This is a genomic window from Nocardia higoensis NBRC 100133, assembly GCF_000308595.1.
GTDB classification, from domain to species: domain Bacteria; phylum Actinomycetota; class Actinomycetes; order Mycobacteriales; family Mycobacteriaceae; genus Nocardia; species Nocardia higoensis.
Map to the genome: position 1 here is coordinate 1 of NZ_BAGA01000144.1, position 55853 is coordinate 55853.

At 70.5% G+C, this 55853-nt stretch carries 56 protein-coding genes and 2 pseudogenes; 27 read left to right on the forward strand and 31 right to left on the reverse strand.

The window, feature by feature from the left end; translation table 11 throughout:
- Positions 1-264 (reverse strand): annotated as a pseudogene (locus ON26_RS34300) (hypothetical protein); the annotation flags it as partial.
- 421 nt (positions 265-685) lie between these two features.
- Between ON26_RS34300 and ON26_RS32605 the strand changes: the two are divergent.
- The gene (locus tag ON26_RS32605; RefSeq protein ID WP_174375450.1) at positions 686-841 is read left to right on the forward strand and encodes a hypothetical protein; all 156 of its coding nucleotides are present in this window, start codon (positions 686-688) and stop codon (positions 839-841) included.
- Here ON26_RS32605 and ON26_RS26115 read toward each other — a convergent pair.
- Entirely contained in the window at positions 823-2682 is a 1860-nt protein-coding gene (locus ON26_RS26115; RefSeq protein ID WP_051027605.1) for a DUF2339 domain-containing protein, read from the reverse strand. The two genes, ON26_RS32605 and ON26_RS26115, sit on opposite strands and share 19 nt — an antisense overlap.
- A 1088-nt stretch (positions 2683-3770) precedes the next feature.
- The gene (locus ON26_RS26120; RefSeq protein WP_040799780.1) at positions 3771-4229 is read right to left on the reverse strand and encodes a hypothetical protein; all 459 of its coding nucleotides are present in this window, start codon (positions 4227-4229) and stop codon (positions 3771-3773) included.
- Between the two features lie 318 nt (positions 4230-4547).
- On the opposite strand from ON26_RS26120, the gene ON26_RS26125 reads away from it, so the two are divergent.
- Positions 4548-5738 (forward strand): helix-turn-helix domain-containing protein, encoded by a 1191-nt coding sequence (locus ON26_RS26125; RefSeq protein WP_040799783.1) that lies wholly within the window; start codon positions 4548-4550, stop codon positions 5736-5738.
- A gap of 152 nt (positions 5739-5890) precedes the next feature.
- Complete coding sequence (locus ON26_RS26130; RefSeq protein ID WP_040799785.1) at positions 5891-6079, forward strand: hypothetical protein; 189 nt, start codon at positions 5891-5893, stop codon at positions 6077-6079.
- 171 nt (positions 6080-6250) lie between these two features.
- On the opposite strand, the gene ON26_RS26135 is transcribed toward ON26_RS26130, so the two are convergent.
- The 4 genes from ON26_RS26135 to ON26_RS26150 form a co-directional block, all read right to left on the reverse strand.
- Entirely contained in the window at positions 6251-7021 is a 771-nt protein-coding gene (locus tag ON26_RS26135; RefSeq protein WP_040799890.1) for a DUF1707 SHOCT-like domain-containing protein, read from the reverse strand.
- A gap of 102 nt (positions 7022-7123) precedes the next feature.
- Complete coding sequence (locus ON26_RS26140; protein WP_040799788.1) at positions 7124-7792, reverse strand: response regulator; 669 nt, start codon at positions 7790-7792, stop codon at positions 7124-7126.
- Between the two features lie 62 nt (positions 7793-7854).
- A complete protein-coding gene (gene macS, locus ON26_RS26145; protein ID WP_051027609.1) occupies positions 7855-9054 on the reverse strand; it encodes a MacS family sensor histidine kinase in 1200 nt (399 codons plus the stop codon).
- Positions 9051-10205 carry an AI-2E family transporter gene (locus ON26_RS26150; RefSeq protein ID WP_051027610.1) on the reverse strand — a complete coding sequence of 385 codons (1155 nt, stop codon included), beginning with the start codon at positions 10203-10205 and terminating at the stop codon, positions 9051-9053. The genes macS and ON26_RS26150 overlap by 4 nt, the downstream gene beginning before the upstream one ends.
- 186 nt (positions 10206-10391) lie before the next feature.
- Here ON26_RS26150 and ON26_RS26155 point away from each other — a divergent pair, with 186 nt between their 5' ends.
- Together ON26_RS26155 and ON26_RS26160 are read left to right on the forward strand one after the other, a co-directional pair.
- Complete coding sequence (locus tag ON26_RS26155; protein ID WP_245546071.1) at positions 10392-12002, forward strand: adenylate/guanylate cyclase domain-containing protein; 1611 nt, start codon at positions 10392-10394, stop codon at positions 12000-12002.
- Positions 12003-12031: 29 nt separating this feature from the next.
- A complete protein-coding gene (locus tag ON26_RS26160; RefSeq protein WP_040799790.1) occupies positions 12032-12406 on the forward strand; it encodes a DUF3054 domain-containing protein in 375 nt (124 codons plus the stop codon).
- 4 nt (positions 12407-12410) lie between these two features.
- On the opposite strand, the gene ON26_RS26165 is transcribed toward ON26_RS26160, so the two are convergent.
- Positions 12411-14045 (reverse strand): NTF2-like N-terminal transpeptidase domain-containing protein, encoded by a 1635-nt coding sequence (locus tag ON26_RS26165; protein ID WP_051027612.1) that lies wholly within the window; start codon positions 14043-14045, stop codon positions 12411-12413.
- Positions 14046-14440: 395 nt separating this feature from the next.
- Between ON26_RS26165 and abmR the strand changes: the two genes are divergently transcribed.
- Both abmR and aroQ read left to right on the forward strand, forming a co-directional pair.
- A complete protein-coding gene (gene abmR / locus ON26_RS26170) occupies positions 14441-15037 on the forward strand; it encodes an ATP-binding transcription factor AbmR (RefSeq protein ID WP_040799792.1) in 597 nt (198 codons plus the stop codon).
- A 23-nt stretch (positions 15038-15060) separates the two neighbouring features.
- Positions 15061-15501, forward strand: a complete 441-nt coding sequence (gene aroQ, locus ON26_RS26175) for a type II 3-dehydroquinate dehydratase (RefSeq protein WP_040799795.1) — start codon at positions 15061-15063, stop codon at positions 15499-15501.
- Positions 15502-15524: 23 nt separating this feature from the next.
- Here aroQ and ON26_RS26180 read toward each other — a convergent pair whose 3' ends face one another.
- The 3 genes from ON26_RS26180 to ON26_RS26190 form a co-directional block, all read right to left on the reverse strand.
- Complete coding sequence (locus ON26_RS26180) at positions 15525-15716, reverse strand: imine reductase family protein (RefSeq protein WP_040799797.1); 192 nt, start codon at positions 15714-15716, stop codon at positions 15525-15527.
- A 50-nt stretch (positions 15717-15766) separates the two neighbouring features.
- Positions 15767-16900, reverse strand: a complete 1134-nt coding sequence (locus ON26_RS26185; protein WP_040799800.1) for a glycerate kinase — start codon at positions 16898-16900, stop codon at positions 15767-15769.
- Between the two features lie 258 nt (positions 16901-17158).
- Complete coding sequence (locus ON26_RS26190; RefSeq protein WP_040799802.1) at positions 17159-18733, reverse strand: alpha/beta hydrolase; 1575 nt, start codon at positions 18731-18733, stop codon at positions 17159-17161.
- A gap of 182 nt (positions 18734-18915) precedes the next feature.
- Here ON26_RS26190 and ON26_RS26195 point away from each other — a divergent pair, with 182 nt between their 5' ends.
- A complete protein-coding gene (locus ON26_RS26195; RefSeq protein WP_040799805.1) occupies positions 18916-19227 on the forward strand; it encodes a GNAT family N-acetyltransferase in 312 nt (103 codons plus the stop codon).
- A gap of 18 nt (positions 19228-19245) precedes the next feature.
- On the opposite strand, the gene ON26_RS26200 is transcribed toward ON26_RS26195, so the two are convergent.
- Positions 19246-20007 (reverse strand): lysophospholipid acyltransferase family protein, encoded by a 762-nt coding sequence (locus ON26_RS26200; protein WP_040799807.1) that lies wholly within the window; start codon positions 20005-20007, stop codon positions 19246-19248.
- A gap of 67 nt (positions 20008-20074) precedes the next feature.
- Here ON26_RS26200 and ON26_RS26205 point away from each other — a divergent pair, with 67 nt between their 5' ends.
- Positions 20075-20719 carry a YqgE/AlgH family protein gene (locus ON26_RS26205; RefSeq protein ID WP_040799810.1) on the forward strand — a complete coding sequence of 215 codons (645 nt, stop codon included), beginning with the start codon at positions 20075-20077 and terminating at the stop codon, positions 20717-20719.
- A gap of 58 nt (positions 20720-20777) precedes the next feature.
- On the opposite strand, the gene ON26_RS26210 is transcribed toward ON26_RS26205, so the two are convergent.
- The 3 genes from ON26_RS26210 to ON26_RS26220 form a co-directional block, all read right to left on the reverse strand.
- Positions 20778-21584 (reverse strand): ABC transporter permease, encoded by an 807-nt coding sequence (locus tag ON26_RS26210; protein WP_040799811.1) that lies wholly within the window; start codon positions 21582-21584, stop codon positions 20778-20780.
- Positions 21581-22579 (reverse strand): ATP-binding cassette domain-containing protein, encoded by a 999-nt coding sequence (locus ON26_RS26215; RefSeq protein WP_051027615.1) that lies wholly within the window; start codon positions 22577-22579, stop codon positions 21581-21583. The genes ON26_RS26210 and ON26_RS26215 overlap by 4 nt, the downstream gene beginning before the upstream one ends.
- A gap of 120 nt (positions 22580-22699) precedes the next feature.
- The gene (locus ON26_RS26220) at positions 22700-23215 is read right to left on the reverse strand and encodes an EXLDI protein (RefSeq protein WP_040799906.1); all 516 of its coding nucleotides are present in this window, start codon (positions 23213-23215) and stop codon (positions 22700-22702) included.
- 56 nt (positions 23216-23271) lie between these two features.
- On the opposite strand from ON26_RS26220, the gene ON26_RS26225 reads away from it, so the two are divergent.
- Positions 23272-23679, forward strand: coding sequence for a cupin domain-containing protein (locus tag ON26_RS26225; protein WP_245546065.1), 408 nt, complete (start codon positions 23272-23274; stop codon positions 23677-23679).
- 28 nt (positions 23680-23707) lie between these two features.
- Here the strand turns inward: ON26_RS26225 and ON26_RS26230 are convergent, their stop codons facing one another.
- Entirely contained in the window at positions 23708-24007 is a 300-nt protein-coding gene (locus tag ON26_RS26230; RefSeq protein ID WP_051027617.1) for a hypothetical protein, read from the reverse strand.
- A gap of 188 nt (positions 24008-24195) precedes the next feature.
- Positions 24196-24603 (reverse strand): SdpI family protein, encoded by a 408-nt coding sequence (locus ON26_RS26235; protein WP_040799813.1) that lies wholly within the window; start codon positions 24601-24603, stop codon positions 24196-24198.
- Between the two features lie 111 nt (positions 24604-24714).
- Here ON26_RS26235 and leuS point away from each other — a divergent pair, with 111 nt between their 5' ends.
- On the forward strand, positions 24715-27558 hold the full coding sequence (gene leuS, locus ON26_RS26240; RefSeq protein ID WP_040799814.1) for a leucine--tRNA ligase: 2844 nt from the start codon (positions 24715-24717) through the stop codon (positions 27556-27558).
- Positions 27559-27639: 81 nt separating this feature from the next.
- Here the strand turns inward: leuS and ON26_RS26245 are convergent, their stop codons facing one another.
- Together ON26_RS26245 and ON26_RS26250 are read right to left on the reverse strand one after the other, a co-directional pair.
- Positions 27640-28446 (reverse strand): polysaccharide deacetylase family protein, encoded by an 807-nt coding sequence (locus tag ON26_RS26245; protein ID WP_040799816.1) that lies wholly within the window; start codon positions 28444-28446, stop codon positions 27640-27642.
- Positions 28447-28670: 224 nt separating this feature from the next.
- The gene (locus tag ON26_RS26250; protein ID WP_040799817.1) at positions 28671-29372 is read right to left on the reverse strand and encodes an SDR family oxidoreductase; all 702 of its coding nucleotides are present in this window, start codon (positions 29370-29372) and stop codon (positions 28671-28673) included.
- A gap of 144 nt (positions 29373-29516) precedes the next feature.
- Between ON26_RS26250 and ggh the strand changes: the two genes are divergently transcribed.
- From ggh to ON26_RS26265, 3 genes are read left to right on the forward strand one after another with little or no spacing between them, the layout of a single operon-like run.
- Complete coding sequence (ggh, locus tag ON26_RS26255) at positions 29517-30854, forward strand: glucosylglycerate hydrolase (RefSeq protein ID WP_040799819.1); 1338 nt, start codon at positions 29517-29519, stop codon at positions 30852-30854.
- Between the two features lie 7 nt (positions 30855-30861).
- Positions 30862-31737 (forward strand): hypothetical protein, encoded by an 876-nt coding sequence (locus tag ON26_RS26260; RefSeq protein ID WP_051027623.1) that lies wholly within the window; start codon positions 30862-30864, stop codon positions 31735-31737.
- A 22-nt stretch (positions 31738-31759) separates the two neighbouring features.
- Positions 31760-32509, forward strand: a complete 750-nt coding sequence (locus ON26_RS26265; RefSeq protein ID WP_051027625.1) for a glycoside hydrolase family 25 protein — start codon at positions 31760-31762, stop codon at positions 32507-32509.
- A 33-nt stretch (positions 32510-32542) separates the two neighbouring features.
- On the opposite strand, the gene ON26_RS26270 is transcribed toward ON26_RS26265, so the two are convergent.
- Positions 32543-34597: a PhoX family protein gene (locus ON26_RS26270; protein WP_040799823.1), complete on the reverse strand. Its 2055-nt coding sequence runs from the start codon at positions 34595-34597 to the stop codon at positions 32543-32545.
- 238 nt (positions 34598-34835) lie between these two features.
- Between ON26_RS26270 and ON26_RS26275 the strand changes: the two genes are divergently transcribed.
- Both ON26_RS26275 and ON26_RS26280 read left to right on the forward strand, forming a co-directional pair.
- Positions 34836-35255, forward strand: coding sequence for a YciI family protein (locus ON26_RS26275; protein ID WP_040799825.1), 420 nt, complete (start codon positions 34836-34838; stop codon positions 35253-35255).
- Positions 35228-36481 (forward strand): RNA polymerase sigma factor, encoded by a 1254-nt coding sequence (locus ON26_RS26280; protein WP_218000631.1) that lies wholly within the window; start codon positions 35228-35230, stop codon positions 36479-36481. Before ON26_RS26275 ends, ON26_RS26280 begins: the two co-directional genes overlap by 28 nt.
- 263 nt (positions 36482-36744) lie before the next feature.
- Here ON26_RS26280 and ON26_RS26285 read toward each other — a convergent pair whose 3' ends face one another.
- Together ON26_RS26285 and ON26_RS26290 are read right to left on the reverse strand one after the other, a co-directional pair.
- Positions 36745-37569 (reverse strand): hypothetical protein, encoded by an 825-nt coding sequence (locus ON26_RS26285; protein ID WP_040799829.1) that lies wholly within the window; start codon positions 37567-37569, stop codon positions 36745-36747.
- A 116-nt stretch (positions 37570-37685) separates the two neighbouring features.
- On the reverse strand, positions 37686-38213 hold the full coding sequence (locus ON26_RS26290; protein ID WP_040799831.1) for a lipoprotein LpqH: 528 nt from the start codon (positions 38211-38213) through the stop codon (positions 37686-37688).
- Between the two features lie 170 nt (positions 38214-38383).
- Between ON26_RS26290 and ON26_RS26295 the strand changes: the two genes are divergently transcribed.
- The 6 genes from ON26_RS26295 to ON26_RS35135 are packed head-to-tail and all read left to right on the forward strand — an operon-like array spanning position 38384 to position 44234.
- Positions 38384-39985 carry a hypothetical protein gene (locus ON26_RS26295; protein WP_040799833.1) on the forward strand — a complete coding sequence of 534 codons (1602 nt, stop codon included), beginning with the start codon at positions 38384-38386 and terminating at the stop codon, positions 39983-39985.
- On the forward strand, positions 39985-41010 hold the full coding sequence (locus tag ON26_RS26300; RefSeq protein WP_174375451.1) for a proline dehydrogenase family protein: 1026 nt from the start codon (positions 39985-39987) through the stop codon (positions 41008-41010). The genes ON26_RS26295 and ON26_RS26300 overlap by 1 nt, the downstream gene beginning before the upstream one ends.
- A gap of 1 nt (position 41011) precedes the next feature.
- Positions 41012-41296 (forward strand): hypothetical protein, encoded by a 285-nt coding sequence (locus tag ON26_RS26305; RefSeq protein ID WP_157172017.1) that lies wholly within the window; start codon positions 41012-41014, stop codon positions 41294-41296.
- A complete protein-coding gene (locus ON26_RS26310) occupies positions 41293-42819 on the forward strand; it encodes a tetratricopeptide repeat protein (RefSeq protein ID WP_040799839.1) in 1527 nt (508 codons plus the stop codon). Before ON26_RS26305 ends, ON26_RS26310 begins: the two co-directional genes overlap by 4 nt.
- The gene (locus ON26_RS26315) at positions 42816-44072 is read left to right on the forward strand and encodes a CHAT domain-containing protein (protein WP_040799841.1); all 1257 of its coding nucleotides are present in this window, start codon (positions 42816-42818) and stop codon (positions 44070-44072) included. Before ON26_RS26310 ends, ON26_RS26315 begins: the two co-directional genes overlap by 4 nt.
- Positions 44073-44105: 33 nt before the next feature.
- Positions 44106-44234 (forward strand): DUF4913 domain-containing protein, encoded by a 129-nt coding sequence (locus ON26_RS35135; RefSeq protein ID WP_083884362.1) that lies wholly within the window; start codon positions 44106-44108, stop codon positions 44232-44234.
- A 144-nt stretch (positions 44235-44378) separates the two neighbouring features.
- Here ON26_RS35135 and ON26_RS35140 read toward each other — a convergent pair.
- Positions 44379-44618: pseudogene (locus ON26_RS35140) on the reverse strand (recombinase family protein); the annotation flags it as partial.
- Between the two features lie 333 nt (positions 44619-44951).
- Here ON26_RS35140 and ON26_RS26320 point away from each other — a divergent pair.
- Positions 44952-45869 carry a hypothetical protein gene (locus tag ON26_RS26320; protein ID WP_040799844.1) on the forward strand — a complete coding sequence of 306 codons (918 nt, stop codon included), beginning with the start codon at positions 44952-44954 and terminating at the stop codon, positions 45867-45869.
- A 170-nt stretch (positions 45870-46039) separates the two neighbouring features.
- Here ON26_RS26320 and ON26_RS26325 read toward each other — a convergent pair whose 3' ends face one another.
- The 3 genes from ON26_RS26325 to ON26_RS34780 form a co-directional block, all read right to left on the reverse strand.
- Positions 46040-46387, reverse strand: coding sequence for a hypothetical protein (locus ON26_RS26325; protein ID WP_040799847.1), 348 nt, complete (start codon positions 46385-46387; stop codon positions 46040-46042).
- Complete coding sequence (locus ON26_RS33640) at positions 46359-46577, reverse strand: hypothetical protein (protein WP_157172018.1); 219 nt, start codon at positions 46575-46577, stop codon at positions 46359-46361. Before ON26_RS33640 ends, ON26_RS26325 begins: the two co-directional genes overlap by 29 nt.
- Before the next feature lie 394 nt (positions 46578-46971).
- Positions 46972-47295 carry a recombinase family protein gene (locus tag ON26_RS34780; RefSeq protein WP_051027629.1) on the reverse strand — a complete coding sequence of 108 codons (324 nt, stop codon included), beginning with the start codon at positions 47293-47295 and terminating at the stop codon, positions 46972-46974.
- Between the two features lie 187 nt (positions 47296-47482).
- On the opposite strand from ON26_RS34780, the gene ON26_RS26335 reads away from it, so the two are divergent.
- A complete protein-coding gene (locus tag ON26_RS26335; protein WP_157172019.1) occupies positions 47483-47737 on the forward strand; it encodes a hypothetical protein in 255 nt (84 codons plus the stop codon).
- A 22-nt stretch (positions 47738-47759) separates the two neighbouring features.
- On the opposite strand, the gene ON26_RS26340 is transcribed toward ON26_RS26335, so the two are convergent.
- Both ON26_RS26340 and ON26_RS34785 read right to left on the reverse strand, forming a co-directional pair.
- Positions 47760-48554, reverse strand: a complete 795-nt coding sequence (locus ON26_RS26340) for an LLM class F420-dependent oxidoreductase (protein WP_040799850.1) — start codon at positions 48552-48554, stop codon at positions 47760-47762.
- Between the two features lie 242 nt (positions 48555-48796).
- Positions 48797-49018 carry a catalase gene (locus ON26_RS34785; RefSeq protein WP_040799852.1) on the reverse strand — a complete coding sequence of 74 codons (222 nt, stop codon included), beginning with the start codon at positions 49016-49018 and terminating at the stop codon, positions 48797-48799.
- Positions 49019-49131: 113 nt separating this feature from the next.
- Between ON26_RS34785 and ON26_RS26350 the strand changes: the two genes are divergently transcribed.
- Positions 49132-50202 (forward strand): ABC transporter ATP-binding protein, encoded by a 1071-nt coding sequence (locus tag ON26_RS26350; RefSeq protein ID WP_040799854.1) that lies wholly within the window; start codon positions 49132-49134, stop codon positions 50200-50202.
- A gap of 114 nt (positions 50203-50316) precedes the next feature.
- Here ON26_RS26350 and ON26_RS26355 read toward each other — a convergent pair whose 3' ends face one another.
- The gene (locus ON26_RS26355) at positions 50317-50826 is read right to left on the reverse strand and encodes a winged helix-turn-helix transcriptional regulator (RefSeq protein ID WP_174375452.1); all 510 of its coding nucleotides are present in this window, start codon (positions 50824-50826) and stop codon (positions 50317-50319) included.
- 102 nt (positions 50827-50928) lie between these two features.
- Here ON26_RS26355 and ON26_RS26360 point away from each other — a divergent pair, with 102 nt between their 5' ends.
- Positions 50929-52098, forward strand: a complete 1170-nt coding sequence (locus ON26_RS26360; protein WP_040799861.1) for a thiolase family protein — start codon at positions 50929-50931, stop codon at positions 52096-52098.
- Positions 52099-52283: 185 nt separating this feature from the next.
- Here ON26_RS26360 and ON26_RS26365 read toward each other — a convergent pair whose 3' ends face one another.
- Positions 52284-53774 (reverse strand): MFS transporter, encoded by a 1491-nt coding sequence (locus tag ON26_RS26365; RefSeq protein WP_245546067.1) that lies wholly within the window; start codon positions 53772-53774, stop codon positions 52284-52286.
- Positions 53775-54031: 257 nt separating this feature from the next.
- Here ON26_RS26365 and ON26_RS26370 point away from each other — a divergent pair, with 257 nt between their 5' ends.
- The gene (locus ON26_RS26370) at positions 54032-54607 is read left to right on the forward strand and encodes a TetR/AcrR family transcriptional regulator (RefSeq protein WP_040799863.1); all 576 of its coding nucleotides are present in this window, start codon (positions 54032-54034) and stop codon (positions 54605-54607) included.
- A gap of 1 nt (position 54608) precedes the next feature.
- Here ON26_RS26370 and ON26_RS26375 read toward each other — a convergent pair whose 3' ends face one another.
- Positions 54609-55673 (reverse strand): magnesium and cobalt transport protein CorA, encoded by a 1065-nt coding sequence (locus ON26_RS26375; protein WP_040799865.1) that lies wholly within the window; start codon positions 55671-55673, stop codon positions 54609-54611.
- Positions 55674-55853 lie beyond the last annotated feature (180 nt).

Sequence of the window (55853 nt, forward strand, 5' to 3'; positions counted from 1 at the left end):
ACAGCCGCCCGCCGGTTCGAGCGGCCCCTCACTGCCTCCGCGCACCGGCGCCGATCCGGCGAAGAGTGCCACGCCGATGCCGCCTCGACCGGTGCCGCCGGTCCGTCCGCGTCCGCCCGCCGATATCTCGATGGGCGAGCCGACCCGGCCACACGCAGGCACCCCGCGCCCGGTACCACCCGCCGGACCCGCGCAGAACGGCACGTCCCAGGTTCCCGGCAGGCCGGTGAACGGCCCCGTGCCACCGGCCGCCCCGGCGCCCAACCGCTCGGATTCGACTCCGAACGGACCGCTGCCCGGTCCGAGCGGACCCGGCGTGTTCCGGAGCGGGCCCGGCCCGAGCGCCGGTGGTCCGGACTCGGCCTCGAACGGTCCCGGCGGGGTTCCGCACCGTCCCGGCGCGGTTTCGAACGGCACCGATCATGTCGCCGACGGGCCGGGTGCGGCGTCGAGCGGATCGAACGACCCCAGCGCCTTCCCCGGATCCGGCGCTCGGAGCGGACCCGGCGCATTCCCGGCCGGTCCGGGCCCGGCGCCGAATCGCCCGGGCTCGGTGCCGAACGGACCCGGACGCGGTCCGAACGCGCCGGTGCCGCCCGGTCCCGGTACCTCCGGTGAATCTCCGCGCGGCGCAACGGATCCCGGCGAGCCCTCCGGCGACAACCGGGCCAGCATCGAGAATTGGATGGCCGAACTGCGTTCCTCGCGGCGCCGCACACAGGCGGCCGACGACGAAAGCCGCGGCTCGCAGCCCGGCGCCGACGAAGGCCGCCACCACAGTGGTGACGACCAGTCGGTGAGCGTCGACGAACTGCTGCGCCGTCAGGACGACGAGGACTGACCTCCCGCCGGGCCGGGCTCCCCGGCCCGCCCGGCGTCCGGAGCCGCGGAGCCGCCGTCGACGACCTGCCCGGCCTTCCGGGGCGCGGAACCGCCGTCCGCGCTCCGCCCGGCGTCCGGAGCCGTGGACGCGCCGTCCCCGGACGTGCCGGCTCCGGCATCTGGGGCGGCGAACAGCCCTGTGCGCGAACGCTCTTCGGCGGTCGCGCGGTCGGCAACGCGCCCGGGCGCGTTCTGCGCACCGGATTCGGAACCGGCGTGTCCCCGCGGCCGGTCCGCGGATGCGCCGGCTTCGGCGAAGGCGCGGGCATAGCGGGTCCCGGTGAGCAGCAGCAGGACGCCGACGGCGAGGAAGGCGATCACCCGGACGAATCCGTCGAGGGTCGCCAGGTCGAAGAGGAGGAGTTTGGCGATGGCCGCCGCTGTCAGCAGCAGGCCGGAACCGAGCGCCACCTTGGCGATCGCCCCCGATTCCGCCGACAGGTTGCGCAGGCCGTAGAACAGCGCGCCGGTCGCGCTCGCCATCCACAGAATGGTGGCCACGCTGTGCCCGACGACGAACCCGTCCGCCCCGCCCACGGCGACGCCGATCGCGACCGATGCGGCGCTCACCAGGTACAGCGCCGCCACGCTCGCCGCGACCCACACCACCGATTCCTCGGCGCCACGGGCGGAAGCGTCGGCCGCACCGATCCGGCGCAGGCTCCACACGGTCGCCGCCAGGACGGCCAGCCCGGCGACGGCCGCCACGGCGGTGCCCGCACCCAGGTCGTCCTGCGCGATCCACCGGGAGGCGAGGGTTGCCGGGCCCGCATCGGACAGGAAGGCCAGTCCGCCGATGACGCCGAATGCCGCGCCGATACCCGCCGCGACGCGCGAGCGCTGCTGCCCGGCCACACCGGTGAACCCGAGCGCCACCAGGAACAGCGCGATGGGCAGTGTCCGCGAATTCGTCCCGCCGACACAGGCTTCCAGCAGTGCCACCGCACCGAGGACCGCCGCGACCGTCGCGGTGTGTCCGGGAATTCCGGTCAGCGCGCGCGATTTCGGCAGGAGATGGGCCGCCGACACCGTCAGCAGCACGGCCGCGTAGACGATGGCGACGACGACGGCGGTCCACCGGTCGAGCAGGGCGGGCGCGGCCACCGGCAGCGGTGTGGCCGCCGCCGCCAGCGCGAGGCTCGCCGTGAGATCGGCGGGCCGGATCCGCACCACCAGCAGGGCGCCTGCCAATCCGACCAACGCGATCGCGACCGACGCCGCCATCAACGTGCCGACCTGCTCGCGGGGAGTTTCCATCGCGGCCGCCGTGATGAAGGCGATCGCCGCGACCACCACCGGCAGTGTCCGGGCTACGTGCAGATACGGCCAGTCGCGCACCCGGTGCACCAGCAGCCAGCTCAGCTGCAGGACGATCAGGAAGCTCAGCAGCACCGTCCCGGTCGTCACGAACGGCGCCGACGCCGCGGCGCCCGCCACCACCAGTACCGCCAGCGGCTGCGAATTCCACCGCACCGCCAGGGCCACGCCACCGGCCGCGACCCCGAGCGCCACACCGAATCCCGGCACCGGATGCAGCCAGTCGTAGATGGCGGTCACCGCGACCACATCCAGATACGCGCCCGCGATCCCGGTGGCCGCCAACGCTGTTGCGCCGACCCGCCCACCGGCCCGGCCCGCCACCCGGATCCCCGCCCCGACCAACGCCGCCGAGAGCACCGCACCGGCCACGACTCTCGGCACGGGCCCGAACAAGCCCGCCTGCGCCGCCAGCACCAGCAACATGACGACGCCGATCAAGGTCACCGCGACCCCTGCGACAGCCAGGAGTCGGCTGATCATCCCGTCGCGCTGCCACCACGGAGTCGCATTCGGGTAGCCTCGCGCATGCGCTGCCGAAGGCGGGCCATCCGGACGCGGTGCGCCCCACGAGGGCATCGGGGCTGGTACGTAACCGGGCCGGTATCCCGGTCGCGGCCTCCCCGGCATACCCGGCGCCCCCGTTGGGCCGGGGGCAGGCGGCGCCCCCGGCCCAACGGGACCGCCGAACAGTCCGGGCACGCCGGTACCCCCCGATCCGCCGAACGACCCCGGCACACCGGAACCCCCGGCACCACCGAACGACCCCGGCACACCGGAACCCCCGGCACCACCGAACAACGCCGGCACACCGGAACCCCCGCGCCCACCGGATAACCCGGGCGTCGCCGGCCGACCCGGAATCCCCGGCGTCGCTGATCGACCCGCGCCGACCGGGACACCGGCACCACCCACCACACCCGGCTGTCCGGTCCCGCCCGGCTCCCGAGCGGTCACCGGGGGCACGTGCGGCCCCGTCCCGGCGGGCTCAGCCGAAGTACCCTCCGCGGGCACATCCTCGGTCGACCTACCCGTCCGGCTCCACGGCGGTGCGCCGCCCGAATCGGCGATCGGGCGTGGAACACCTTCGGCATCGGCGGGGGATGTCGCGCCCGATCGAGGCGCCGATCCGGGCTCGGGCGCGCCGGATTCGGTCGCCACCTCGGTCGCGGCGTCGGCCCCCTGGAGGTGCGTGGCCTCATCGGCCGCATCGCTCACCGAGTCGGTGGGCTCGCCCGCGCCGGGAGCCGCGGAGTTCCGCGTCGAAGGGGCCGGTCCCCGCCGTACACCCACCGCACCCGTGTCGAAGGACGCGAGCACTTGACGGTGCAGGAGATCCAAGTCGCGCCCGAGAGCGCCCATCTGCGTTCCCAGCGCGGTGAACTCACCGGAGAGTCGGGAGACCAGCGCCGGGTCGATCGAACCAGTCATGGATCCATGGTCGGGTTCCCGGCGCCACCCGACATGAGTAGAAACACCCGCCGGGCCGCGGGAGATCTACCCGAATCCCGCGGTCGGCGCGCCATCGGGACAGCCCGTCCGAACGCATCCGCGCAGGACCGTGCTTCGGGTCAGCGTGAGGGAGCGGGCATGCTGATCACCCGGCGCACCGCCTCGATCACCGCACGCCTTCCGGGCATGGCCAGCGCGCCGGGCGTGGGTTCGGCGGCCCAGTGCCAGCCACGATCGGAATCGGTGGTGGGCAGCAGGATGTGACGGCCGCCGGGGACGACGGTGACGTGGTGTTCGGCCAGTTCGTGGCGGACCTGCACGTCGACCGGCGACATCGGGCTGGGCGGGGTGACCAGGAAAGTCCAGGTGCGTTCACCGGGATCGGCGATCACGGGGACGGGGTAGGAACAGTTCAGTGCCCCGAGCACGTCGTGGCCGAGGCCGGGCGGCATGACGAGGGCTCCCAGGACACTGCCGGTGGTGACGACGGGGCGGCCGCCGAGCAGTTGCACGGGCAGGCCGTACTGGTCCTGCAACAGCAGCGCCGCTTCCTGGGACGAATGGCAGCGTTCGAACATCGCGCGGGGCTCCTCAGACGGTGGTGGTGAACGAGTGACGGATCGGGACCGAGGGGTGTAGTCGCCCGTTTCCGATTCCGGCGCGTGCGCGCGGTCGGCGCGCGAGAATTGCGGACAATGCCTGTGGTGCGGTAGCGCTCGGCATCGTGATCATGTGCCGCCCCTGCCTTCTCAACAATGGGTTCTCAAAGTTGCGGAAGGACAACGGTATTCCAACTAGCGTCCTGAGAGTCGTACGTAATGTCCCACTTCACGACCGATACAAGGCCTACCGTCGGTATCCTGAAACGTGGATGTAACAAAAGAGGGCGCGAGGTCATGGACGATTCTTCGATCGGTGTACGCATCAGGCGCTTTCGTGGTAAAGCGCTGACTCAACGCCAGCTGGCCGATCAGGCCGGCGTGAGCGTCGATCTGGTGCGCAAGCTGGAGCAGGGTGGCAGGCAGACCGCCTCGATCGCCAGCCTGCAGAAGATCGCGCGCGCCCTCGATGTCGACATCGCCGATCTGATCGGCAACCGCCACGGCATCCCGTCCGGCAATCCGGACGCGGGCATCGTGGCCATCCGCCGGGCGCTGACCCCGGTCGACGACCTGCTCGGCTTCGCGCCCGAAGAGGCCGCGGTCTCGCTCGACGACGGCCGCCGCGCCGTCGAGTACGCCTGGGGCGCTTACTGGTCCGGCCACTACGAGCTGTTGACCACGATTCTGCCCACCGGACTCACCCAGCTGCGCGCGACCGTGCACGCCGCCCGCAACGGCTCGGTCGCCCCGGCGAACGAACTGCTGGCCCGGATGTACTGGGTGACCGGCTGCACGCTGGTGCATCTCGGGCAGACCGATCCGGCCTTCCTGTCGATCCGGCTGGCGCTGGCCGCCGCCGAGCGCGGTGACGACCCGTTGCTGCTGGCCACCATTCGCGGCTCGGTGGCCTGGCAGCTGCTGGTTCAGGGCCGCTACGCCGAATCCCGTGGCGTGGCACTGCGTGCGGCGAGCGAGCTGGAGCCGGACGGCGAGGTGGCGCCCGCGCATCTGTCCGCCTACGGCTCGTTGGTGCTGCAGGGCGCCACCGCGGCCGGGCGCGCCCAGAACGTGCCGGACGCGCTGGCACTGCTGGAAGCGGCCGGCGAGGTGGCACTGCGCCTCGGCGTCGATCGGCAGGATTACGAAACCTATTTCGGCCCTTCCCAAGTGGTCATGCAGACGGTGGACGTGAACGTCTCCGCCGAGCGCTACCCGGAGGCGCTCACCGCCGCCGCGCAGATGCCGGTCAACGGCGGACTGCCGCAGGCATCGCGGGCGCGGCACCTCGCCGATACCGCGGTGGCCTGGACCAGGACCGGGCAATACGGCCGGGCGCTGGGCGCACTGCTCGATGCCGAACGGGTCGGCGGCGCGGATTGGATGAAATACCAGTCGCTGCCACGCCATATCGTCTCGGAATTACTCGACAACGATCGCCGTATGCCGTTACGGGCTTTTGCGCGTCGCCTCGGTGTCAATACCTGAGACACCCGGAAAGTGGAAAGACACAGATCCCGCGAGGGCTTTTTGTCGCATCCATAGGGACGCCACAGAGCGCTACCCGCCGGTAACAAGAAATGGTCTGATGGTGCCTGCCCCCAGTTGGGGAAGCAGTTCACACGACCAGAGGACCGACCATGACTTCGAAGTTCACCCGCCCCGCCGCCATCGCCGCTCTCGTGCTGACCGCGGGCGCGCTGAGCGCGGGCACCGCCACCGCGGCGGCGCCCACCGCCCCCAACAACTCGGCCACCGCCGTCGCGGGTTCGGTGGAGGTGTGCATCCCGATCCCGGGCCTGCCGCTCGAAGTCGCCTTCTGCCTGTAGTCGTCGGCGCCCCGCTCGACGCGCGGCAGGGGCGAGAGACCGGTCGTCGGGGACGGTCTCTCGCCGGGTACCGCCCGGCGGCGCCGGGTACGTGCGGGCCGGCCGATCAGCCACCCGGGACCCCACCACGGCCCCGGGTGGCGATCACGGAAGAAAGATCCCGGAAGGAATTCAGCCGCCGATCAGCTTGCGCCAGTGATCCATCAACGGCCGCTTGGCGATCACCGAGCCGAACCTGATCCGCCCGCGCACCACCAGATGCAGTGGCCCCAACGGCGGTGCGGTACCGACCTTGTTCTTCACACTGGCGGCGATGAGTTCGAGCCCGTCCAGATCCACCGTCGCCTCCGACGGCAGCACCAGATTCAGCGACGAACAGAAATCGTCGACGACGATTTCGACCACCTGCGTCGCCATCACCGCTTCGGTGAAATCGAGCGTGGCCGAGCCGAGCCAATTCTCGAGGTGCAGCGTCGGCGGCACATTCCACCGGCCGCGCCGGGTCACCTCCGACATCCGGCAGCGGATCACATTCGACGAGGAATCGTTCGCGAATACCGGCCGGCCGGGCGCGGGCGGGCGGTAGGCGGCGCGCGCACCGGGAAAGCCCGGGCCGTGGAATCCCGGTCCCCGGAATGCCGGACCGGGGAACGCCGCGCCGGAGAACACCTGACCGGGGAACGAGCCCGCGCGATGCGGGCCGTGCGTATTCCCGGGGCCGACGTAGCCGCTCGGCGGCGCCGCGGGCTGCCCGACCAACCGGATGCCGGGCAGATCGATCAGCACGGAGTTCAGTTCGCCGCGTGTCCGCGACGCCAGCGCGGTGTCCATCCGCTCGGTGAACTCCCCGAGCGAGAGCATGCCCAGACCGACCGCGCGTTGCAGCAACTGACCGACGTGTTCGCGTTCGGCGTCGGAGACGCGCAGGTCGCGATCGCCCACCGACTCGGCCGTACGGTGGGGTTCCGGTTCGGGAGCGCCCATGACTCGAGGGTACCGACGTCGGGTGCGCCGCGGCATCAGGGCGAACCCTGATCCTGCCCCCTACTCGAGTCCCTGTTCGATGGCGTAGCGGGTCAGCTCGACCCGGTTGGCCAGCTGGAGTTTGCGCAGGGTGGCCTGCACGTGGTTCTCCACGGTGCGATGGCTGAGCCCGAGCCGGCCGGCGATCTGCTTGGCCGACAGGCCCTTCGCGACCATCCGCAGCACTTCGGTCTCCCGCTCGGTGAGGGCGGGCCGGTGCGGTTGGTCAGGCTGCGCGGGAGCACTGGCCATCCTGCGGTATTCGCCGAGCACGAGACCGGCCAGGCCCGGGGTGAACACCGGCTGACCGGCGGCCGTGGCGCGCACCGCCTCGACCAGTTCGGCGGCCGACGCGCTCTTGACCAGGTAGCCGGACGCGCCCGCCTTGATGGCGTCGAGCACGTCGTCGCGTTCGGCCGAGGCCGAGAGCACCAGCACCCGGCTGGCAGGGGAGACCCGCAGCACCTCCGCGGTCGCCAGGGCGCCGTTGCCGTCGGGCAGCTGCATGTCCATCAGCACCACGTCGGGCCGGACGGCGGCGGCGCGGCGGGTGGCCGACCCGACGCCGTCGGCGGTGGCGGCGACCTCGAATCCGGCTTCCCCCAGATCCCGGGAGACCCCGTCCCGCCACATCGGATGATCGTCGACGACCATCACCGAGATCGTCCCCGCGCTCGCGCCGTCGGTCATCGCCCGCTCCTCTCCGCCGCACCCGGTCGGCCGGTGTCGGTTTCATCGTGCCACCGTCCGGATCAGCCGCGCGGCACCCGGAATTCCCATTCGGCCCCGTCGCCCTCGTCGCCGCTGCCGCCCCCGAGCAGTTCCGCGCTGCCGCCCAGTGCCGCGATCCGGCCGACGATCGACCGCGAAACCCCCATCCGCCCTTCGGCTTCGGCCTCGGCCAGCCGTCCCGGCGCGATGCCGGGTCCGTCGTCGCGCACGCTGACGATCAGCTCGTCGCCGGTATCCTCCAGCAGCACATAGGCTTTCGCCTCCGATCCGGCGTGCAGCTCCACATTGGCCAGCGCGGTCGCGACGGCAGCGGCGATCTCCCCGGCCATCCACGGCCCGACCGGCACCGGCTCCCCCGGCGTCGACACGAACACCTTCGGCGTGGCGTAGGCGGTGAGCAGGCCGCGCAGATCCACCTCGGCATCCCCGTTGCCGCGGCGTCCGGCGGCGTGCCTGCCGCCCTGTTCGGACAGCAGAACCCGCAGCGCGACTTCCTGTTCGCCCGCGCGGACGGCCAGTTCCTCGGTCGGACCGCCGATCTCGGTGCCCCGGCGTTTGATGTAGCTGAGGACCTGGAGCACGCCGTCGTGCACCTCGCGGGCGAGTCGCTCGCGCTCCTCGGCGGCCGCGGTCAGCCGCACGGCGCGGCGCACCTGGTCCTGGGCGCGCCGGGCGGTATCGGCGGCCAGTCCGAGCGCGAGCCCGACCGAGACCAGCACCGGCGCGGTGGCATCGGTCCACACATCGGCGCCCCACTGCTCGCGCACGGTGATGATCGCCGCCGAGATCAGCAGCCCGGAGGTCACGCCGAGCACCGGGCCGCGCAGGATCGCCGCGGAGATCACCGCATTGGCCGCCCACATGGTCGTCGGCAGGGTCTGGTGGCCGTGGTACCAGTCGTACTCGGCGACCAGGCGGGTCGCCGCGATGAGCCCGATCACCACGATGTGGTCGCCGACAACCACCGCGGTACGCCACCGCACGACCTCGGTGCGCCACTGCGAGAGCATCAGCGCCGATACGCCCGACCAGACCACCATCAGGGCAATGAAAACCCAGCTCAGGCGCTGATTCTCGTAATAGGGCACCGAGGCGATCTGCTGGCCGATCGCATACAACAGCGTGACCAGCCGGAACGCCTGCACCGCCCGCCACAGGGGCGCCGTGGCGGTGTCGTCGGCGCTGGGCTCGACGGGCCCGACGCGCGCGGCCGGGCTCATCGGAGTCGTTCGCCGCCGGGTACGTCCGGTTCATCCGGTTGTGTCGCATGAACTCCGGGTCCGCCGGTCACCAGATCGTGGACCACCTCTTCCGGCGCTCCCAGCAACGAACGGATCGCGGTGTTCATCACCGCCACGAACGGCACCGCGAGCAACGCACCCGCGATCCCGCCGAGCACCAGACCGGAGGCGATCGCGACGACCACCGCGAGCGGGTGCACGCTCACCGCGCGACCGAGCAGCAACGGCTGCAGCACATGGCTTTCCAGCTGCATGACGGCGATGATGATGCCGAGCACGATCAGCGCGGTCACCAGCCCCTCGGTGACCAGCGCGACGAAGACCGCGACGAAGCCGGCGAAGAACGCGCCGATGATCGGGATGAACGCGCTGATGAACACCAGCGAGGCCAGCGGCAGCGCCAGCGGCACGCCGAGGATCAGCAATCCGGAACCGATGCCGATGGCGTCGACCGCGGCCACCACGACGGTCGCCCGGACGAAGCCGACCAGGGTGCCGAAGCCGAGCGCACCGGCCACCCGGACCCGTTCACGGTGCTCGGTGGGCACGACCCGGGTGACGAACTCCCAGATCTGCGCGCCGCCGTGGAGGAAGAAGACCAGGATGAACAGCGTCAGGAAACTGCCGGTGAGCAGTTGCCCGATCATCGTCGCGGTGGTCAGCGCGCCGCTGGTGACACTGTCCTGATTGTGTTCGATGGTCCTGACCAGGGTGTCGCCCGCGCTGCGGATCTGCTCGTCGCTCAGGTGCGGCGGACCGTTGATCAGCCAGTCCTGGATCTTGTGGATGCTGGCCGTCGCCTCGTCGGACAATTGCGGCACACCGGCCACGAACTGCTCCACGACGAATGTCATGGTGCCCGCGACCAAGCCGAGTGAGCCGATCAGCGCGACGACCACCCCGATCCAGCGCGGCACACCCAGCCGCTGCATCCAGTCCACCAACGGCGCCAGCAAGGCCGCCGCGAGCAGCGCGATCGACATCGGGATGAGCACCGTGGACAGGCGCGCCACCAGCATCGCCACCGCGATCGCCGCCGCCAGGATCACCAGCAGCCGCCACGACCACTCCGCGGCCTGCCGCACGATCGGATGCACGGAATCGGCGGCCGATCGAGGCTTTTCCCACACGCCCGCCGTGCCGTCCGATGCGCCCGCGCCTGCTGTACCGCCCGTGTCCGCTGTGCCGGGGGCACTTTCCTCGGGGTGGGTCACGCTCGTGAGCCTATCCGCCGCTCAGCGCCGCGAACATGCGCACATGATCGAAACGCTAGATTGGTGAGCGTGTCAGCGCCTCTGGAAGCGGTCAAACAGACCATGCATACGCGCTGGCCGCTGTACCTGACGTCGATGCTGTTGGCCAATGCCTTCGGCGCGGTGCTGATGTGGGCGTTCCTGCAATACGGGCTCCCGGTGCCGGAGGGCGAGGCGGCCGACGCCAGGCGCATCGGCCTGTTCGTACCCGGCGTGGTGTTCGTCGCCGGCGGATTGCTCAGCCTGGCGGCCTCGGCGCTGATGCTGCGCCCGGTGATGCGCTGGCAGATGCGCGGCGGCCCGCCGAGCAGACAGGAGCAGATGGCCGCCCTGCACGCGCCGCTGCGGCAGGCCATCCTGCACCTGGTGCTGTGGCTGCTCGGCGGCGCGGTGCTCGCCGGGCTGATCATCTCCGAATCGCCCAAGCTGGCCGGCGCGGTGATCGTCACCCTGTGCATGGCCGCGACCATCGTGTTCGGCTTCACCTACATGCTCGGCGAGCGCATTCTGCGCCCGGTCGCCGCGCAGGCGCTCACCGAGGGCACCTTCGACCACACCCTGACCCCCGGCGTCGGCACCCGGATGGGCATGACCTGGGGTATGGGCACCTTCGCGCCCACCTTCGCGATCGTGCTGCTGTGCGTCACGCAGATCTCCTCGGACGTGAAGTTCTCGGCGCAGTCGCTGGCGATCTCGATCCTGCTGTTGTGCGGGGTGATCATTCTGCAGGCGCTGGCGCTGTCGATGCTGACCGCCTCGAGCATCTCCGATCCGGTGCGCCAGCTCAGCCAGGCCATCGCCCGCGCCCAGGAAGGCACCCGCGAGGTGCAGGTCGAGGTGTTCGACGGCAGCGAGATCGGCATGCTGCAGGTCGGCTTCAACCGGATGATGGAGGAAGCCGCCAAGCGCAGGAAGCTGCAGGAGTTGTTCGGCCAGCACGTCGGCGAGGAGGTCGCCCAGCGCGCCCTCGACTACGGCACCGAACTCGGCGGTGAAACCCGATTCGTGGCGGTGCTGTTCGTCGACATGGTCGGCTCCACCGCGACCGCCGCGGAGCGGCCACCCACCGAGGTGGTCAGCCTGCTCAACGAGTTCTTCCGGGTCGTCGTCGACGTCATCGACCGCCACAACGGCTTCGTCAACAAGTTCGTCGGCGATGCGGCGCTGGCCATCTTCGGCGCGCCGCTGGACCGGCCCGACGCACCGACCGCCGCGCTGGCCGCGGCCCGGGATCTGCGCGAAGCCCTGCGCGAGGTGGCCGGGCTGGACATCGGCATCGGGGTGTCGGCCGGACTGGCGGTCGCGGGCAATATCGGCGCGGCCAACCGGTTCGAGTACACCGTGATCGGTGACCCGGTCAACGAGGCCTCGCGCCTCACCGAACTCGCCAAGGACCATCCAGGCCGGGTACTCGCCTCGGGCAGCGCGCTGTACTTCGCCGAGGAGGCCGAGGCGGCACTGTGGATCACCGGCGAAGAGGTGCAGTTGCGTGGCAGGCGCCGCAACACCCAGCTGGCCTGGCCCAGGGCGGGCGTCGGCGCCGAACCCGCCACCGACATCGAGGCCGGGCTCGGCACCGACGGCGCGGCCCCGGCCGGCCGGGGCCCCGACGGACAGGCCCGGACTCCCACCGAGCAGCCGACCGCGACCGCGGAGCAGACGCCCGCGGAGTAGGGCCGACCGTCGGCACTACCCTGACCAGGGTGCGAACTGTGCTGACAGCGGTAGTGGTGGATCTGGTCCTGGTGGCCGTGTTCTGCGCCATCGGGCGACGCAGCCACGACGAGGCGGTGCTCACCGGGCTGGCGAAGACGCTGTGGCCGTTCGCGGTCGGCCTGGCGCTGGGGTGGGCGCTGGCCGTGCTGCTGAGCAGACTGCTCGGCCTGGCGACGTTCGCGCCCACCGCGCTGTGGCCCACCGGGGTCGCCGTCTGGCTGGGCACGCTGGCGGGCGGCATGGTCATGCGCGTGATCGCAGGTCAGGGCACTGCCTTCAGCTTCGTCATCGTCGCGGGCACCGTGCTGGCCGTGTTCCTGATCGGCTGGCGCGCCATCTTCGCGCTGGCGACCCGCTCCTAGCGGCTCAGGTCTCGGGCTGCGCCAGCGACTGCAGCATCCGCGCCGCCATCCGGGCCGTCGCGTTGGCGGCGTCGATGTCGGCGATATGGATGGCGAAGGCCAGGTCGCCCATGTTCGCGATCAGCCAGCCGTCCGAATCCGCCTCGGCCGCGTAGGCGATCACCGGGAAGGTCCGCAGCGGGGTCATGTGCGGCTTGCCCATCTCCTCGCGAAGCACGGTGCGCAACCGGTCGACGACCGGATTGCCGAGCGGGCCGAGCTGCGCGTCGGTGGTCCCCGGTCTGCCGGTCTCGACCGATGGCGCGGGCACCTCGCCCCGGGCGATGGCCGCCGCCGCGATCGCCATGCCGAACGGGCTGGCCAGCACGACATCGGAGCCGCCGCCCTGCCTGGCCTGCTCGGCGCCGCGGCCGCCGACGGTGATCCGCCCGGTCACCTCGTCCAGGCCGGGCACCTGGAAGTCGACGCCGAGCCCCAGCTCGCCCGCCGCCTCGGCCGCGTCCTGCACGGTGACATCACGCGGCGACTTGTTCTTCCGCAACGCCGCGACCTCGCGCAGCAGCTCCACATTGCCGCCCACCGGATACAGGCCGGTGAAGGCCACCGGTCCCTGTTCGGTCGCGTAACTGTTCTGCGCGACCGCGACGACAGCGCCGTTGGAAGGCTGGATGGCCACGATCGAGGCAGGCGTGCCGACGCTGACCACCGCGTCCTCCGCGGCGCGCTGCAGCCGCTGATCCATCGTCGAGGTGATGTCCGGGCCCGGCGGCCCTTGATAGCCGGCCACCTGCCGGACGAAGCGCCCGTCCGGCTCGAAGATCTGCACACCCCAGCCCGCGTGCCGGTCCTGGCTCTCGGTCCACACATTGCGCATGGCGTCGAGCATCGGCGACCACACCCGCCGGTCGGAGGAGATCAGCTCGGGCGATTTCTCCATGACCACGCCGGGGATCGGCGCCATCCGCGGTTCCAGGATCGCGAAATCGCCCTCGCGCAGCCGGACCGCGAGGACGGGCTCGCCCTTGGCCGCGGCGAGCTGGTCCCTCAGGTAGGCACCGGTGATGAGCGGCGCCACCGGCTCGATGGCCTTGGCGAGCGCGTCGGTGGAGGCGACCGGATCGGGAGTGCGGGCGGGATCGAGCTTGATCAGATTGATGACCTGCTCGTGCATCAGCGACTCACCGACGATGTCGATCACCCGTGGGGCGGGCGAGGGCAGCGTGCGCACCAGCTTCACCGTCCGGCCGCCGGCCAGCTCGGGCATGACCAGCTCGGGCTCCCAGGAGATCCGCCAGCCGATCGCCAGCTTGCGGACGGTGCCCTGCAGGCTGTAGTCCCACTCCTTGTTCTCGCCGAAGTTCCAGACCACGTCCATGCTGAAGATGGCCGACTCGTCGTCCAGCCCGATGAATTGCGTCTTCTCGTAGTCGACGGTGCCCGGCTGCAGGCCGTCGAACATTTGCGCCATCGTTGCCGAAGCCGCGTTCGGGTAGGAAGTGAGATCGGCGGCCTTGCGATATTCCTGCTCGTCGAGCAGTTCGGTGAAGCGGTCGACAAGTGCCTCGGGTTCACTCGTCTCGGTATGGAATCCGCACCCCGTCAAGGCCATCACCACAGCCGTCACTCCCGCGAGTGCCATAGCGCCCCGGACGCGAAAGCGGCGGGATCCCCACACATCCATATCGCCCACTCTTCACTCTTGCCACTCCAGCAACAAGACCACCGTACCTGAATGCAATACGCCCGCGTCGCCCCGGTGACCGGGACGTTACCCATGCTCAGCACATCGATTGTGCCCCAAATGCCGCGCGCCAGCGGCCGAACATGGGCGGCGTCCGGTTACAAGGCCATAACCGGCGCCGCCACCGTACCGGGCGGCGCGGCGGCGCGTGCGACAACCCTCGGCCGCATTCCGGCCCGCCTTGTTCGCCCCCGGCGCAATCCCGCTTTCCCGACGCCCTGCCGGAATAGCGGGAAACAGCGTAATCTTGTAATCACTGTAATGGCGATCACATAGTGCAGCAGGTGAGTGCGATGCGACATGATCATCGAGGACGCGAATTCGGGCGTCCGGGCGGCTGGCAGCAGGCCGATCTGCCCGACCCCGCGGATGTCCCGGACTGGTTCGCCGGAAGATTGCCGAGCGACTGGTTCACCGGCGCCCCCGACATCGAGATCGACCGCGACGAGATCGTCGTCGTCGGCACGCTGCCCCTCCCCCGCCCCGAATCCGCGGCGGGCGGCGAGTCGAGCCGGGCCGAGGCGAAGGTTCCGGCGGCCACGGTGGAGGGGGCGATCGCCCGGTTCCGGGAGAGCACCCGGCCCGCCAGGATGCAGATCGCGAGCGAGGCCGAGTACCGCTACCGGCGCAAAGTCGCCTGGGGCGTGGTGGCAGGCGGTGAGCGGGTCATGTTCACGCAGCTGGCCGTCCCGGTCATGACCCGCCTGCGGCAACCCGAACGCAAAGTCCTCGACACCCTCGTCGACGCGGGCGTCGCGCGGTCCCGCTCGGACGCACTGGCGTGGACTGTGCGACTGGCGGGCAAACACGCCGAAGAGTGGCTGGCCGAGCTGCGCACCGCCATGCGCACGGTCGAGGACCTGCGTTCGCAGGGACCGCGAGGCCTGTGACGCGGGGCCGTTAGGGTGAGGGCATGGCAGACACGGTCGCCCCGATCCTTGTGCTCAACGGCCCCAACCTGAACATGCTCGGCACCCGCCAGCCGGAGGTCTACGGCGCCGCCACCCTCGACGACGTCGTGACCCTCTGCGAACGCACCGCGGCCCGGTTCGATCGCACCGTCACCGCCTTCCAGTCGAATCACGAAGGCGCGCTGATCGATCGGATTCATCAGGCCCGAGGCGCCGAATCGGCCATCGTGATCAATCCCGGCGGCCTCACCCACACATCGGTCGCACTTCGCGACGCGCTGGTGATTCCCGAGGTGCCCATCGTGGAAGTACACATCAGCAATGTGCACGCCCGCGAGGAATTCCGGCACCACTCCTTCATTTCCCCGATCGCCACCGCGGTGATCGCCGGAATGGGAATCCAGGGATATGCCGCGGCAATCGAATTCCTCGCCACCCGCTGAGTACCGGTAGCGCGGTTTCCGATTCACGCCGCGTTCGACCGCACCGCGTACCCCACGAACGCACCGATGTCGTGCCCGGCGTTCGCGATCAAGGCGATGGCCTGCTCGAAGGCGAGCAGCCAAGGATGAATTACCGTCAGCAGCCCCTGGTGGTAGAGCTGGGCCAGCCCATCGTCCTCGCCCGGGTACTCCTGCGGGCTCAGCGGGCGCAGCAACTCGGCCGCTCGGCGAGCCGTCCGACCTCGCGGCGAACTACGGCACCGGTTCATGAGTTCCCGGCAGTCGAGCCGGCCAGCTGATCCACGGCGATGCGTGCGCCGAGCTCTTCGAGCAGCCGTGCCGCTTCGGCGATGCAGCGGGCGGGGTCGGGTTCGAGATCGGTGAGCGCGTAGCAGGCCGTGAATCCCGCCTCGCGCAGGCGTTCCGACGAAAGCAGCGTGCTGCCGACCGCGGCGATCACGGGGACTTGCCCCGCCGCCGCGCACACGCCGATCGGGGCCTTGCCGTGCAGGCTCTGTTCGTCCAGTGCACCCTCACCGGTGACCACGAGGTCGGCGCCGGACACCAGCCTCGCGAAATCCAGGAGGTCCAGGATGATTTCGATGCCGCTGCGGACCCGCGCGCCGAGTACAGCCAGAGCCGCGAAGCCGGTGCCGCCCGCCGCACCCGCGCCGGGCAGCTCGGCGGATGCGGGTCCGGCAATCGTCGCCCAATTCGCGAGTGCCGCTTCGAGGATCGCGCGCTGTTCGCGGTCGGCGCCTTTCTGCGGGGCGTAGACCTCGGCCGCGCCGCGCGGGCCGAGCAGCGGATTGTCGACATCACAGGCCAGGGTGAAGCCGGCTGCGCCGATGCGCTCGCGCAGCGCGCCGGTCTCCAGACGGGCGAGGTTCGCCAATGCCGCTCCCCCGCGCGGCAATTCGTCACCGTGCGCGTCGAGCAACCGGGCGCCGAGCGCTTGCAGCATGCCCGCGCCGCCGTCGGTGGACGCACTGCCGCCCAGGCCCAGCACGATCTGTTCGGCTCCGCCGTCGAGGGCGTGCCCGATGACGACGCCGAGGCCGAAGGTGCTCGCACCCAAGGGGTCCGGCCGCCCGCCGGGCAGCCGGGAGAGCCCGGTCACCGCGGCGAGCTCCACGATCGCGGTGGCCCCGCGCACAGCGTAGGAGGTCTGCGCAGGCTGCCCGGTAGGGCCGGGGGCGGTGAGCCGGACGCGCTCCCAGCCCGCGGCGACGAACACGTCGACCGTGCCGTCGCCCCCGTCGGCGACCGGCACCGTGCGCAGGTCGGCCGAGGGCGACACCGAGAGGATGCCGCTCGCGAGGGCGGCCGCCACCTCGGGTGCGGTGAGCGAGCCCTTGAACTTGTCCGGGGCGAGCACCACCCGGGGCGCGGAGGTCATCGGGTCATTCTCGACGACCGCACCGGTGGGCGCACGACACGGGCATGCATCACGCCTCGCCCGCGCCCCGCCCACACATCGTGTCCGGCCGATACACCGCGCCCCGCCCACGCACCGCGCCCCGGCCGTACACCGCGCCGTCCCCATCCACCGCGCCCCGCCCGTGCCCGTGCCGGCACCGAGCCGTGCCCTGCACCGTGCGGTGCGCATCCCTGTGCACCGCCGACGGCGGCGACGAGCGCCGGGTCGACGCGGCGGTCAGGCAGCGGGCAGCGGCGCTTCGGGTGCCTCGGAGATGTGGACCTCGCCGGTACGGAGGTAGGTCAGCACGGCTTCGTCGACGACCGGGTTGCCACGTCCGAAGGTGCCGTGATCACCGCCCTCGACGGTGATCAATGAGCCGTGCAGGGCCTTCGCCAGCGCCGGGCCGCCCTCGTACTGGGTGAGGGCATCGTGCTCGCTCTGCAGCAGCAGCGGGGCGGTGGCCAGGGCCGAGCCGTCGATCGTGACCGGCTCGGTCACCGGCGGCCAGGAGCCGCAACTCATTCCGGAGCGCACCAGGGCGGCGCGGGCGTCGAGGGCATTGCCGCCGGAAGCGAGGGTGCTCACGGCGGCGCCGAGCATCTCGGGCCTGCCGGGCACCGCGTTCTCGTTGCAGGTGATGGCGGAGAAGACGATGCGGCCGGCCGGATCGGTCTTCGTGGCGCCCGCGATGGCAACCAACTGCTCGACATCGGACGGGTCGGCCTGCGCCCGGGCCATCGCCTCGGCGAAGGCGGGCCAGAAGGCGCGGGTGTAGGTGGCCACCGAGGTCGCGCTCACCAGCGGCACCTGCGCGGACGCGCCGCCGGAGAGCAGCAGGCGCAGGAAGTTCTGCACCTTCGCCAATTGCTCGGTGCCGCCGTTGACGCCGTCACGGGCGATCTCGGCCAGCGGCTCGGGCAGCTCGCCGGGCAGGTCGGAGACGTGGGCGGGCGGCGGGGTGATGTTGGCGTACCAGCCGCCGCCCTGCGCGGACACCTGCCGCACCCAGGTCCGGTAGACCTGCATGCTGGTGTCGCCCAGGTGGTACTCGGCGTCGCGCTCGGCGATCCAGCTGAACAGGTCGTCGAGGCGCTGCTTGCCCGCCGCCTGCTGCTGGGCGAACTCCTCGGTCCAGACCCAGCCCGGGTGCACATTGGAGTCGAGCACCATGCGCTCGACCCGCTGCGGGAACAGGGTGGCGTAGACGGCGCCGAGATAGGTGCCGTAGGAGGTGCCGAGGTAGCCGATGCGTTCCAGGCCGAGCGCGGCGCGGACGGCGTCGAGGTCGCGGGCGGTGTTCTCGGTGGTGATGGTCGCCAGATAGCCGGGCCGGTCTTGTTCGCAGGCGGCCCTGAGGTCGGCGTCGCTCAGCGCGACCTGCCCGTCCTCGGTGGTCTCCACGGCGCACGAGAGCGGGGTGGCCCAGCGCAGGCCGCGCGGCTGCACGGCGTAGAGGTCGTAGTGCGCGGCGATGTCGGCCGGCATGGTCGCCACGCGTTGCGCCCAGAAGTCCAGGGCATCGACGCCGGGGCCGCCCGGATTGGTGAACAGCACGCCGCGCCGCTCACCCCGCGCCGCGATCCTGCTGACGGTCAGTTCGATTCGGGCGCCGCCGGGTTCGGCGTGGTCCATCGGAACGCTGACCACCGCGCACTGCGCGCCTGCGCCCGGGGTGACCGCGCCCTCGGGGCAGGATCCGAACACCGGGGCGGGCGCGGCGAGCACGGGAGGCGCGACGAGTGCCGAGGCGCCCGCCAGGCTCACCGCGCCGAGGCCGAGCATCGCCCGAAACAGCCTTTTCCGCATCATCTTTCGCACCTCCGCGGGGCGCCGCCGTACCGGCTGAGCGCGACCCGGTCTTGCGAGCATTCTTACCGCGTGGGCGCGGGAGGACAAGTCGACCAGGTATTTCCCGGCGGCAGGAGGTCTATTTCGCTGTGGCACAGCGTTGCGATGTCTCATGCCGCGTCCCGGCGGAGTAGCGTCGAACCATGTCGACCGAGGTCCGCATCAATACCGCACTGGAACGTTTCGAGATCTACGTCGACGGCGACATCGCCGGCTACGCCGAGTACCAGGACACCGCATCCGAGCGGGCGTTCGTGCACACCGAGATCTATCCGCAGTACGAACGCCAGGGCTACGCCAAGGAACTCATCGGCACGGCGCTGCGCGACACCCGCGGCGAGGGCTTCGGCATCCTGCCGATGTGCTCGATGGTGCGCCACTTCGTGGAGATCAACCCGCAGTTCATCTCCTCGGTGCCGCAATGGGCCAGAGGCCGGATGGGTCTGCCCCAGTAGCGGTTCGGCGGGGGCGGTTCAGTAGTTGGCGATCGCCCCGTTCAGGGCGGTCTGCAGATCGGTGCGCACGAGCCGGGCGACCTCGCCGGGCTTGTCGGGCAGGTCGAGCACCGGGACGCCGAAATGGAAGCTGGCCGATTTCGCCTCCTCGCGGTCGGGCTCGATCGCGTCCGCGGGCCGTGGACCGTAGCTGAGCCCGATGCTGACCAGCGCGGGACGAACGCCCAGCTTCATGGCGCGGAAGGCGATATGGCCGATGCCGCTGCCGACCGCCTGCACCGTGGTCGGATCCACGTCGTTGCAGGTGCCCTCCGGGAAGATCGCCAGATGGTCGCCGCGGGTCAGGCGCTCGGCGCAGATGTTCATCATCTGCTGGCCGGCCGCGTTCACCGCCCTGATGCCGTGGTCCTTGCCGCGGAAGACCGGGATGGCGCCCATCATGTCGACCTTGCGGCGCTGTTCGGGGTCGACGAACAGCTCGTCCTTGGCCAGCACCCGCACCCGCCCGATGATCGAGCGCAGCGGGCTGCGCCAGGTCATCGCGGCGACGGTGTAGGGGTCGTGCTGGGAGAGGTGGTTGATCGAGAAGATCGTCGGCTGCCGTGAACGCAGCAGCTCACGCAGCCGATCCCTGGCCTGATCGGCGTAGGAGATGCGGGGATGGAACCGGCGCGCGAGCAGTGCGTAGGCGGCCAGTGCGGTCAGCCGGCGCTGGCGATGATCCCGGTAGTAGTCGTAGACGGCGTCGAAATTGTCGAGACTGACCACGGGCGGTTCCATGCCGACGACTCTAGATCGGTACCGGGACGGACGAGCACTTCCCCCGACAAACTGAGATGATGACGAGGTGGCACGCGGAGACGACCCGGACGAGAGCAAAACTCACGGCGGGCACGGCGACCGGCGGCGGCGCGGCTCGCGCGACGGCGAGCGAGTGGTCCGTGCCGGGTCACTGCTGCTGGCGGCGACCGGCCTGACCGAACCCACCTTCCGTCGCACGGTCGTCTACATCATGGAGCACAACGATTCGGGCAGCCTGGGCGTGGTGATCAACCGGCCGAGCGACACCGCGGTCCGCGAGGTGCTGCCCCGCTGGGCGGATCTGGCGGCCGAACCGGCTACCCTGCACGTCGGCGGCCCGGTCAAACGCGACGCCGCCCTGTGCCTCGGCATTCTCCGGGTCGGAGCGTCCACCGCCGGGGTGCCCGGGCTGCGGCGCATCGACGGACGGGTGGTGCTGGTGGACCTGTCCGCCGATCCCGAGCAGATCGCGCCGCTGGTCGAGGGGGTCCGGGTGTTCGCCGGCTACTCGGGCTGGACCTTCGGCCAGCTCGAGGGCGAGCTCGACAACGACGACTGGATCGTGCTCTCGGCCCTGCCGCACGACCCCATCTCCGCCGCCAGGCCCGACCTGTGGGCCGACGTGCTGCGCCGCCAGCCGCTGCCGCTGGCGCTGCTGGCGACCCATCCCATCGAAGTCGAACGGAACTGACCCGGGCCGGTCGGAACCGGCCCGGGTCCGGTCGCGCACTCGTGCGGACCGCCCGCGGTTATCGCGACTGCCGGGCGAACACGCGCGCCGACCAGACGAACCCGATCAGCCCGAGCCCGGCGCACCAGGCCAGGGCGGCGACGCCCGATCCGCCGATCTCCGTGCCCATCAGCAGGCCGCGGATCGTCTCGGTGAGCGGCGTGAACGGCTGGTACTCGGCGAACTGGCGCAGCCCGGCCGGCATCGTATCGGTGGCGACCAGGCCGCTGCCGAGGAACGGCAGCAGGAGGAACGGCATCGGCAGATTGCTCGCGCTCTCCGGATTCGGCGAGATCAGGCCCATGCCGACCGCTATCCAGGACAGCGCGAACGTGAACAGCGTGAGCAGGCCGAACGCCGCGAGCCACTCGAGCGGCTGCGCGTTCGGCCGCCAGCCGATCAGCAGCGCGACCAGCGCCATCGCCCCGGTGCCGAGCATGCCCAGGACCAGGGTGCCGCCCACGTGGCCGGCCAGCATGGACGAGGGCGCGATGGGCATGGTGCGGAACCGGTTGACGATGCCCTTGGTGGTGTCGGTCGCGATCTGCACCGCGAGCGAGGCCATCAGGTAGGCCGGGATCAGCAGCAGCATGCCGGGGGCGAGGTAGTCGATGTACTCGCCGCCGGAGGCCGCCGCCAGCGCACCACCGAACACGAAGGCGAAGACCAGCAGCAGGATCACGGGCATGACGATGATGCTGACGGTCAGGCTGGGATAGCGCCTGGCCTGCAGCAGGTTGCGGCGCAGCATGGTCCACGACTCCCGCAGGGAGTCGGCCGGCGCGCGGGTGCCTGCCGCCGAGGCGGGCGGGGTGGCGGTGGTCATCGTGCGATCTCCTTGCTGGTGGCGCCGGTCGCCGCGGCGGCCCGGTCGGCGGTGGGGTGGCCGGTGAGGGTGAGAAAGACGTCGTCGAGGGTGGGCGTCTGCACGGCCAGGGCCGTGGCCTCGACGCCGACGCGGTCGAGCTGATCGAGCACGGTGCGCAGGGCGCGCACCCCGCCGTCGCCCGGCACGGCCAGGGTGGGGTGGTCGCCGTCGTCGACGACGCGGGAGCCGGGCAGCCCGGCCGCCGCGGCGTCCAGTTCGGCTCGGTCGGTGAACTCCAGGCGGATGTGGCCGCCGGGGACCAGGCGCTTCAACTCGGCGGCGGTGCCCTCGGCGACGATGCGGCCGCCGTCGAGCACGGCGATGCGATCGGCCAGCTGGTCGGCTTCCTCGAGATATTGCGTGGTCAGGAAGACCGTGACGCCGGTGTCGGCGACCAGGTTGTCGATCGTCTGCCACACCGCCCGCCTGCTGCGCGGGTCCAGGCCGGTGGTCGGCTCGTCCAGGAAGAGCACCCGTGGGCCGCCGACCAGGGTCATCGCCAGATCGAGCCGCCGGGTCATGCCGCCGGAATAGCCGCTCGCGACGCGATCCGCCGCCTCGACCAGATCGAAGCGGACGAGCAGGTCGTCGATCAACTGCGCGGCCCGCGCCCGGGGCAGGTGCCACAGATCGGCCATGAGCCGCAGGTTCTCCCGGCCGGTGAGCAGTTCGTCGACGGCGGCGAACTGGCCGGTCACCCCGATCACCTCGCGGACCCGGGCGGGGGCCGTGGCCGGATCGTGCCCGCAGATCGTGATCTCGCCCGCGTCGGCGCCGCGCAGCGTGGCGAGGATCTGCACGGTGGTGGTCTTGCCCGCCCCGTTGGGTCCGAGCAGCGCGAAGATCTCGCCTCGCCCGACGGTGATGTCGATGCCGTCGAGCACACGGTGGTCGCCGTAGCTCTTGTGCAGTCCGCGCGCCGAGATGGCCGGCGCAGACCTGTTGTCACCCATGGGATTTCCTTTCGACATTACATGGTTTGATTCGAATATGTGCATGTTTCAGCCACACCGCCCCCGCGGGGGTTCGGCGTTCGGGTATGCGATTGTGCGCGAAGGAGGTTCGCGCGTCGGTCAGATGTCGAGATCCTCGATCCTCGGATTCGCCGCCAGATCGGCGACGCGTTCGTAGAACCTGTCGGGCAGCTTGCCCTTCAATTCCTCCACCGAATCCACGATCTCCATGGCGAATTCACCCCAGTCGGGATCACCGACGCCGAAGGCCCGCCGCCAGGTGCGCCAGTCCTTCAGGCTGGACTTACCGGTGGGGTAGTCCACCCACTTCGAGATCTGCGCGTGCACGACGTACTTGCCTTTTCGGCTGCGATAGACACGAAACAGTTCGAACCGCTCGTCCCCGATATCGCGCCATTCGCTCAGCAGCATGCCCGCGAAACGGACCTGCCTGACGCCGTTGTGCCCGACGCCGAGAATCACTTCGTCGTAACCCTCCTGACGGCCCTCCTCCAGATCGATGAAGCGACGCAGGGCCGTCACCACCGCACCGGAGAGATTGCCGCCGACGAGTTCCTGCGCGCGCTTGAACAGCGGGAGGTCGTCGTCGGCCACATAGATCGTCTTGTTGGGCATGTCCATGACTATACGTAGATGTATACGTAGATACAAGAGGTCCGCGTGGAAATCGCGTGCGGTGGTTTCATGGAGTGGTGCTTCCCGGCTACGAACGCGTGCTCCGCGCGAATCCCGCGCCCGCGTCGGGGACGGCCAGCCGGATCCTGCTGCGCCTCACCCTCGGCCCCCGCGAGCTGATCGCCCGCCACACCGTCATCGCGCCGGGCGGCAGCAGTGGTTGGCACTACCACGACGGGCCGCTGTTCGTGCTCGTCGCCCGAGGTACGCTCGACCACCCGTATGCCGACGGAGTCCCGGTCCACTACCGGCGCGGCCGGATCTTCCGGGAGCCCAGCGGCCCGGCGAACCGCCACGTCGCGTGCAACACCGGCACCGAACCGGTGACGTTGTTCGTGCTGTACCTGAACCCGAAGGGCAGCCCGCTGGCCCACAGCGTGCCGAGCGCCGACGACCACGGGTGAATTACGCGCCGAGTGGCCCCTGGTCGGCTCAGCTGCCGCCGCCACCGCCACCGCATCCACCGCCACCGCAGCTCCCACCCCCGCCGCCGCAGCCGCCACCGTCGGAATCGTTGCCGAAGAACCACACGCCGCCCGAGGCCGAACCGCCCGCACCCCAGGATCGGCCTCGTCCACCCCGCCCCTGCCGCGCGGCACGAGCCCGCTGGACGAGGCCGAGGACCAGAAACGGCAACCCGACGACCGCGAGGACGAGTCCCGCCATGGGATGCACCGCGATCCCCGTCAACAGCGCCAGGAAGAACACCACCGCCGCGAGCGCCAGAAACATGAAACCTCCCCCGACCGGTGGTCATCCCCGGTGACTACCGCCGAGGATAGCGATCGGCGAACCGCAGGCAGCCCGTTTCGAGCCGATCAGCGGGTGACTTGCCGAGCAGGATCACCTCGCCACACCGCCGAGGGGAGCAGGCGTTCGCCGGGCGGAGACCTGCGCCGCCGCTGAGGCGGGAGAGTAGCTCAGTGCGTGGGGCCGCAGGCGTCGCGCAGCGAGCAGGCGCCGCAGGACTGGCCGCAGGAGCCGGTGTCGCTCGCGGGCACCAGGCCGGCGATGGCCCGGTTCGCCGCGTCCGCGCCCGCGCCGAGGGTGAACACCGCGATCACCGCGGCGACCAGAGCGACCGCGAGGGCGATCGGCTCGCCCGCGGCGAACACGATCAAACCGCCGGCGAACAGCAGCGCGCCCGCGGCCACCGAGGTGGGGGCGGCGACGCGATTGGCGATGCGGAAGGTGTCTTCGGTGCTGAGAGCGGCTTCGGTATGCACTCCGACGAAGCGGTTGCGCGGCAGCCTGCCGACGAAGCCGAGCATGCCGGTCCCGATGGCGACGATGGCCAGCAGGAACAGGACTAGGGCTACGGCGAACACCAGTGCAGGCTATCGCAGCGGCCACACGGCCCGACGTCCGGTCCGTTCGGGAGCACGTTCTACCCTGTTAGCCGACTCTGTCCGGAACGGCGCACAAGAGAAGGCGGGATCGTGCAGGACACTCGTGCAACCGAAAGCGATGTACCCGAGCATCGGTACAACGCGGCGCTCGCCGGGCGCGTCGAGCGCCGGTGGCAGGAGCGCTGGCAGGAGCGCGGGACGTTCCAGGCGCCGAACCCCACCGGACCGCTGGCCGGCGACACCCCGGCCGACAAGCTGTTCGTCCAGGACATGTTCCCGTACCCCTCCGGCGTCGGCCTGCACGTCGGCCACCCGCTGGGCTACATCGCCACCGACGTGTTCGCCCGCTACCACCGCATGCGCGGCCGCAATGTGCTGCACGCGCTCGGCTACGACGCCTTCGGCCTGCCCGCCGAGCAGTTCGCCGTGCAGACCGGCGCGCATCCGCGCGACACCACCGAGGCCAATATCGCGAACATGCAGCGCCAGCTGGATCGCCTCGGCCTCGGCCACGACCGCCGCCGCAGCTTCGCGACCACCGATCCGGAGTACTACCGCTGGACGCAGTGGATCTTCCTGCAGATCTACAACGCCTGGTACGACCTCGAGGCCGACGGCGCCCGCCCGATCGCCGACCTGGAGGAGCAGTTCGCCTCCGGTGCGCGCCCTGCCCCCGGCGGCGCGGACTGGGCGAGCCTGACCCCGGCCGAGCGCGCCGCGATCATCGACTCCTACCGCCTCGTCTACCAGACCGATTCGGTGGTCAACTGGTGCCCCGGCCTGGGCACCGTGCTGTCCAACGAGGAGGTCACCGCCGACGGGCGCAGCGAGCGCGGCAACTTCCCGGTGTTCCGTAAGCGCTTGTGGCAGTGGATGATGCGCATCACCGCCTACTCCGATCGGCTGGTCGACGACCTGGAGCTGCTGGACTGGCCGGAGAACGTCAAGTCCATGCAGCGCAACTGGATCGGGCGTTCGCGCGGCGCGCAGGTGAAGTTCGACTCCCCCGCCGGGCAGATCGAGGTGTTCACCACCCGCCCCGACACCCTCTTCGGCGCCACCTATGTGGTGCTGGCCCCCGAGCACGACCTGGTCGACGCGCTGGTCGCGGCCGAGTGGCCCGCCGACGTGGACGCCCGCTGGACCGGTGGCGCGGCCACTCCCGCCGACGCGGTCGCCGAGTACCGCAAGTCGATCGCGGCCAAGACCGATCTCGAGCGCCAGGAGAACAAGGAGAAGACCGGTGTCTTCCTCGGCGTGCACGCGGTCAATCCGGTCAACGGCGCGCCGGTGCCGATCTTCATCGCCGACTACGTGCTCAGCGGGTACGGCACCGGCGCGATCATGGCCGTCCCCGGCCACGACCAGCGCGACTGGGAGTTCGCCACCGCCTTCGGCCTGCCGATCCTCGAGGTGATCTCCGGCGGCGACATCACCGCGGCGGCCCACAACGGCGAGGGCGAGCTGGTGAATTCCGGCTACCTGAACGGCCTTTCGGTCGAAGAAGCCAAGGCCACCGTCATCGGCAGGCTGGAGGCCGACGGACACGGCACCGGAACCGTGCAGTACAAGCTGCGCGACTGGCTGTTCGCCCGCCAGCGCTACTGGGGCGAGCCGTTCCCGATCGTCTACGACGAGGACGGCGCGCCGCATGCCCTGCCGGAATCCATGCTGCCGGTGCGGCTTCCGGAGATCGACGACTTCGCCCCGGTCACCTTCGACCCGGACGACGCGAGCTCCGAGCCCTCCCCGCCGCTGGCCAAGGCCACCGACTGGGTGAACGTCGAACTGGATCTCGGCGACGGCCCGCGCCGGTACCGGCGCGACACCAACGTCATGCCGAACTGGGCGGGCAGCTCCTGGTACCAGCTGCGCTACGCCGACCCGACCAATACCGACATGTTCTGCGCCGCCGAGAACGAGCGGTACTGGCTCGGCCCGCGCACCGCCGAGCACGGCCCGGACGATCCCGGCGGCGTCGACCTCTATGTGGGCGGCGTCGAGCACGCGGTACTGCACCTGCTCTACGCGCGGTTCTGGCAGAAGGTGCTCTTCGACCTGGGCCACGTCAGCGGCAGCGAGCCCTACCGGCGGCTGTTCAACCAGGGCTACATCCAGGCCTTCGCCTACACCGACTCGCGCGGCGCGTACGTGCCCGCCGCCGAGGTGACCGAACGCGACGGCAAGTTCTTCTGGACCGATCCCTCGGGTTCCGAGAACGAGGTGTTCCAGGAGTACGGCAAGATCGGCAAGTCGCTGAAGAACGCCATCTCCCCGGACGAGGTGTGCGACCAGTTCGGCGCGGACACCTTCCGCTTCTACGAGATGTCGATGGGCCCGCTGGACACCTCGCGCCCCTGGTCCACCAAGGACGTCGTCGGCGCGCACCGCTTCCTGCAGCGCGTCTGGCGGCTGGTCGTCGACGAGGAGACCGGCGCGACCCGGGTGGTCGAGGACGCGCCCTCCGACGAGACGATGCGCTTCCTGCACCGGACCATCGCGGGCGTGGACGAGGACTTCGCGGCGCTGCGCGACAACACCGCGGGCGCGAAGCTGATCGAGCTGACCAACCACCTCACCAAGAACTACCCGGACGGCACGCCGCGCGTGGCCGCCGAGGCGCTGGTGCTGATGGTCGCCCCGCTCGCCCCGCACATCGCCGAGGAGCTGTGGGAACGCCTGGGCCACAACGAATCCCTCGCGCACGGCCCGTTCCCGGCGGCCGATCCGAAGTGGCTGGTGGACGAGTCGGTCGAGTACCCGATCCAGGTGAACGGCAAGGTCCGCAGCCGCGTCCAGGTGCCGGCCGACGCCGACAACGCCGCGATCGAGGCCGCCGCGCTGGCCGACGAGAAGGTGGCCGCGCTGCTGGCGGGCAAGACGCCGCGCAAGCTGATCGTGGTGCCGGGCCGGTTGGTCAATATCGTCGCCTGACGTTCGGGCCGGTCACCGGCTGCTCCCGGCCGCACGAACGGTCGGGAGCAGCCACCTGCACGGTGGACGGGAGCGACCGGATCACACCGGCGGGAGCAGGACGTCGTCGAGGGTGACCAGCGACAGGTTGCGCGCCCGGATGATCTCGACCAGCCGCGCGTAGCAGTGCGTGACGGTGGGCGCGTTCGCGTGTCCGATGACGATGGACTGGGGATTGAACCAGCGGTCCGCGCACTCGAGCAGGAATTGCTCGGTGATCAGCCCGGAGTCCGACAGCGAGCCGTACCACATCGTCGGCACGGTGTAGCCGAGATCGGCGGCGACCGCGTCGACGGCGGCGTTGTGCCTGCCGAAGGGCGGCCGATAGTACGGGGTGCCGTCGACTCCGTAGTTGTCGCGCAGGAACTGCCGGGCGCGAGAGAGTTCCGCGGCGATGCCCGCGGGCGGCAGCGTGGTGAGGTCGGCGTGACTCCAGGTGTGGTTCGCGAGCTGCACCTGGCCGGATTCGACCAGTGGGCGCAGATCCGCCCGGTGGGTGGTCCAGGCGTCGTAGTGCGCGGTGACGAAGAAGGTGAAGCGGGCTCCGGTGTCTCGGGCGAACCGGATGTAGCCGCCCACCACCTCCGGATCGGCGCCGTCGTCGACGGTCAGCGCCATGGCGGTCCCCGCTCCGGGCAGTGCGGTGATGGTCTGGCGGGTGAGCCGGGTCTTCGGCCCGCCGGGCGGGGGCGGCAGCAGCGGCGTCCGAGTCGGTGCGGGAGGCAACGGCTCGGGACCGCCCGCCGCGCCGTCCGAGGCGAGCGTTTCGGCGGCCTCACTGCCCGCGGTGCAGGCGGAGAGCAACCATGCGGCGCCCGCGGCCAGAGTCAGCAGTTCCCGTCGTCGCATACGCCCCGCCTGTCCCCCGCCGCCGCGCGAGCGGATCGACGGTAGTCGGTTTCGAATTCGTCGAACGCAGGGATGATAGACCGGCCCGAAGCAGATCCACGGCAACCGCCGGCACTGTCGCCGCTGGCCGGCCGGCGCTCACACGGGGCGGGAAACGGCGTGCGGCGGGAACACGACGCGAGGCAGGGCCCGCGCGATGCGGGACCGAGATGCGACGAGCGGATTCAGCGGGCGGGGACGGGCCGCAGCACGATCTCGGTGGGATGTCCGTCGCGCGGCGTCTCCACGGCCTGGCGTACCGCGCGCGCGACGGTCTCCGGGCGCAGGAACTCCTCCGGGTGGTAGTCGCGGCCCTCGCCCGCGACGATCTCGCGCTGCATGTCGGTGTCGATACGGCCGGGGTGCACGGAGGTGACCCGCAGTTTCGGCTCCTCCAGGCGCAGCGCGTCACCGAAGGCGCGCAGCCCGAACTTGCTCGCCGCGTAGGAGCCCCAGCCGCCGCTCGCGCGCAGGCCCGCACCCGAATTGATCAGCACCACATGGCCTTCGGCGGCGCGCAAGGCGGGCAGCAACAGCCTGGTCAGCTCGGCGACGGCGATGAGATTGGCTTCCAGGGTCTTTCGCCACTGCGCCACCGAGGATTCCGCGATGGTGCCGATGTCGGCGACGCCCGCGTTGTGCACGAGCACGTCGAGCCGGCTGATCGGCGCCACCGCTGCCGCCACCGCCTCGTAGTCGGTGAGTTCGACCGGCCAGGCCGTCGCCTCGGGCAGTTCCGCGAGAATCGGTCCGAGCGATTCGGCCGTGCGGCCACCGAGCAGCAGTTCATGGGTGGGGGCGAGTTCGCGGGCGATGGCTGCCCCCAGGCCGCGGCTCGCGCCGGTGATCAGGGCGGCGGGCTTGGGCAGGCTCGTGACTGCGGTCATGGCGCCCAGGGTAGACAGCGCCGCCGTGTCCGGCCGGGCCGGGCGGAACAGGCCCGGGGGTGTCGGAGCGAACGCGCGGCGGCCGCACCGCGTACATACCCCGCAGAGCGGGCGGGTAAGCGCCCGGCAACGCAGAATAGAGAAATGGCACATCCGGGGTTCACCCCCACGCAACTCGCGGCACGAGCCGCCTACCTTCTGCGTGGCAACGACCTGGGCACCATGACCACTGCCGCGCCGCGCCTGTATCCGCACATGTGGAGCTGGGACGCCGCGTTCGTGACGGTCGGTCTGGCCCCGCTGAGCGTCGAGCGCGCGGTCGTCGAGCTCGACACCCTGCTCTCGGCGCAATGGAAGAACGGGATGATCCCGCACATCGTCTTCGCCAACGGCAAGGACGGCTACTTCCCCGGTCCGGCGCGCTGGGAGTGCAGGCAGCTGGCCGCGCACGCCCCCGACGGACCGGACACCTCCGGCATCATGCAGCCGCCGGTGCACGCCATCGCCGTGCAGCGCGTCCTCGACCATTCGCGCAGGCACGGGCGCAGCACCAGGGCGGTGGCCGAGGAGTTCCTGAACCGGCGCTGGCCGGATCTGGTGCGCTGGCACCGCTGGCTGGCCGAGGCCCGCGACTCCGAGTCGAACGGGCGGATCACGCTGTATCACGGCTGGGAATCGGGCATGGACAACTCGCCGCGCTGGGACCGCGCCTACGCGAACGTCGCCCCCGGCGACCTGCCACCCTACGAGCGCGCCGACGTGCTCGTCGTATCCGATCCCACCCAGCGGCCCAGCGACCGGGAGTACGACCGCTACCTGTGGCTGGTCGAGCAGATGCGCCGGGTCGGCTACGACGACGATCAACTGCGCGCCACCATGAGCTTCGCGGTGCAGGACGTGTTCGTCACCGCGATCTTCGCGCTGGCCTGCGAGGTGCTGGCCGATATCGGCGAGGAGCACCGGCAGCCGCACGTCGATGTGCGCGACCTGCGGGCGTGGGCGGACCGGTTCCGCACCGGCGTCATCGCGACCACCGATCCGCGCAGCGGCGTGGCGCGCGATTTCGACGTGCGCATGCAACGCTCGATCAGCACCGAGACGCTGGCCGGGTTCGCGCCGCTGCTGTGCGGCGGGCTGCCGCGCGCGACCGAGCGGGCGCTGCTGCGGCTGTTCGAGGGCCCGCGCTTCTGCGGGCACCCGGATCTGCGCTACGCGCTGCCGCCGTCCACCTCGCCGGTCTCCAAGGACTTCCGTTCCCGCGAATACTGGCGCGGCCCGGTCTGGCCGGTGATGAGCTGGCTGTTCTCCTGGGCGTTCGCCCGCCGCGGCTGGGCCGAGCGGGCCCACACCCTGCGCGCCGAAGGGCTGCGCCAGGCCGCCGACGGCAGCTTCGCCGAGTACTACGAGCCGTTCACCGGCGAACCGCTGGGCAGCATGCAGCAATCCTGGACCGCCGCCTCAGTACTGGATTGGCTCGGCTGAACCACCGATGAAACGCCAAGATCTCGACGACGCCATCGTGCTCTCGTCCACCGGCCCGCTACGCCGCCCGCCACTGCACATGGAGGTGGCGGGCACCGATCGGATGTTGCTGCGCCAGCAGGGGCTGGCGATTCTGCTGGGCCGCATCGACGCGACCCGCACCGGGGTGGAGCTGTTCCGCCGCACCGGTTTCCGTGCTCCGCTCCCGCCACTGCCGCCCGCACCGCAGTCCGGCCCCGCCGCGGACGCGCAGTGGCTGTCGTGTTTCGCCGATATGCTCGCCCGCGCGGACAACTCGCCGTTGCACCCTGGCCGCTGGTTGCTGGAGTATCGCGAGCGCCTGACCCCCGGCACCTGGGAAGAGGAGTTGCTGCGCGACTGGCCGGGCGGATACCTGGACTGGCGGCGCGGCTGCACGGCCGTCATCCCGTTGCGGCCGCTCACCGAGCCGGACGCCCCGTGGATGCCCGCGTTGCGGGAGCGGGCGCGCACCGGCGACCTCGCGCCGGTACTGCTCTGGGAGGTATCGGGTTTCGACGGCTGGGTGATCCTCGACGGTCACGACCGGGCCGTCGCCGCGCTGGCCGAGGGGCGCGAACCCGCCTCGATCGTGCTGGCCCGCGGGTGGAGCGTCGCACGGCAGACCGAGGCGATCCTCGGCGCGGTCGACCATCAGCGCAAGGTGCTGGCCGGACTGCGCGACGACCGGGCCCGGCGCGCCGCCACGGCCCGGATGGACGCGGGCATGGCGCGGTTCGCCTACGGTCACGAGCGGACGATGGCCTGGCCGGTGCCGGGCGGGACGAGCGGGTGGACGGACGCGCTGATGGACTACCGCGGTTCCCAGCTCACGACACACCAGCAACACTGGTCACCGCGCTAACCGGTAGCTATCGTCGACCGGCATGGACTCCACTTCCCGGAGATCGACCCGCGCACTGATGCTGTCCGCGCTCGCCTTGGGTGGCATCCTCACCGCAACCGTCCCCGCTCCCACGGCGACGGCGGCCCCCACCGGACCCGACGTGTCCTCCTGGCAACACATCGACGGCAGGCTCATCGACTGGTTCGCCGTGCGCCGGGCCGGGCACCCGTTCGCCATGGTGAAGGCGACCGAGGGCCTCGATTACGTCAACCCCTATTTCGTGCCGGACTCACTGCTCATGCGTGCCGCGGGCGTCGCGCGCGGCACGTACCACTACGCCCGCCCCCAGCTGCCGCCCGAACCGCAGGCCGTCCTGTACGCGGCGACGGTCCTCGGCCAGAACGGGCCGCTCGATCTGCCGCCGGTGCTCGATCTGGAGCACTCCGGTGGCCTCGCCCCCGGCGCGCTGATCGACTGGACGCATCGCTACCTGAACACGGTGCGCGCGCTGACCGGCCGGACGCCGATCATCTACACCTACCCGGTGTTCTGGCGCACCGCCATGGCCGATACGAATCAGTTCACCCACTATCCGCTGTGGATCGCCGACTATCGCGGCAATGCCGCACCGGAAGTACCCGGCGGGTGGCCCACCTGGACGTTCTGGCAGACCACCGACCGGGGCTCGGTGCCCGGCATCGCGGGCCCGACCGATCTCAACGTCTACAGCGGCGCCCAGGGCGATTTCGCGCGCTTCGCGAACATGAGCGGGCTGTTCGGCAGCAGCTGAACCGGGGCGGCCGCGCCGGCCGGCCCGAGGCGGTCAGACGCCGATCCGGCCGCCACCGGAGCGCCACACCGCCACGACCGCCGGACGCGGCTGCGCGTCGCCGCCCTCGGGCCAGTGCGAGGTCGGGTTCTCCGCCGTCGCATCGTCGTCCTCGCCGGGATGCTGCACGCAGACGAGCACTCGCGACTCGGTGACGATCGGACCGCAGGTCTCCGCCGACTTCGGCACGGTGAGGAACTGCTTGGTCTCCCCCCGATTCGGGCCGTCCAGCACCACCGAGAACAACCCGTCGTTGGACTTCAGCGCATTGCCGTCGGTGGAGATCCACAGGTTGCCGTACGGATCGAAGGCCAGGTTGTCCGGGCAGGAGATCGGGCTGACCCGGCTCTTGTCGAACCCGCCGAAGTAGGTGTCGGCAGCCACCGGATCGCCGCAGACCAGCAGCAGCGACCAGGTGAATTCGGTGCCGGCGTGGTCGTCGTCGATCTCCAGGACCTGGCCGTTCTTGTTCAGGTGGCGCGGATTGGCCTCGTCGGCGATGGGCTTGCCCTCGGTGCCGCGCTTGTCGTTGTTGGTCAGCGCCACGTAGACCTTGCCGGTGACCGGGCTGGCCTCGAAGTCCTCCGGCCGGTCCATCTTGGTCGCGCCCACCTTGTCGGCCGCGAGCCGGGTGTAGACCGCGACCTCCTCGGCGGTGAAACCCTCAACCAGGGACTTGCCCCTGCCGTCCGCACCGGTCTCGAGCAGCGGGATCCAGCGGCCCTTGCCGGTGAAGCCCCGGTCGGAGGGCACCGTACCGGAACCGTCGATCGCCTCGGCGTGATCGCCGGTCAGCTGGGCGACGTAGAGCGTGCCCGCGTCCAGGATGGTCATATTGGCGCGGCGGCTCGCGGCGCCGGTGCCCGGCTGGATCCGGCGCGCGGACACGAACTTGTACATGTAGTCGAAGCGTTCGTCGTCGCCGGTGTAGGAGACCACGGTGCCGTCGGCGGTGACGTGGATGGTGGCGCCCTCGTGCTTGAGCCTGCCCATGGCGCTGTGCTTGACCGGCACCGAGGCCGGATCCCACGGGTCGACCTCGATCACATAACCGAATCGGTTGGCCTCGTTGGGTTCCTGCGCCAGATCGAAGCGCTTGTCGGCGCGCTCCCACTTGTGGACGGTGGCGCCCCCGGCGAAGCCGTAGCGCTTCAGTGCCGCGGCGGGCCGCTCACCGGTCACCTTGTCGGCATTGGCGAAATAGCCGTGGATGTTCTCCTCGCCGGAGAGCACGGTGCCCCACGGCGTCACCCCGCCCGCGCAGTTGTTGACGGTGCCGAAAACCTTGGTGCCGGTCGGGTCGGCGGAGGTCTTGACCAGATCGCTGCCCGCGGCCGGGCCGGTCAGGACGAATTCGGTATTCGGGGTGATGCGGCGGTTGTACTTGCCGAAGGTGGGTTTCAGTGCACCGGAACCGGATTCGCCCACCACCTCGACAACGCTGAGGCCGTGCGCCATCTGGGTGACGGCGATCTGCTCGTCGGTGGGCTTGTCGGCGTCGTAGCCGCGGAACATGTTCGGCCCGGTGGTGTACTCGTGGTTGACCACCAGCAGGTACCTGTTGGGCTCACCGTCGATCGGCAGCAGCGCGGCGAAGTCGTTGTTGAAGCCGAACTGCTTGCTCTGCGCCTCGGCGGTCTGGCGGTCGAAGTCGAAGGCGGGCGCGTCGGGCAGCACCGGATCGCCCCAGCGGATGACGACGCCCTGCTCGTACCCCTCGGGGACGACGACCGCGTCCTCGGTGTTCGGCGCGACGGCGGTGAAGTCGGTACCGGGGATGGTCTCGCCGCCCTCACCGGACGGCGCGGAGGCGTCGTCGCCGCACGCCGCCAGCGCGCTCGCGGCACCCACCGCGAGCACGGCCGCCGCACTGCCCTTGAGCAGTCCGCGCCGGTTCAGGGAGGCGACGATGTCACCGAAGTAGGCGTTGCCCGAGGTGTTGGGGACCTCGTGGAAACAGGCGTTGGCGCACTTGTATTCGCACGTCACCCTGGACCGGGACGAACGTCCGTCGTGGGTGACGAACAGGGCAAGAGGCTTCACGATCACTCCTGACTGAGGCTGTTCGCGCACCGTAAACGCCGCAGACGAGTCGGAGGCGACAGCGCGGTGAACAGCCGGACAACGCCTCGTACCCACCCGTTGTGCCCTTTCTACGCCCGGCCGCCCGATTAGGGTGGACGCGGATTCCCCGAAAAGAATTTCCGGGCGAGGTGTCGATCCGGCGGCGACCTGTTCGACCTTGTGGTGAGAGGGCCGGAAGGGCCCGCGAAACGAGGAGCACACCATGAGCAAGTACATGCTGATCTGGCGGCCGACCGACGCCGCGATGGCCGCGATGGCCGAGACCCCGTTCGAGGAGATGCTCGACAAGGTCGGGCGGTTCAACGACGAACTGATCCGCGCGGGCGTGCTGCTCGCCGCCGAGGGGCTCGACGATCCGGCCGAGGGCGTGGTCCTCGACTTCACCGGCGACACCCCGGTGATCACCGACGGCCCCTACGGCGAGACCAAGGAGCTGTTCACCGGCTACTACATCCTCGACGTCGCGTCCAAGGAAGAGGCGATCGAGTGGGCCAAGCGGGCGCCCAACCAGCAGGGCAGCAAGGTCGAGATCCGGCGCATCCCGACGATCGACGAGTTCCCGCAGGACAACGAGTGGATCGCCAAGGAGCGCGCCTGGCGCGAGGAGACCGGCCAGCTGTGACCGCGGGGACCGCGCGCCGCACCGTCGAGGCGGTGTGGCGCAGCGAGTCCGCCCGGATCGTCGGTGGTCTCGCCCGCTACACCGGCGATTTCGCGCTCGCCGAGGACCTGGCCCAGGAGGCGCTGGCCGAAGCGCTGGTCTCCTGGTCGGTGGAGGGGGTGCCCCGCGAGCCGACCGCCTGGCTGCTCACGGTGGGCCGCCGCCGGGCCGTCGACGGATTCCGGCGGCGCGCCGCCCTCGACGCCAAGTACGCCGAACTCGCCAGGACCCTGGACGAATCCGTCGAGGACGACCTGTTCGATCCCGAGCACATCGACGACGACGTGCTGGCCCTGATGTTCGTCGCCTGCCATCCTGTACTGGGCAGAGAAGCCCGGATCGCACTGACGCTGCGGGTGGTGGGCGGCCTCACCAGCCAGGAGATCGCCCAGTCGTTCTTCGTCCCCGTCTCCACCGTGCAGGCGCGCATCACCCGCGCGAAGAAGGCGCTGACGGCGGCCGGAGTGGAGTTCGAGGTGCCCGGCGCACGGCAGCGGCGGGAGCGGCTGGGGTCGGTGCTGCAGGTGATCTACCTGATCTTCACCGAGGGGTCGTCGGCATCCGGCGGCGACACCTGGCTGCGCACCGAATTGGCCGGGGAGGCATTGCGTCTGGGCCGGGTGCTGTCCCGGCTCGCGCCCGAACCGGAGGTCTTCGGACTCCTGGCGCTGATGGAGCTCACGGCCGCGCGGTTCCCGGCCCGGCTGGACGGCGCGGGCAGGCCGGTGCTGCTGGAGGACCAGGACCGCACGCGCTGGGACCGGGCCGCGATCCGCCGTGGCCTGGCCGCGCTGGAGCGGGCGCGCGGCGAACGCGGACTCGGGCCGTATGCCGCGCAGGCGGAGATCGCGGCCTGCCACGCCCGGGCACCCTCTGTCGCGGAGACCGACTGGGCGCGGATCGTGGCCGTGTACGACGCGCTGGTGCAGGCCACGGCGTCCCCGGTGGTCGAGCTCAACCGGGCGGTGGCGGTCGCGATGCTCTCGGGCCCGGAGGCCGCGCTCGGCCTGGTCGAGGGAATCGATCTGCCCGGCTCGCATCTGGTGCCCGCGGTGCGCGGGGAGCTGCTGGCCCGATCGGGACGCAGGGACGAGGCACGCGAGGAATACCTGCGGGCCGCGAAGCTGTGCGCCAATGCGGCACAGCGCTCGGTGCTCGAGGAGAAGGCCGCAGCGCTCGGCGGCTGAACTCGGGCACGGTGAAACCCCGAGTCGATCCCGCGCACGGCGGCGGGCACGGGCGCGACCCCGGAGTCGATGCCGACTCCCTCGGCGAGCACGGTGCGGCCCCGAGTCGATGCGGCCTGAGACGGCGCGGACCCGAGTCGCTATCGCATGAGACGGCGGGCACGGCGGCAGGCGTGCGCGGGAACGCCCGGCGGTACACGCCGGGCGTTCGGGTTCAGGATGGGCGGGATGCGTCGCCCGGCGCGTCGGGCAGGTGGCCGGGTTCAGGCGTTCACCGGGACGGACAGCACGACGTCGGTCTCGTTGCCGGGCAGATAGTGCACCTGCACGATCCGGCCGACCTGGACATTGGCGACGCCGGCCGGCGGCAGGAACTTCTCGGCGCGGGTGCTGAACATGCTGCCGTCGGGCCGGGTGACGGCGAGACCGAGCACGACCTTGGTGTACCCGTCGCGGATCTCGCCCGGCACGTCCAGCGATTGCACGACCGCCTGGGCGGCGATACCGCGCGCGGCGATGTCGAGCTTGGCCTGCGTGGTGAAACCCTTGCGGAGCATGGACTGGTTCATCACCTGCTGCGCCGCGACGCTGTTGCCGGACAGGTCGACCTGCACCTTGCCGGGCCGGTGCGGAAGGTACCGGACCGGCAGCACCACGCCCGGCCGCAGCAGGGACAGTTCGGTGAGCGGCACGACCATCCGCGCCGACGCCGGGAACACCGCGCCGTCCGCCCCCTCGACGCTGAAGTCGATCCGGACCATCGGCCGGTCGTTGACCTGCACACCGGTCTCACCGACCGACTTCACGGTGCCGATGCCGACGAGCGCGTCGCGGAACTCACCGGTGTTGCCGCCGGTGAACGCCGCCAACAGGTCCCCGCCGAACAGTCCGCCCGCGAGCGAGGTGAAGGTGAAGACCGTGCTCACCGCGACGACCGCGAGGATCGGCAGGGCCAGGTAGCCGTTGGCCCAGGCGAGGACTCCGGGCTCCCAGGGCGAGCCGGGCTGGTAGGTCAGGCCGTGCCAGAGGTAGACGCCGATGGCCAGGGCGGCGGCGGTGACGACGGCGACGCGCAGGGTGCGGATCATGAGAACTCCTCGAAAGTGTTGGGGAACAGGTTGTTCCGGGTTCCTGGCCACCCCGTCGTCGCGATTGCGGTGCGCGACGACGGGGAGCCGGGTGCTCGGACCGAGCGGAGATCGCCTCAGGCGCCGACGATGTCGGAGCAGGCGAAGGTGATGTCGAAGGTGGCGGTGCTGGGCCCGGCCAGCGGGTTGGTGAGATCCACCGCGCCGACGCCCTCACCGGTCACCTTGAAGGTGTTGCCGTCCTTGGTCAGCTTCGCCGAGCCGCCGGGCTGGCCGTTGCCGTAGCCGACCGCGTACGGGGTGCCCGAGTCGCCGCCCTTGGTGCCCGCGATGCCGACCGCCTGCACGGTGTCGCCGGTGATGGTCGCGCTCACCGACAACTGGCCGTAGGCGCCGTTGGCGTTGTCGGTCAGCGCCAGGGCCAGGGTGTCGCCCTGCTTGGCGCAGGTGGTGTCGAAGGTGGCCTCGAGCGCCTTGCCGTCGACACTGGCGGCGGATCCGCCTGCCGGGGCGGTCGGCGCCGCCGAGGGCCCGTTCTGCGGGGTGGCCGTGCTCCCGGCGTCGTCACCGCAGGCGGTGACCAGCAGCGCGAGGGCGGCGGCGGAGGCGGCGAGGGCGGCGGTGCGGAAGGTCGTGGTGCTCATGGTGTTCGATCCTGTCTGTCTGTGCGGTGCGGCCTTTCGGTTCGGGCCGTTGAGAGAAAAGTAGGAACGGCTCCGCGCCTACCGATCCCAACTTTTCGGCATCCACCCTGGTCACAGCGGTGCGGCGACAACCACTCCCGGGTCGGGGCACGACGCGTTAGCCTGAGCGCATGCGACGACCCCGCGCCCTTGTGCTCGACGAGGTGTGGCGCGGGCTCGACGGCGTCGAGGCGCTGAGCGGGCCGCACGGCGGTCCGCTGCGCCGCACCGTCAAGCTGATCCTCGATCCGCTGGTGATCCGGCCGATGCAGCATCCCGCCTGCGCCGGCGCGGTGCTCACCGACGACGGCGCGACCCTGCTGGCCGCCCGCGTGCACGCCGCCGCCGACCGGCTGCGCGCCACCGCCGCCTGGTTCACCCTGCTCAAACAGGTGCGCCGGGCACTGCGCATCACCGAGGGCAATGCCCAGGACCTGTACTTCCAGCGCTGCTTCGAATTGGCCGTCACCCGAGGCCATCCCGATCCGGCCCGAGATCGATTACGCGCCGAGGCGACCCTGCGCGAGATCCACGAAAACTCCGCCGGCCGAACCACCCAGGCGCTCAAGGAGCACCTGGCCGATCCCGCCACCGCAGCCCGGCTCGGCACGCTCATCGAGACCGCATGGGCGCGCCGTCCAGGGCCTGTCGCCACGCCCGATCACGGGCCGCTGCTGCGCGAACTGCTCGACGCGGCCGTGGCGGCGCGCGCCGGAGTGGACGGTGCATCGCCGACCCCTTCCGGCGCTGGATACGCACGGCATGATCGGCCGCGATCGACCGCCGACCTCTTCGACACCGCCGTTGCGGCCAATGTGGGCACTCACGCCGGAATAACACTGTGGTACAACGCGTTCGCGCCTGCGGCCGGAGCATCCCGCCCTGACACGACGACTTCCACCGAAGTCGCCTCCGGTTCGCACCCGGAGCCTCCCGGCCGAACCGCGCAGCCATCCCGCCGGCCGCCTGCACCGACCTCGAGCCAGTCCATACGGACCTCCAGCTACTCCGCCGGCATCTCCCATGAGTCCGATCAGGCATCCGGCAGAGGCCTGGGGCTCACCGCGCACCCACTGCCGCCCCAGCCCGACGTCGGCTCCTCCGCAGCCACAGCCACTTTGGCGCTTCCGTTCGACCGCACGATCCACGAGCGCGTCTTCACCGTCTTGCAGGCCTCGACCGAACGCGCCGAGCTGCCCCCGATCCCGGATCTGGTCACCGACGAGATCGCACGCAGCTGCGCGCCGTGGGCACTGCTCGACGAGTCACTGCGCGCGACAGCGGCGGTCGGCGTCGCGTTGGCGACAGGACTCGCCCCGCTCGACCGTCCCCCGCTCACCGCGATCGCCACAGAAGCGGCCGCACCACACGGCAACGACGAGTCGGCCGCCCACCGGGTGGTCAACGCCCGTTGGCGCCGCGAAGCCTATGTGCTGCAGGCCCGCAGGCTCGGCGTCCACTCCGTCGCGGACGCCGAGCCCGACCGCGACCCGCTCGCCGTGATCGCCGCCGAACTCGGCGCTCCCTGGCGCCCCTACCTGCGCAGACTCTGGGTGCGACTGCACGGCCGCGATGTACGCGCGGTCCCCATGGACAGCCCGGACGAGCTGTGGGATCTCCTCGACGGCGTGGTCCGTTCGGTGATCCTCGACCACCGCACCAGGGTGAAGAAGGCGCTCAGTGTGGCCGCCCTCGCACCCGCGGCCGGCACGGGTGAATCGAGGGCGAGCTGATGCCCGGCACCGTGCTCGTCCGCCGCGTCGAGCCCGATCTGTGGAGCATCGCCCCGCCCGGCGCGCCCACCGTCCTCGACCCGGCGCCCGCCCTCGACACCACCGTCATCGAGGTCGTCGGCGGTCATCTGAGCTGGAGCCTGCTGTCGCGGCAACAACTCCCCGCCGCGATCCTGCACGACCTCCCCGCCGCCCAGGACTGGCTGTGGGCGGTCTACGGCGAATCCGTGGCCGTGGCACTGAACGACCACGCCGAGCCCGTCGAGCTCGCGGCCGATCCGCACCTGCCCGAAACAGCCACGGCAGCACGGCGGCTCGCCTACGCGCACTGGGCCGCCCGCTGGTGGCCCGCCTCCACACTCGACGGCATTCCCGCCCTCGACCAGCGCCTGCTGGAGGACGAGATCGCCACTCTCACCGAGGCGTGCGATCTGCTCGTCGACGGCGACGACGCCGAGCCGCCCGTCCGCGAACTCGCCGCCGTCCCGGCGACCGCCCGTGCCGAGGACTACGCCCTCGCGGCGGGCGAGGCGGCGGGCGACCCACGTGGAGCGTTGACTTTCGGGCGCGGTGTCGGCGGATGGGATTGGCGACGCTGCCCGCCCGGCCTTGTCGACGCCTCCGAACAGGCCGTCTCCTGGGAACTGACCCGTGCGGGCGGCCTCACCGTGGTGCGGGTGCGCGCGGTCGCCGCACCCGGCCTGACCGGCGACGTGCCCGCCCATCTGCGGCCGCACGCGCTGGTCGATACCGGCGCGGGCACCGTCGACGCGGCACTCCGATTGTCCGGCGACACCTGGCAAGGAGCATTCGAAATCGCATCGGAAGTCGTCGCGCGCGTCGATGTCCATGTGCCCGGCGTCGGGCCGGCCGTCGCCGACCCGATCGAACCGGCGACCCGGGCGCGCATCCGGGCACTGGCTGCCGAACGACTCCGCCGAGCCGCCGAGCCGGAGGCCACCGGCACCGGGGACACCCCTCTGCTCGCCGAAATCGCCGCAGCTGCCGAGGATTCGGACTTCTGACATGCCCCGAGACGACATGACCATCGCTTCCGCAGACAGCACCCAGGCCCACGCCTCCACCTACAGCGACCTGACGGACCCCTCCGGCAGCGGCACCGAGTTCATCGACCTGGGAACCGGCGACGACCGGGTCGTCACCACTGTGCGGCACAGCGGGCAAGAGGCACGGGCCGCCGGCAGCGCCGCGACCCGCTACTCCGGCGGCAGCGCCCCGACACACCCGAATGACAGGCCGCCGGACATGCGAGTCGATCGCGGCCGCAATATGTCTGGGACTCGCGCATGACTGCCCACGACGCGGCCGCCGATCCGCCCGGCCTCGACCTGCTGCACGCGGGCGCTGCCGCCTACCAGCGCGGCGACCCGGCCGAGGCAGCGCGAATCTTCGAGGAGGCGGCGCGCATCGGCACCGACGGCGTACGCGTCAGCGCGCTGATCAACGCCGCCGCCATGTACGACGAACTCGGCGACCACCACGGTTCGATAACCCGCTACCGCGAGGCGCTGACCCGCATACCGGCCGATGCCGCGGAAAAGCGCGCATCGGCGCTGATCAACTATTCCCAGGCGCTGCAACACATCGGCGCTCTGCACGAGGCGCAGGCAGCGCTCGAACAGGCCCGCGAACTCGCCGCGGGCGAGAGCATCCCCGCCTCGCTGCGGGTCGCCTGCCTGCTCTCGCTCACCGCTGTCGCCTTCCACCGCTCGCAGTGGCCGCGCGTGATCGAGCTGGCCACCGAGTCACTGGAGGCAGCCGTCCGATTCGCCCCCGAGCTCAGCGGTCATCCGCTGATGAACCTGGCGGGCGCGTACTTCGAGACCGGCCGCCACGACCTCGGCCTCGATTTCGCCCGGCAGGCACTGGCCGCGTTCGACGCGGCGGGCAATGTCAACGCGATCGCCGAGACCCAGCAGGATCTGGCTGTCCTGCTGCTGCGGCTGAACCGCCTCGACGAGGCCGAGGCCCGGCTGACGACCTGCCAGGACTACTTCGAGCGCGCCGGCCTCGCCTACCGCGCCGGTGTCGGGCTGAAGAATCTCGGGTTCCTCCACGAGCGCCGCCTGGACCTCGACCGCGCCGACGACTTCTATCGCCGCGCACTGGACTGCTTCGAATCCTCCGGCGCCGTCCTCGATGTCGCGGCCGTGCGCACCCGCCTGGCCACCCTCGCCTACACCCACGGCGAGATCGGCACGGGCCGGGACCTGCTCGCCGCCGCCTACCGGACCTACGCCGAGCACGGCCTCGGCCTGCACTGCGCGCAGCTGGACTACTGGCACGCCGCTCTGCTGGAGTCGGTCCTCGACGACATGGCCGAGCCCGCGGCCGAGCTGCTCGCCCTGGGCCGCGCCCTCGCCGTCCCCGCCGCCATCGCCATCGACGCCGTTCGCTACAGCCTGCCCAATGGCCACCAGCGCGACCGGTGGAATCGCGAGGTCGCCGAGCCCGCCATGCGCCTGGCCTTCCGCTTCGCCGCCCGCTGCGGCGACGGTCCGCTCGTCGCCGATCTGATCGAAACACAATGCGCGGGAACGACCCTGGACATGACGCGGGTGGAGCTGCCACAGCGCCCCGAGCTGCCACCGACACCGCTGGCGCCGGAGTTGGATCCGCCCACCGACGGCACATCCACCCTGCATCTGGGCGCGGCGCTGGCGCACGTGGCTGCGGCCGCCGGACTGCCCGTCGCCCCGCCGCCGCGCCTGGCGCTCGCCCCGGACGGCCGCATCGCCCTGGCCGACTACATCGCAGCCGCCGAGCAGAAGTACGGCCGCCCCGTCCGCACCGACCAGGTGCTCCCCGCATGACCGGCCGACCGACCATCATCGTGCGCATGGCCGACGCGGGCGAGCTCTACATGTCCTGGCGGAGGCTGGACGATCCCGACCGCCGTGGCGCCGCCGCACTGCCCGGAGACGCGATCGACGAAGCCGTGCGCGAACTCGCCGAAGCGCTGCCCGATCCCGCCGTCCCGGGGACGCTCGAGCGCGCCTTGACCACCGGCGCCCTCGCGGTCGCCGACGGCGAACACGCACTGGCCCAGCGACTTTCCCGCGCGTTGATCCCGCACGGCCTCGCGGTGGAACTCCACGACCTCCACACCCGCGGCATCCGCCCCCACCTGCGCCTGCAACCCTCGCCCCGCGTCGCCCAGGTGCCCTGGGAGATCCTCGCCCCCGATCCCGGCCTGCGTCTGCTCGACATCGCCGACCTCGGTCTGCTGGCTCCCGCCGGCATCGTCCACGCCCCCACCCGCATCCCCCGCAGCTGGGCCGCCGACCGCGACCTGCCCGTGGTCGCCGTCCTCGACCCGCGCGTCCCCGGCTTCCGCGCGGACTCCGCGCTCGGCTCGGTCCTCGGCCGCATCACCACGCCCACCCCGCTCACCGAACGGGTGGCGAAACACCTGTCGCTCAACCGCTTCCGCCCCGAGGCCGAGGACCCCTCTCAGGTCTTCCGCCGCACCGACCTCGACCGCACCTGGCTCTCCGACACCCTGCGCGCGGGCGCCTCACGACTCGTCTACGTCGGCCACGTCACCGCCGCCGTCCCCGAATCCGGCCAGAGCGAGAACGCCGAACTCCACCTCGCCTGCACCGCCGACACCACCGGCTTCGCCACCCCCCAGCGCACCCACCGCCCCCTCTCGGCCAAGGACCTCCTGCTCGGCACCCATACGCTGACCCCCGACCCCGTGGCAGGCCCCGACCTGTGGCCGATCCCGAGCCGAGTAGCCCTGATCGCCTGCGAAAGCGGCGGCGACCTACGCTTCACCGAATCCCTCGGCCTCGTCGCCGCCATGATCCACGGCGGCGCCGAACTCGTCACCGCCACCCGCTGGCCCCTGCCCACCGACCTCGCCGTCCAACGCCTCGCCGGCGCCACCCACGCCATTCCGCTCCAGGACACCATCTGCGCTGTCGACGCCGCCCACGACCAGGACGACCCGCTCGCGGCCCTGCACCACTGGCAACGCACCCACCTCGACGCCTGGCGGACCACCGGAGCCGTCGAACACTCCCCCCTGCTCTGGTCCGCCCTCGCCACCTTCCTCACCTGAGCCAGTCCCGCGCGCGTTACCCAACCGCTCCCCTTGCTCGCGTGGTGCCCGCGCTGGTGGGACCACGGCGAGGTCTGCAACCGGACGACCGCCCTGCACCGGGCATTCGAGGCCCTGCGCACGGGGGAGACGGTCGAGTCGTCGCTGTTCTGGCGGGCGTAGGGGGCGTGGGAGACGATCACCACCGCCCTGGAACAAGCCGTCGGCCCAGGCCGGGTCCGGAGGTGTAGGTGCCCGAGAACAACACCGCTGGAACTCGGCCAAGACCGAGAGCATGCCGAACATGGCGCGGCCTTCGGCAGTGTCGGTGTCGATGCCCTGCTCGATCGCCCGCAACCCGATCCCGCGCTCGCGCAGCCGGGCACCGAGGGTGACCAGGTGCAGGACGGAGCGCCCGAGCCGGTCCAGCCGGGTGACGACGATGGTGTCGCCTCGCGGGCAATCTTCAGCACGATGTCCAGCTGCGGGCGGGAGGCTTTGGCGCCGGAGGCGGTGTCGATGTGAAATGTAATCCTCGGCGACGCTGGCACGGGTGAGGGCGTCGATCTGGTGCGCGGGGTTCTGCTCGGCGGTGAAGACCCGCCCTTATCCGTTGCCGCCCGCACGCACCCCGACAACCAGCACCCCCTTGCCCATGACGGCGTGCCCGATAGCCGTTATCGCGCACACGTCATGAGCGGGTCCTGCAGCCCTCGCGACCGCCGACTCCCGGCATGTGAATAAACGCGTAGGTCACTACTCGCGTGATCGGTCGAGCGTGAGTGAACACTTCGAAGTGCCCACCGTCTTGCCCCAGGTGAACAGCACCAACCTGCCGAGTTGCACCTAGTCATCCCGCAGACGAGAGCGTGCCGCTCGCTATCCGAGAGGAATGTGACGATGATCCAGATCTACCTGAAATCCATACACAGTCATGAAGAAACCGATGAAGTCGGCGCCGACGAACCGTACGTCCTGGTGACGAGCGTGAATCTGGCGGCGCCTGAGCCGGCATTCGAGGTCACGCGATACGGCTTCAATGACGTCGACGACGAAGAGACACATCCCGCCCCAGGACCGTCGCAATCGTTCTGGGGATTGAACGGCTCGGCTGCAGAACTCACCGACCCGGAGAAGGCAATCTTCGTTGTCAGCCTCATGGAGAACGACGACGGCGACCCCGAAGCATTGCGAGGAATCGTGAAGGGCGTTGTCGGTAGCTCTGTTCTCGGCAGCCTCTCCGCATCGCGGAACGACAAGGTCAAAGCACTGATCCGAGACATCAACTCGGCGATGGGAACACCCACGGGCGCCCCGAACTTCGATGACAAGATCGGGATCACTGAGTTGCGGTTCACAGCCGACGAACTACGCCGGGCAAACGCAGGTGAACCAGTTCGCAAGTCAGTCAACATCAACGGCGACGGCGGACGCTTCGAATTGGCTTTCGAAGCCTGGAACGTGAATCCGTTCCCGAACTGGCAGGCGCTGGATAACAACCCGGCATCGGTCGACATCGCTGCCGACGGCACCAACCTCTACCAACGCCACAGCACCGGCGCAATCTTCAAATTCACCGGCACCCCGATAACCGGCTGGCAGCTCCTCGACAAAAACACCGCCACCAAGCAGATCGTCGCCGCCGCCGGAAACCTCTACCAACGCCACAGCACCGGCGCAATCTTCAAATTCACCGGCACCCCCATGACCGGCTGGCAACTCCTCGACAACAACCCGGCATCGGTCGACATCGCCGGATCCGCCGCACGTCTCTACCAGCGACACACGACAGGCTGGATATTCAAGCACACCGGCTGAATGACGTCCGTTCTGTAGCCGCTGTAGGGCGATCGCGGACGGGCGGAGTCGTCGCGCAGAGCGTCGTCGTCCAGCACTTGATTGACGCCATCGGGAATAGGGCCTGGCCGCCATCGGCCGCCGAGCCCCATTGCTGTTCGAACCCTGCGGCGATCGGATCGCTGCGGGCCTTACTCCGAGTCGGGTGCTCGCCCTTCGCGCAGGGCGTCACCGATCTCGCTCATGCGGGCCCGGTACTGGTCCTGGTCGAAGAGCTGCACCTCGAAGCCGGGGGTGTGTTCGCCGTCGAGGTGGCGTTGCGCCATGGCGAAGTGCTGGGCCACATAGTTCGGGTCCTGCATACGGCGGTCGACCTCGGTGGTGAGGGCGCGGATCGCGTCGGCGCGGTCGGCGCCGGTCACATACCAGTCCTCGCCGGGGTAGTAGGCGCGGACCGTGCCGTCGGCCTGGTCGACGAACTCGGGCTTCTGGCTGACATGGACGACCGGGTCAGAGCCGGCCTGCGGGGCCTGGTGCATAGAAAGTCTCCCTCGAACCGTCGTCATGGATCACGTAGCAGACATACTGCATGCCAGGGTGCCCGACGATCGGGCCGGTGTACACGCAGTTGATGGTGGTCGCGGCGGCGATGCCGGCCACCGTGGCGGGCGCCAGCACCAATGCCCCCAGCATGACGGCGCCGACCACTGCTTTGACTGTCCCGACCATGATGTTCCCCCTGTAGATGGTTGGTTGGACATCTGGTTGGACATCTGGTTGGACGCCGCCGGAGCCGATCCGGTTCCACGACAACCGGTTCCGATCCGCAGACCATACCGGCCCGGCGCGATCACGGCCGGTCGGGCGCGACGGCGACGTGGGTATCGACAGTCAGGCCTGGCCCGCCGGAGGCCCGAACTGCGATCATGGACGCCGCTCGCTCGCACGCGTGTGCGTGAGCTGGATGTGTTCCGGTTCCGGACATGGAGTGGAGCGCTTCACGCCGAGGATGTCGGCGATCTGCTGGACGGTGTGCTGGCGTTCGTCGTAGAGCCGTTGCGCGGTCTCGGACCGGGCGACGGTGAGTTTCGGGCGGCGGCCACCGACGCGGCCGCGATCCCGCTCACGCAGTTGGGGCGTCGAGGGTGACCAGATGCAGGACCGAGCGGCCGAGCCGGTCCAGGGGCGTGACGACAATGGTGTCGCCCTCGCGAGCGATCTCGAGCACCGGGTCCGGTTGCGGGCGGGAGGCTTTCGCACTGAAGGCGGTGTCGATGTGGATGTCGGCCGCAGCGACGCCGGCACGGCGCGGGCCGTCGATTGGGTGGGCGGGGTTCTGCTCGGCGGTGGAGATCCGCCGTACCGATGAGCTACCCGGCGGGAGCAGGTCGCTCGACGGCATGAACAAGGGATAGCGGCCGTAGACGTCCGCGACGGACTCGATCAAACTGTATCCGTCCGAGCCCGAGGTTTCGGAACACCACACCGCGGCGCAACGGGGCCCAACCGCACCCGGCCACCTGCACGCGCGGCCGAAAACGAGTAGCGACCACTCGCGCGCACCCCCGAATCCGGAGCGATGCTGCTCTTCCAGGTTGTGCACAAGGCAGGTTGTGCACAAGGAAGGAGCGATCATGTCCCTCTCAGGAAAGACCCTGACCCGCGCCCAGCGGGAAGCGCTCGACGCCCGCGACGCCGTGCTCGACCGGGCGCTCGGGGAAGCACGCGCTATCCCGGTCCCCGACGTCGACATCGACGAGGAGGGCGATTTCAGTTGCCGCCGCTGCGGCTGCGAGGGCTACCGGCAGCCGGGCCCCACCGCGGCTCGCCCGTTCAACTGCGCAGACACGTCCTGCGGACACGGGTTCTTCAGCCACCGGGTGCAGTGAGGCGCGTGGGCGATCGCCGGGCCTAGGACCCGCCGCTCACGTCCACCGGATTGACCTCGTCGCGCCAGCGGATCGCCGTCTTCAGTTCCTCGAGGTCGTAATCCGGACCGGAGGAACCGACGGTGAAGAGGGTGACGCCGGCGTCGAGGTAGGCCTTGGCCTCGTCGAGGCCGGGCCAGGCGACCGAGCGCTCGATGCGCTTGGCGTCGGTGCCTGCTTCGGCGGCGTGCTCGGCCAGGATCGCGTTCTTGCGCGCGAGCGCGTCGAGATCGGCGAAACTGTGCCAGATATCGGCGTATTCGGCGACCAGGCGCAGGGTTTTACGCTCGCCGCCGCCGCCGATGAGGATCGGGATGCGGCGGGTCGGCTGGGGGTTGAGCTTGCCCAGGCGCGCGGTGATGCGCGGCAGGTACTCCTTCAGCAGCGCCAGACGTGTTCCCGCGGTGCCGAATTCGTAGCCGTACTCGTCGTAGTCCTTCTGGAACCAGCCCGCGCCGATGCCGAGGATCAGTCGTCCGCCGCTGATGTGGTCGACGGTGCGCGCCATGTCGGCGAGCAGATCGGGATTGCGGTAGCCGCCGCCGGTGACCAGGGCGCCGATCTCGACCCGCTCGGTCTGCTCGGCGAAAGCGCCGAGCATGGTCCAGCATTCGAAGTGGGCGCCGACCGGGTCGCCGCTGAGCGGATAGAAGTGGTCCCAGTTGAAGACGATGTCCACGCCCGCGTCCTCGGCGCGCAGCACCGCGTCGCGGATGAGGCCGTAGTCGGGGGCGTGCTGCGGCTGCAGCTGAAGTCCGATCCGAACCGGTCGACTCATGAAAGTCCTCCTTCTCAGGCAGCGCTGTCCCCGATCGACCCTACCGGCAGCGGGCATCCTCGACATGGGGCGAAGAGGTCATGTGCGGACGCGCCGAATGCGTCCGACGATCTCGACCGCGATCACGCCCCGGCGTTCGGTCGTTACCGAACACCGAACAGCCGCCTACGTCGACTCACAGCTCGGCTTCAACACGCACGAGGTGGTTCGGACACGAATGTCCGAACCACCTCGAATCGCGATCAGGCCGCGAGCACCTCCCGCTCGTTCGGCACGCAGTGCGTCATCTGCGGGCCGGAGACATCGCGCGGACCGTGCTCGCCCAGGTTGGCAACGCGCTGGTGCTCGTACAGATCCTTGCTCGCGTGGCCGAGGTCGTTCGCCTGGATGGCGGCGGTGTCGGCCTCGGTCAGGCTCTGCACGCCCGCCTTCGGGATCCAGTGGTACTTCACCTGGTGCGTCACGCCCTGAACCACTCCCGCGAACCGCGGATCACGCCGCGCTGGTCTAGAGTCCCCCCGACCCCTGTAACTCGGATCGTCCGGCACGTTCCTGCCGGTGAAGGGAATGATCTGCCGTGGCCACGGTTACCTTCGAGCGCGCTACCCGGCTCTATCCGGGGGCGAGCAAGCCCGCTGTCGACGAACTGGAACTGGAGATCGCCGACGGCGAGTTCCTGGTGCTGGTCGGTCCGTCCGGATGCGGGAAGTCCACCTCGCTGCGGATGCTGGCCGGCCTGGAGGAGGTGAACGGGGGACGCATCCTGATCGGCGCGAAGGATGTGACGCACGTGGAGCCGAAGGAACGCGATATCGCGATGGTGTTCCAGAACTACGCGCTCTACCCGCACATGACGGTGGCCGAGAACATGGGCTTCGCGTTGAAGCTGGCCAAGGTCGCCAAGGCCGAGCGGGACCAGCGCGTGCTGGAGGCGGCCAAGCTGCTGGATCTGGAGCCCTTTCTGGATCGCAAGCCCAAGGCGCTCTCGGGCGGTCAGCGTCAGCGCGTGGCGATGGGACGGGCGATCGTGCGCCAGCCGCAGGTCTTCCTGATGGACGAGCCGCTGTCGAACCTGGACGCCAAGCTGCGCGTGCAGACCCGCACGCAGATCGCCCAGTTGCAGCGCAGGCTGTCGACCACCACCGTCTACGTCACCCACGACCAGGTCGAGGCCATGACGATGGGTGATCGCGTGGCGGTGCTCAAGGACGGGCTGTTGCAGCAGTGCGCCAGCCCGCGCGATCTCTACCGCGACCCGGCGAACGCCTTCGTCGCCGGCTTCATGGGCTCGCCCGCGATGAACATGTTCACGCTGCCGGTCGAGTACGGCGCGGTGGTCCTCGGCGGGTTCCGGCTGCCGGTGCCGCGCTCGGTGGCCGAGCAGGGCGGCCGCGAACTCGTCGTCGGCATCCGGCCCGAGCACTTCGAGCTCGGCAACTCCGGCATCGAGATGGAGGTCGACGTGGTCGAGGAGCTCGGCTCCGATGCCTACGTCTACGGGCGCACGCTCGGCGAGGGCCCGGGCGAGACGATCGTCGCCCGCGCCGACTGGCGCAACCCGCCCGCCAAGGGCGACCGGCTCTTCCTCTCCACGACGCCGGAGCGCACCTACTTCTTCGCCCCGGCGGACGGCCGCCGCCTGAACTGACAGCGCCCCCGACGCCACGGGCCGCACCACCGGATCACCGGGGTGCGGCCCGTTGCTTTCGATCCGCGCCTCGCCGCCGGCCGCACCCTCGAAAGCGGGCGGCGCGTTGCCGGTTCAAGCGCGGCGGCGAGTGCGCAGGTAGTCCTCGTTGACCCGGACGCCGAGTTCCTCCAGCTCGATCTGCTTGCCGGTGGCGCTGCGGACCTCCACGCGCACCGGCGCGCCGGTCGCCGCTTCCACGAGTTGCAGGGGCGGCGGGCCGGGCTGGAGGTAGGCGTCGCCCCACTGCATGAGGGCGAGCACGGCGGGGAGCAGGTCGCGGCCCATGGGGGTGAGGACGTATTCGTGCCGGGTCCGCTTGCCCTCCTCGCGGTAGGGGATCTTCTCCAGCAGGCCGGCCTCGGTGAGTTTGCGCAGCTGGGCTGAGGCGGCGGCGGGGGTGATGCCGACGCGGGCGGCGAAACCGTCGAACCGGCGGGTGCCGTAGTAGGCCTCGCGCAGGATGAGCACGGCGGAGCGACTGCCGACCAGGTCCATGGCCTTGGCGATCGAGCATTCGTCGGTCTTCCACGCGCTCAGATCCGCCAGGGGGCCTTCCATCACCGCTGCCATGACGCACATCATACGGGTTTCTGGATTGAGTGAACTATAGCCAGGCGTTAGTCTGACTATACAAAAGTCGAGTCAGGTCAACGGGGCCCGGCTCGCGGTCCGAGAGGAACCACCATGAGAGACGCGGTGATCGTCGAAGCCGTCCGCACCCCGATCGGCAAGGGCAAGCCGAACGGGGCGCTGCACGATGTGCACGCCGTCGACCTGCTGGCGCACAGCCTGCGCGCGGTGGTCGACCGCAGCGGCATCGACCCGGCGTTGATCGACGACGTGATCGGCGGCGTGGTGAGCCAGGTCGGCGAGCAGGGCGCCAATGTCACCCGGCGGGCCGCCCTCGCCGCCGGATATCCCGAATCGGTGCCCGCCACCACCGTCGACCGGCAGTGCGGCAGCAGCCAGCAGGCCATCCACTTCGCCGCGCAGGGCGTGATCGCCGGCGCCTACGACATCGTGGTCGCGGCGGGCGTGGAGTCGATGGGGCGGATTCCCATGGGCGCGAGCGTCGCCGGGGCGGGCGACATCTCCGGCGTCGGGTTCGCCGAGCGCTACCCGGAAGGCCTTGTCCCGCAGGGCATCAGCGCCGAACTCATCGCGGCCCGCTGGGGACTCGGCCGCACCCGGCTCGACGAATTCGCGCTGGCCAGCCACGACAAGGCGGCGCAGGCGACGAAGAACGGGCTGTTCACCCCCGAACTGGCCCCGATCGCGGGCCTGACCACCGACGAGGGCATCCGTGTCGGCAGCACGCTGGAAACACTCGGCGCGTTGCGGCCCGCCTATCACGACCCGGCGATGGCGGCGCGCTTCCCCGAAATCGACTGGCGCATCACCGCGGCCTCGGCCAGCCAGGTCAGCGACGGCAGCGCTGCGGTGCTGATCATGACCAGCGAGCGGGCCGCGCAACTCGGCCTGACGCCGCTGGCCCGGGTGCACAGCTTCGCCGTAGCGGGCGACGACCCGCTACTGATGCTGACCGCCGTCATCCCGGCCACCCGAAAGGTGTTGCAGCGCGCCGGACTCCAGCTCTCCGACATCGACCTGATCGAGATCAACGAGGCCTTCTCGCCGGTCGTGCTGGCCTGGGCCGCGGACACCGGGGCCGACCTGGCCAAGGTGAACGTCAACGGCGGAGCCATCGCCCTGGGCCACCCGCTGGGCGCCTCGGGCGCGCGGCTGGCGACGACACTGGTGCACGCCATGCGTGATCGCGGCGCGCGGTACGGATTGCAGACGATGTGCGAGGCGGGCGGTCTGGCGAACGCGACGATCTTCGAAAGGATCTGAGAGCTCTCCGCCCGGACGGTCACCGCCTCGACCGAGGCCTTTGCCGACGACGACGCGGGCCGCACCTGCGAAAGGTGCGGCCCGCGTGGTGCTCCGTTCGCGGAAACGCTCAGCAGCGCGTGTACTCCGTTCCGGCGCACCGGATCTGCGGCGGTCAGCCCACGAACCCGATGGCCCGCTGCGGGTCAGGCGTCGGCGGTCGCCTTGTCCAGCGAGGCGCGCGCGCCCGCGGCCGGAGCCTGCGGCGCGTGCCCGGTGTGGTCGTCCTCGACCTCGGCGGGCGCCGGAGCGGCGGGGATCAGCGAGGCGAGCAGCAGCGCCACGAGGGCGACGCCGCCACCGATGACCAGGGCGACCCGGAAGCCCGCCTCGGAGGTCATGGTGTGCTCGCCCATGGAGATGGTCATCTGGGCCAGGACCGCGCCGATGGCGGCGGCGCCGACCGAGGTGCCCAGCGAGCGCATCAGGGTGTTGAAGCCGTTGGCGGCGGCGGTCTCGGTGCGCGGGACCGAGCTCATGATCAGCGCGGGCATCGCACCGTAGGCGAGGGCGACACCGCCGTTGATGACCATGAGCGCGATCATCAGACCCCAGGCGGTGCCGAAGAGCACCTGTGTCAGGCCGTAGCCGAGGGACAGCACCAGTGCGCCGCACATGAGGGTGACCTTGGGACCGCGAGCGTCGGTGAGCTTTCCGCCGAGCGGCGAGACGATCATCATCATCAGGCCGCCGGGCAGCATCCACAGGCCCGCGGCGAGCATCGACTGGCCGAGGCCGTAACCGGTGGCGGCCGGGTACTGCAGCAGCTGCGGCAGCACGAGCATGCTCGCGTACATGCCGATGCCGACGAAGATCGAGGTGATGTTGGTCATCAGCACCCGGGGACGCGCGGTGGTGCGCAGGTCGACGATGGGTTCACGGGAGCGCAGTTCCCAAGCGCCCCAAGCGATCAACACCACGACGGCGGCAACGAGCAGGCCGAGCGTGGTGGCCGAGGACCAGCCCCAGTCCGCGCCCTTCGACACTCCGAGCAGCAGGCAGATCAGGCCGATGCCGAGACCGATGGCGCCGACGATGTCGAAATGCTGCCCCTTCGCGGCGGGCGGGACGTCCGGGATCACGAACCACACCAGGGTGGCGATCGCCACGGCCAGGACCGCCGACAGCCAGAACAGCACCCGCCAGTTCGCGTACTCGGCAATGGCCGCCGACAGCGGCAGGCCGATGCCGCCGCCGATGCCCATGGACGCGCTCACCAGGGCGATGGACGAGCTCATCTTCTCCCCGGGCACGACATCGCGCAGCAGGGCGATGCCGAGCGGAACCATGCCCATACCGATGCCCTGCAGGCCGCGGCCGATGATCATCGGCCACACCGACGAGGCCAGCGCGCAGAGCACGGATCCGACGATGAGCGGAACGGTGCAGGCGAGCAGGACACGGCGCTTGCCGAACAGGTCACCGGCCCGGCCGGACAGCGGGACGAACACCGCCGCGGCGAGCAGGGTCACGGTGATCACCCAGGTCGCGTTCGACTGCGAGGTGTGCAGAATCTGCGGCAGTTGCGGAAGCAGCGGGGTGACCAGGGTCTGCATGATCGCGGCCACGGTTCCGGCCAGGGCCAGGGTGGCGACCACCAGGCCTGGGCGCGCGGCCTGCTCGGACGATGGGGACACGGCAACTACTCCTCGGCGGCAGATCCCGGACAGGGATCGGATCTGGTTTCGGGAAGACCCCGGAATCAGACGGCGGCGCGCACAGAGCGGCGGCGACCCGGCGCGATCCGTCCAAGTAAACAACTGACGACTGATCAGGTTAGAGCCCGCGACCACAGCAAGTCAACAAATGTTTACTTATGCCTCGTCACACTCAGGCGGGTGGCGCGGTGCTCTACGCTCGGCGGAGCCGTCTATCCGACTGGAGGACACTTCCGATGGCCGCCGACGCACCCGACCGACCCCGACGCCGAAACGCGACGGCCACCCGTCAGGCGCTGCTCACCGCAGCCAGGTCCCTGCTCGCCGAACGCGGCGCGACCCAGACCACCAGCCGCGACATCGCCGCCGCGGCGGGTGTGAACCAGGCCCTGATCAACCGCTATTTCGGTTCCAAGGAAAACCTGTTCGTGGAGGCGGTCCGCACGAACGAGGCGGGCATGGCCGACATCGTGACGACCGTCTCCCTGCCGGACATACCCGCCCGGATGCTGCACGAGGTCCTCGAGGTCACCGATTCCGGGCGCGGCGCGACCGCCATGCTGGCCGGCGTGGTCAACAACGAGACGATCACCGCTGTCATCAGGGACATCGTCGAATCGACCCTCACCACGAAACTGGGCGACCGACTCGGCGACCCCGACGGCGGGCTGCGCGCGGAGCTGCTCAACGCGCTCGTCGTCGGCGTGACGGTGATGCGCAAGAAGATCGGCAGCCCCGCGCTGGCCGCGGCCGATGTCGACGTGATCGCGCGCTATGTCACGGCGATGGCCGAGCCGCTGTTGCGTGACTAGCTCACAACCAGCCGTTGCGGCGGAAGGCCACGAACAGGCCGCCGCAGATCACGACCATCGCCAGCAGCACCGCCGGATATCCCCAGACGTGGGTCAGCTCGGGCATGTGCTGGAAATTCATGCCGTAGACGCCGGCGATCATGGTCGGCACCGCGGCGATCGCGACCAGCGCGCTGATCTTGCGCATATCGGTGTTCTGCTGCACGGTGATCTTGGTGAGCGAGGCGTTGACCAGCGAGGACAGCGCGTCGTCGAGGTCGGTGATGCGTTCGGCCGCGTTGGTGTGGTGATCGGCGACATCACGCAGGTAATGGCGGATCTCCTTCGGCAGCCCCGAGTCCGCCTTCGCCAACGCCTGCAGGGGCGCGGCCAGCGGCAGCACCGCCCGGCGCAGCTCGACGATCTCCCGCTTGAGCTGGTAGATGGGCTCGACGGGCATCCTGGAGCGCGGGGTGAACACCTCCTCCTCCATCTCCTCGACGTCCTCCTCCACCGCCGCGGTCACCTCCAGATAGGTGTCGACGATGTGGTCGGCGATCGCGTGCAGCACCGCGCCCGGCCCCAGTGACAGCCGTTCGGGATCGGCCTCGAGGTTCGCGCGCACCGTCTTCAACTGGGAGTGCGAGCCGTGCCGTACCGCGACCACGAAATCCGGCCCCACGAACACCAGGATCTCGCCGGTCTTCACGATCTCGCTGACGCTGCTCTTGTCGTGCTCGACGTAGGCGACCGTGCGCAGCACCACGACCATCACCTCGTCGTAGCGATCGAGCTTGGGGCGCTGACGCGCGACCAGCGCGTCCTCCACCGCCAGCGGGTGCAGACCGAATTCCGTGGCGACGTCCCCGAGCTGCCGTTCGTCGGGTTCGTGCATCCCGATCCAGACGAACCCGCCCTCGGGCCCGCGCACCGCTTTCAACGCCTCCGCGTGGGTGAACCGGCCCGGTACCCGCCTGCCGTGCCGGTAGACCGCGCAGTCGACGATCGCTCGCGCGGTGGGAACGGGGATCCGGTTCACCCTCGCCCGCTGCCGCGCCCCCGCCTCCCGGCCGTCCTGATTGGTCACGGCCGCAGCCTAGCCCCCCGTACCGCACCCCGACCGCAGACCGGTTCCCGGCAATCAGGGCTGAGCCGAACCGGGAGGGCTACCTCGGGCCTGCGGAACCGGCTCGCGACCGCCCCGCGCCCCCCTCGATCCCCTGTCGGCGGACACGACGCGTAGCACCATCGGCACAGCGCCGACCCC

What these genes read in the sequence shown, in the direction of transcription:
- ON26_RS32605 (WP_174375450.1), top strand. Translation starts at nt 686, where the DNA reads ATGGCCGAACTGCGTTCCTCGCGGCGCCGCACACAGGCGGCCGACGAC.
- ON26_RS26115 (WP_051027605.1), bottom strand. Translation starts at nt 2,682, where the DNA reads ATGATCAGCCGACTCCTGGCTGTCGCAGGGGTCGCGGTGACCTTGATC.
- ON26_RS26120 (WP_040799780.1), bottom strand. Translation starts at nt 4,229, where the DNA reads ATGTTCGAACGCTGCCATTCGTCCCAGGAAGCGGCGCTGCTGTTGCAG.
- ON26_RS26125 (WP_040799783.1), top strand. Translation starts at nt 4,548, where the DNA reads ATGGACGATTCTTCGATCGGTGTACGCATCAGGCGCTTTCGTGGTAAA.
- ON26_RS26130 (WP_040799785.1), top strand. Translation starts at nt 5,891, where the DNA reads ATGACTTCGAAGTTCACCCGCCCCGCCGCCATCGCCGCTCTCGTGCTG.
- ON26_RS26140 (WP_040799788.1), bottom strand. Translation starts at nt 7,792, where the DNA reads ATGACCGACGGCGCGAGCGCGGGGACGATCTCGGTGATGGTCGTCGAC.
- macS (WP_051027609.1), bottom strand. Translation starts at nt 9,054, where the DNA reads ATGAGCCCGGCCGCGCGCGTCGGGCCCGTCGAGCCCAGCGCCGACGAC.
- ON26_RS26155 (WP_245546071.1), top strand. Translation starts at nt 10,392, where the DNA reads ATGCATACGCGCTGGCCGCTGTACCTGACGTCGATGCTGTTGGCCAAT.
- ON26_RS26165 (WP_051027612.1), bottom strand. Translation starts at nt 14,045, where the DNA reads ATGGCACTCGCGGGAGTGACGGCTGTGGTGATGGCCTTGACGGGGTGC.
- abmR (WP_040799792.1), top strand. Translation starts at nt 14,441, where the DNA reads ATGCGACATGATCATCGAGGACGCGAATTCGGGCGTCCGGGCGGCTGG.
- aroQ (WP_040799795.1), top strand. Translation starts at nt 15,061, where the DNA reads ATGGCAGACACGGTCGCCCCGATCCTTGTGCTCAACGGCCCCAACCTG.
- ON26_RS26185 (WP_040799800.1), bottom strand. Translation starts at nt 16,900, where the DNA reads ATGACCTCCGCGCCCCGGGTGGTGCTCGCCCCGGACAAGTTCAAGGGC.
- ON26_RS26190 (WP_040799802.1), bottom strand. Translation starts at nt 18,733, where the DNA reads ATGATGCGGAAAAGGCTGTTTCGGGCGATGCTCGGCCTCGGCGCGGTG.
- ON26_RS26195 (WP_040799805.1), top strand. Translation starts at nt 18,916, where the DNA reads ATGTCGACCGAGGTCCGCATCAATACCGCACTGGAACGTTTCGAGATC.
- ON26_RS26200 (WP_040799807.1), bottom strand. Translation starts at nt 20,007, where the DNA reads ATGGAACCGCCCGTGGTCAGTCTCGACAATTTCGACGCCGTCTACGAC.
- ON26_RS26210 (WP_040799811.1), bottom strand. Translation starts at nt 21,584, where the DNA reads ATGACCACCGCCACCCCGCCCGCCTCGGCGGCAGGCACCCGCGCGCCG.
- ON26_RS26215 (WP_051027615.1), bottom strand. Translation starts at nt 22,579, where the DNA reads ATGGGTGACAACAGGTCTGCGCCGGCCATCTCGGCGCGCGGACTGCAC.
- ON26_RS26220 (WP_040799906.1), bottom strand. Translation starts at nt 23,215, where the DNA reads ATGCCCAACAAGACGATCTATGTGGCCGACGACGACCTCCCGCTGTTC.
- ON26_RS26230 (WP_051027617.1), bottom strand. Translation starts at nt 24,007, where the DNA reads ATGTTTCTGGCGCTCGCGGCGGTGGTGTTCTTCCTGGCGCTGTTGACG.
- ON26_RS26245 (WP_040799816.1), bottom strand. Translation starts at nt 28,446, where the DNA reads ATGCGACGACGGGAACTGCTGACTCTGGCCGCGGGCGCCGCATGGTTG.
- ON26_RS26250 (WP_040799817.1), bottom strand. Translation starts at nt 29,372, where the DNA reads ATGACCGCAGTCACGAGCCTGCCCAAGCCCGCCGCCCTGATCACCGGC.
- ggh (WP_040799819.1), top strand. Translation starts at nt 29,517, where the DNA reads ATGGCACATCCGGGGTTCACCCCCACGCAACTCGCGGCACGAGCCGCC.
- ON26_RS26260 (WP_051027623.1), top strand. Translation starts at nt 30,862, where the DNA reads ATGAAACGCCAAGATCTCGACGACGCCATCGTGCTCTCGTCCACCGGC.
- ON26_RS26265 (WP_051027625.1), top strand. Translation starts at nt 31,760, where the DNA reads ATGGACTCCACTTCCCGGAGATCGACCCGCGCACTGATGCTGTCCGCG.
- ON26_RS26275 (WP_040799825.1), top strand. Translation starts at nt 34,836, where the DNA reads ATGAGCAAGTACATGCTGATCTGGCGGCCGACCGACGCCGCGATGGCC.
- ON26_RS26285 (WP_040799829.1), bottom strand. Translation starts at nt 37,569, where the DNA reads ATGATCCGCACCCTGCGCGTCGCCGTCGTCACCGCCGCCGCCCTGGCC.
- ON26_RS26290 (WP_040799831.1), bottom strand. Translation starts at nt 38,213, where the DNA reads ATGAGCACCACGACCTTCCGCACCGCCGCCCTCGCCGCCTCCGCCGCC.
- ON26_RS26295 (WP_040799833.1), top strand. Translation starts at nt 38,384, where the DNA reads ATGCGACGACCCCGCGCCCTTGTGCTCGACGAGGTGTGGCGCGGGCTC.
- ON26_RS26300 (WP_174375451.1), top strand. Translation starts at nt 39,985, where the DNA reads ATGCCCGGCACCGTGCTCGTCCGCCGCGTCGAGCCCGATCTGTGGAGC.
- ON26_RS26305 (WP_157172017.1), top strand. Translation starts at nt 41,012, where the DNA reads ATGCCCCGAGACGACATGACCATCGCTTCCGCAGACAGCACCCAGGCC.
- ON26_RS26310 (WP_040799839.1), top strand. Translation starts at nt 41,293, where the DNA reads ATGACTGCCCACGACGCGGCCGCCGATCCGCCCGGCCTCGACCTGCTG.
- ON26_RS26315 (WP_040799841.1), top strand. Translation starts at nt 42,816, where the DNA reads ATGACCGGCCGACCGACCATCATCGTGCGCATGGCCGACGCGGGCGAG.
- ON26_RS26320 (WP_040799844.1), top strand. Translation starts at nt 44,952, where the DNA reads ATGATCCAGATCTACCTGAAATCCATACACAGTCATGAAGAAACCGAT.
- ON26_RS26325 (WP_040799847.1), bottom strand. Translation starts at nt 46,387, where the DNA reads ATGCACCAGGCCCCGCAGGCCGGCTCTGACCCGGTCGTCCATGTCAGC.
- ON26_RS33640 (WP_157172018.1), bottom strand. Translation starts at nt 46,577, where the DNA reads ATGGTCGGGACAGTCAAAGCAGTGGTCGGCGCCGTCATGCTGGGGGCA.
- ON26_RS26335 (WP_157172019.1), top strand. Translation starts at nt 47,483, where the DNA reads ATGTCCCTCTCAGGAAAGACCCTGACCCGCGCCCAGCGGGAAGCGCTC.
- ON26_RS26340 (WP_040799850.1), bottom strand. Translation starts at nt 48,554, where the DNA reads ATGAGTCGACCGGTTCGGATCGGACTTCAGCTGCAGCCGCAGCACGCC.
- ON26_RS26355 (WP_174375452.1), bottom strand. Translation starts at nt 50,826, where the DNA reads ATGATGTGCGTCATGGCAGCGGTGATGGAAGGCCCCCTGGCGGATCTG.
- ON26_RS26360 (WP_040799861.1), top strand. Translation starts at nt 50,929, where the DNA reads ATGAGAGACGCGGTGATCGTCGAAGCCGTCCGCACCCCGATCGGCAAG.
- ON26_RS26370 (WP_040799863.1), top strand. Translation starts at nt 54,032, where the DNA reads ATGGCCGCCGACGCACCCGACCGACCCCGACGCCGAAACGCGACGGCC.